The sequence below is a fragment of the Hathewaya limosa genome, assembly GCF_030815255.1.
Taxonomy (GTDB): Bacteria; Bacillota; Clostridia; order Clostridiales; family Clostridiaceae; genus Hathewaya; species Hathewaya limosa.
On sequence record NZ_JAUSWN010000016.1, the window covers coordinates 1 to 57671 of the forward strand.

52 protein-coding genes, 1 pseudogene and 2 riboswitches (1 of these 55 running past the window's edge) are annotated in these 57671 nt (G+C 28.4%); of the genes and pseudogenes, 7 read left to right on the forward strand and 46 right to left on the reverse strand.

Annotation, left to right across the window (positions count from 1 at the left end):
* Positions 1–442: 442 nt before the first annotated feature.
* The 11 genes from QOZ93_RS09650 to QOZ93_RS09700 all read right to left on the reverse strand — a co-directional run bounded on the left by QOZ93_RS09650 (position 443) and on the right by QOZ93_RS09700 (position 13236).
* Positions 443–1780: a sodium-dependent transporter gene (locus QOZ93_RS09650; protein ID WP_307356075.1), complete on the reverse strand. Its 1338-nt coding sequence runs from the start codon at positions 1778–1780 to the stop codon at positions 443–445.
* Positions 1781–1892: 112 nt separating this feature from the next.
* On the reverse strand, positions 1893–3200 hold the full coding sequence (locus QOZ93_RS09655) for a glycine/betaine/sarcosine/D-proline family reductase selenoprotein B (protein WP_307356076.1): 1308 nt from the start codon (positions 3198–3200) through the stop codon (positions 1893–1895).
* A gap of 24 nt (positions 3201–3224) precedes the next feature.
* Positions 3225–4511, reverse strand: a complete 1287-nt coding sequence (locus tag QOZ93_RS09660; RefSeq protein WP_307356077.1) for a glycine/sarcosine/betaine reductase component B subunit — start codon at positions 4509–4511, stop codon at positions 3225–3227.
* A 19-nt stretch (positions 4512–4530) separates the two neighbouring features.
* Positions 4531–4905 (reverse strand): GrdX family protein, encoded by a 375-nt coding sequence (locus QOZ93_RS09665; protein ID WP_307356078.1) that lies wholly within the window; start codon positions 4903–4905, stop codon positions 4531–4533.
* A 254-nt stretch (positions 4906–5159) separates the two neighbouring features.
* Positions 5160–5798: a GntR family transcriptional regulator gene (locus tag QOZ93_RS09670; protein ID WP_307356079.1), complete on the reverse strand. Its 639-nt coding sequence runs from the start codon at positions 5796–5798 to the stop codon at positions 5160–5162.
* Positions 5799–5930: 132 nt separating this feature from the next.
* Positions 5931–7016, reverse strand: a complete 1086-nt coding sequence (locus tag QOZ93_RS09675) for an ABC transporter ATP-binding protein (RefSeq protein WP_307356080.1) — start codon at positions 7014–7016, stop codon at positions 5931–5933.
* A 34-nt stretch (positions 7017–7050) separates the two neighbouring features.
* Entirely contained in the window at positions 7051–8793 is a 1743-nt protein-coding gene (locus QOZ93_RS09680) for a DUF4091 domain-containing protein (protein WP_307356081.1), read from the reverse strand.
* A gap of 34 nt (positions 8794–8827) precedes the next feature.
* Positions 8828–10084 (reverse strand): GNAT family N-acetyltransferase, encoded by a 1257-nt coding sequence (locus QOZ93_RS09685; protein ID WP_307356083.1) that lies wholly within the window; start codon positions 10082–10084, stop codon positions 8828–8830.
* A 26-nt stretch (positions 10085–10110) separates the two neighbouring features.
* Positions 10111–10920, reverse strand: coding sequence for a carbohydrate ABC transporter permease (locus QOZ93_RS09690; protein WP_307356084.1), 810 nt, complete (start codon positions 10918–10920; stop codon positions 10111–10113).
* Between the two features lie 35 nt (positions 10921–10955).
* Positions 10956–11867: a carbohydrate ABC transporter permease gene (locus QOZ93_RS09695; RefSeq protein ID WP_307356085.1), complete on the reverse strand. Its 912-nt coding sequence runs from the start codon at positions 11865–11867 to the stop codon at positions 10956–10958.
* A 76-nt stretch (positions 11868–11943) separates the two neighbouring features.
* Positions 11944–13236: an ABC transporter substrate-binding protein gene (locus tag QOZ93_RS09700; RefSeq protein WP_307356086.1), complete on the reverse strand. Its 1293-nt coding sequence runs from the start codon at positions 13234–13236 to the stop codon at positions 11944–11946.
* A gap of 517 nt (positions 13237–13753) precedes the next feature.
* On the opposite strand from QOZ93_RS09700, the gene QOZ93_RS09705 reads away from it, so the two are divergent.
* Together QOZ93_RS09705 and QOZ93_RS09710 are read left to right on the forward strand one after the other, a co-directional pair.
* Positions 13754–14587: a methyl-accepting chemotaxis protein gene (locus tag QOZ93_RS09705; RefSeq protein WP_307356087.1), complete on the forward strand. Its 834-nt coding sequence runs from the start codon at positions 13754–13756 to the stop codon at positions 14585–14587.
* A gap of 40 nt (positions 14588–14627) precedes the next feature.
* The gene (locus tag QOZ93_RS09710) at positions 14628–15491 is read left to right on the forward strand and encodes an MBL fold metallo-hydrolase (RefSeq protein WP_307356088.1); all 864 of its coding nucleotides are present in this window, start codon (positions 14628–14630) and stop codon (positions 15489–15491) included.
* Positions 15492–15557: 66 nt separating this feature from the next.
* Here the strand turns inward: QOZ93_RS09710 and QOZ93_RS09715 are convergent, their stop codons facing one another.
* The gene (locus QOZ93_RS09715) at positions 15558–16457 is read right to left on the reverse strand and encodes a CPBP family intramembrane glutamic endopeptidase (RefSeq protein WP_307356089.1); all 900 of its coding nucleotides are present in this window, start codon (positions 16455–16457) and stop codon (positions 15558–15560) included.
* Positions 16458–16882: 425 nt separating this feature from the next.
* Between QOZ93_RS09715 and QOZ93_RS09720 the strand changes: the two genes are divergently transcribed.
* Positions 16883–18103, forward strand: coding sequence for a NupC/NupG family nucleoside CNT transporter (locus QOZ93_RS09720; RefSeq protein WP_307356091.1), 1221 nt, complete (start codon positions 16883–16885; stop codon positions 18101–18103).
* A 135-nt stretch (positions 18104–18238) separates the two neighbouring features.
* Here the strand turns inward: QOZ93_RS09720 and QOZ93_RS09725 are convergent, their stop codons facing one another.
* The 8 genes from QOZ93_RS09725 to QOZ93_RS09760 form a co-directional block, all read right to left on the reverse strand.
* A complete protein-coding gene (locus QOZ93_RS09725) occupies positions 18239–21007 on the reverse strand; it encodes a leucine-rich repeat domain-containing protein (protein ID WP_307356092.1) in 2769 nt (922 codons plus the stop codon).
* Positions 21008–21345: 338 nt separating this feature from the next.
* Positions 21346–23226: a molecular chaperone HtpG gene (gene htpG, locus QOZ93_RS09730; protein ID WP_307356093.1), complete on the reverse strand. Its 1881-nt coding sequence runs from the start codon at positions 23224–23226 to the stop codon at positions 21346–21348.
* Positions 23227–23538: 312 nt separating this feature from the next.
* Positions 23539–25203 carry an amidohydrolase gene (locus QOZ93_RS09735; RefSeq protein ID WP_307356094.1) on the reverse strand — a complete coding sequence of 555 codons (1665 nt, stop codon included), beginning with the start codon at positions 25201–25203 and terminating at the stop codon, positions 23539–23541.
* Between the two features lie 220 nt (positions 25204–25423).
* The gene (locus QOZ93_RS09740; RefSeq protein ID WP_307356095.1) at positions 25424–25825 is read right to left on the reverse strand and encodes a transporter; all 402 of its coding nucleotides are present in this window, start codon (positions 25823–25825) and stop codon (positions 25424–25426) included.
* Positions 25826–25980: 155 nt separating this feature from the next.
* Positions 25981–27348, reverse strand: coding sequence for an amidophosphoribosyltransferase (gene purF / locus QOZ93_RS09745; RefSeq protein ID WP_307356097.1), 1368 nt, complete (start codon positions 27346–27348; stop codon positions 25981–25983).
* A gap of 77 nt (positions 27349–27425) precedes the next feature.
* Positions 27426–28736 carry a phosphomethylpyrimidine synthase ThiC gene (gene thiC, locus QOZ93_RS09750; RefSeq protein WP_307356098.1) on the reverse strand — a complete coding sequence of 437 codons (1311 nt, stop codon included), beginning with the start codon at positions 28734–28736 and terminating at the stop codon, positions 27426–27428.
* Positions 28737–29134: 398 nt separating this feature from the next.
* Positions 29135–29232, reverse strand: a riboswitch (TPP riboswitch).
* Positions 29233–29392: 160 nt separating this feature from the next.
* Entirely contained in the window at positions 29393–30829 is a 1437-nt protein-coding gene (locus QOZ93_RS09755; protein WP_422723882.1) for a thiol-activated cytolysin family protein, read from the reverse strand.
* Positions 30830–31530: 701 nt separating this feature from the next.
* Positions 31531–32064: a hypothetical protein gene (locus QOZ93_RS09760; RefSeq protein ID WP_307356100.1), complete on the reverse strand. Its 534-nt coding sequence runs from the start codon at positions 32062–32064 to the stop codon at positions 31531–31533.
* 205 nt (positions 32065–32269) lie between these two features.
* Between QOZ93_RS09760 and QOZ93_RS09765 the strand changes: the two genes are divergently transcribed.
* A complete protein-coding gene (locus QOZ93_RS09765) occupies positions 32270–32668 on the forward strand; it encodes a (deoxy)nucleoside triphosphate pyrophosphohydrolase (protein ID WP_307356101.1) in 399 nt (132 codons plus the stop codon).
* Between the two features lie 9 nt (positions 32669–32677).
* Here the strand turns inward: QOZ93_RS09765 and QOZ93_RS09770 are convergent, their stop codons facing one another.
* On the reverse strand, positions 32678–35605 hold the full coding sequence (locus QOZ93_RS09770; RefSeq protein ID WP_307356102.1) for a DEAD/DEAH box helicase: 2928 nt from the start codon (positions 35603–35605) through the stop codon (positions 32678–32680).
* A 173-nt stretch (positions 35606–35778) separates the two neighbouring features.
* Between QOZ93_RS09770 and QOZ93_RS09775 the strand changes: the two genes are divergently transcribed.
* A complete protein-coding gene (locus tag QOZ93_RS09775; RefSeq protein ID WP_307356103.1) occupies positions 35779–36450 on the forward strand; it encodes a nitrite reductase in 672 nt (223 codons plus the stop codon).
* Between the two features lie 110 nt (positions 36451–36560).
* On the opposite strand, the gene QOZ93_RS09780 is transcribed toward QOZ93_RS09775, so the two are convergent.
* The 6 genes and pseudogenes from QOZ93_RS09780 to QOZ93_RS09805 form a co-directional block, all read right to left on the reverse strand.
* A complete protein-coding gene (locus QOZ93_RS09780; RefSeq protein WP_307356104.1) occupies positions 36561–37862 on the reverse strand; it encodes a nucleobase:cation symporter-2 family protein in 1302 nt (433 codons plus the stop codon).
* A 140-nt stretch (positions 37863–38002) separates the two neighbouring features.
* Positions 38003–38104, reverse strand: a riboswitch (purine riboswitch).
* 58 nt (positions 38105–38162) lie between these two features.
* A complete protein-coding gene (locus QOZ93_RS09785) occupies positions 38163–38453 on the reverse strand; it encodes a hypothetical protein (RefSeq protein WP_307356105.1) in 291 nt (96 codons plus the stop codon).
* Positions 38447–38773, reverse strand: a pseudogene (locus QOZ93_RS09790) (ATP-binding cassette domain-containing protein); the annotation flags it as partial. The pseudogene QOZ93_RS09790 and the gene QOZ93_RS09785, both read right to left, overlap by 7 nt.
* 213 nt (positions 38774–38986) lie before the next feature.
* Positions 38987–39898 (reverse strand): sensor histidine kinase, encoded by a 912-nt coding sequence (locus QOZ93_RS09795; protein WP_307356106.1) that lies wholly within the window; start codon positions 39896–39898, stop codon positions 38987–38989.
* Positions 39898–40602 (reverse strand): response regulator transcription factor, encoded by a 705-nt coding sequence (locus tag QOZ93_RS09800; protein WP_307356107.1) that lies wholly within the window; start codon positions 40600–40602, stop codon positions 39898–39900. The genes QOZ93_RS09795 and QOZ93_RS09800 overlap by 1 nt, the downstream gene beginning before the upstream one ends.
* Before the next feature lie 184 nt (positions 40603–40786).
* Positions 40787–41140 (reverse strand): winged helix-turn-helix transcriptional regulator, encoded by a 354-nt coding sequence (locus QOZ93_RS09805; RefSeq protein ID WP_307356108.1) that lies wholly within the window; start codon positions 41138–41140, stop codon positions 40787–40789.
* Between the two features lie 453 nt (positions 41141–41593).
* On the opposite strand from QOZ93_RS09805, the gene QOZ93_RS09810 reads away from it, so the two are divergent.
* Together QOZ93_RS09810 and QOZ93_RS09815 are read left to right on the forward strand one after the other, a co-directional pair.
* Positions 41594–41716 (forward strand): hypothetical protein, encoded by a 123-nt coding sequence (locus QOZ93_RS09810; RefSeq protein WP_307356109.1) that lies wholly within the window; start codon positions 41594–41596, stop codon positions 41714–41716.
* Positions 41717–41854: 138 nt separating this feature from the next.
* Positions 41855–42310: a VOC family protein gene (locus QOZ93_RS09815; RefSeq protein WP_307356110.1), complete on the forward strand. Its 456-nt coding sequence runs from the start codon at positions 41855–41857 to the stop codon at positions 42308–42310.
* 245 nt (positions 42311–42555) lie between these two features.
* On the opposite strand, the gene QOZ93_RS09820 is transcribed toward QOZ93_RS09815, so the two are convergent.
* The 19 genes from QOZ93_RS09820 to QOZ93_RS09910 form a co-directional block, all read right to left on the reverse strand.
* Positions 42556–43767, reverse strand: coding sequence for a hypothetical protein (locus QOZ93_RS09820; RefSeq protein ID WP_307356111.1), 1212 nt, complete (start codon positions 43765–43767; stop codon positions 42556–42558).
* A 435-nt stretch (positions 43768–44202) separates the two neighbouring features.
* Complete coding sequence (gene eutM, locus QOZ93_RS09825; protein WP_111943255.1) at positions 44203–44490, reverse strand: ethanolamine utilization microcompartment protein EutM; 288 nt, start codon at positions 44488–44490, stop codon at positions 44203–44205.
* 71 nt (positions 44491–44561) lie between these two features.
* Entirely contained in the window at positions 44562–45212 is a 651-nt protein-coding gene (locus QOZ93_RS09830; protein WP_307356112.1) for a phosphate propanoyltransferase, read from the reverse strand.
* Positions 45212–46798, reverse strand: a complete 1587-nt coding sequence (locus QOZ93_RS09835) for an acetaldehyde dehydrogenase (acetylating) (protein ID WP_307356113.1) — start codon at positions 46796–46798, stop codon at positions 45212–45214. The genes QOZ93_RS09830 and QOZ93_RS09835 overlap by 1 nt, the downstream gene beginning before the upstream one ends.
* A gap of 34 nt (positions 46799–46832) precedes the next feature.
* Positions 46833–47552, reverse strand: coding sequence for a BMC domain-containing protein (locus QOZ93_RS09840; protein ID WP_307356115.1), 720 nt, complete (start codon positions 47550–47552; stop codon positions 46833–46835).
* A gap of 20 nt (positions 47553–47572) precedes the next feature.
* Positions 47573–48235 carry a cupin domain-containing protein gene (locus tag QOZ93_RS09845; RefSeq protein WP_307356116.1) on the reverse strand — a complete coding sequence of 221 codons (663 nt, stop codon included), beginning with the start codon at positions 48233–48235 and terminating at the stop codon, positions 47573–47575.
* A 78-nt stretch (positions 48236–48313) separates the two neighbouring features.
* Positions 48314–48577 (reverse strand): EutN/CcmL family microcompartment protein, encoded by a 264-nt coding sequence (locus QOZ93_RS09850; RefSeq protein WP_111943265.1) that lies wholly within the window; start codon positions 48575–48577, stop codon positions 48314–48316.
* The gene (locus tag QOZ93_RS09855; RefSeq protein WP_111943267.1) at positions 48574–48876 is read right to left on the reverse strand and encodes a BMC domain-containing protein; all 303 of its coding nucleotides are present in this window, start codon (positions 48874–48876) and stop codon (positions 48574–48576) included. Before QOZ93_RS09855 ends, QOZ93_RS09850 begins: the two co-directional genes overlap by 4 nt.
* A gap of 15 nt (positions 48877–48891) precedes the next feature.
* Positions 48892–49740 carry an ethanolamine utilization protein EutJ gene (eutJ, locus tag QOZ93_RS09860; protein WP_307356117.1) on the reverse strand — a complete coding sequence of 283 codons (849 nt, stop codon included), beginning with the start codon at positions 49738–49740 and terminating at the stop codon, positions 48892–48894.
* Positions 49722–50465 (reverse strand): cobalamin adenosyltransferase, encoded by a 744-nt coding sequence (locus QOZ93_RS09865; RefSeq protein WP_307356118.1) that lies wholly within the window; start codon positions 50463–50465, stop codon positions 49722–49724. The genes eutJ and QOZ93_RS09865 overlap by 19 nt, the downstream gene beginning before the upstream one ends.
* A 6-nt stretch (positions 50466–50471) precedes the next feature.
* Positions 50472–50918, reverse strand: coding sequence for a EutP/PduV family microcompartment system protein (locus tag QOZ93_RS09870; protein WP_307356120.1), 447 nt, complete (start codon positions 50916–50918; stop codon positions 50472–50474).
* Positions 50915–51268, reverse strand: a complete 354-nt coding sequence (locus QOZ93_RS09875) for a BMC domain-containing protein (protein WP_111943275.1) — start codon at positions 51266–51268, stop codon at positions 50915–50917. The genes QOZ93_RS09870 and QOZ93_RS09875 overlap by 4 nt, the downstream gene beginning before the upstream one ends.
* Positions 51269–51307: 39 nt before the next feature.
* Positions 51308–52261 carry a choline TMA-lyase-activating enzyme gene (cutD, locus tag QOZ93_RS09880; protein ID WP_307356121.1) on the reverse strand — a complete coding sequence of 318 codons (954 nt, stop codon included), beginning with the start codon at positions 52259–52261 and terminating at the stop codon, positions 51308–51310.
* A 126-nt stretch (positions 52262–52387) separates the two neighbouring features.
* Positions 52388–54943, reverse strand: coding sequence for a choline trimethylamine-lyase (gene cutC, locus QOZ93_RS09885; RefSeq protein ID WP_307356122.1), 2556 nt, complete (start codon positions 54941–54943; stop codon positions 52388–52390).
* A gap of 49 nt (positions 54944–54992) precedes the next feature.
* Complete coding sequence (locus tag QOZ93_RS09890) at positions 54993–56486, reverse strand: aldehyde dehydrogenase family protein (RefSeq protein ID WP_307356140.1); 1494 nt, start codon at positions 56484–56486, stop codon at positions 54993–54995.
* Positions 56487–56527: 41 nt separating this feature from the next.
* A complete protein-coding gene (locus QOZ93_RS09895; RefSeq protein WP_307356123.1) occupies positions 56528–56836 on the reverse strand; it encodes a BMC domain-containing protein in 309 nt (102 codons plus the stop codon).
* Positions 56837–56858: 22 nt separating this feature from the next.
* Positions 56859–57155, reverse strand: coding sequence for a BMC domain-containing protein (locus QOZ93_RS09900; protein ID WP_111943283.1), 297 nt, complete (start codon positions 57153–57155; stop codon positions 56859–56861).
* A 53-nt stretch (positions 57156–57208) separates the two neighbouring features.
* Entirely contained in the window at positions 57209–57475 is a 267-nt protein-coding gene (locus QOZ93_RS09905; protein WP_307356124.1) for a hypothetical protein, read from the reverse strand.
* Positions 57476–57671, reverse strand: partial view of a hypothetical protein gene (locus QOZ93_RS09910; protein WP_307356125.1) — the 3' portion only. It continues 899 nt past the right edge of the window; only the last 196 of its 1095 coding nucleotides appear in the window; its start codon lies beyond the right edge, outside the window; the stop codon is at positions 57476–57478.

Here is a 57671-nt window from a genome sequence, read left to right on the forward strand (position 1 = left end):
AGATTTCGTAGATATCTAAGTAAAGGTAAAAGAAATGTTTTGGCTGAAAGTATGCTATTAGCAATGGCACATAACATAAATAAGCTACATAATAAAATTCAGGCAGATAGAACTGGAACACACCTTTTTTCACTTAAAAAAAGTGCCTAATTTTAAAATATTAAAATTCTACAAGTCAAAAAAGCCTTAATACCAAAGGCTTATTAAAGTGCGACATTTTTAAATTATTAAGCTTATAGGCGGTGAACTATCATTAAATTTTCTATAAAACACAAAAAAACGCTGCCGCGTTAGTATAAATTTTTATGCTAATGCGACAGCCCCCCTTTTAGTAATCAATATATAAAAAGTTATTTTAACTTTATTATACTTAATTTAATATCTTATATTTTTATGTTATATTAAGATACTTTCTGTAAATTTTGATAATTTTCTGATTTTTTTACATTAAACCTGTTATAAATATAATAATTATTGAAACTGGAATAATAAATGTAACAAGTGGTTTCCACCAATTAAATACTTTTATTTTAGTGGCACCTATATTAGTATCTTCTTGATACCTTTTAAACTTCCATACAAATAAAGTATATAAAGATAAAATTAAGGCTCCTAAAGGCATCAGAATATTTCCAGAAAGAAAATCTGCAAAATCAAAAATATTTTTTCCTGCAATACTAATATGTGACCATGCTCCTTGTGCCATTATAGTAGGAAATCCCACTATAAATATTATTATTAAACATAGCCATACTGATTTTTTTCGTTCTAAGTGAAATAACTCACTAACAATCATTACTATAGGTTCTAAATATCCTATTACTGAAGAAATTGCTGCAAATAATACTAAAAGGAAAAATAATGCACCGAAAAAATTGCCTCCTGGCATATTAGAAAATAAATTGGACATGGTTACAAATAATGTACTAGATCCTCCATTAGGTTTTAAACCTAATGCAGATATGGCCGGAAATATAACTACACCTGATACTAATGCTGTTATTGTGACAGTAAAAACTATTATTGAGGCATCAGTTGGAATATCGCTATCCTTTTTAAGATAACTTCCATATATAAATGCACCTCCACTTGCTATACCCACTGCAAAAAAACATTGTCCTAATGCAGCTAATAATACTTCACCATTAATTTTTGAAAAATCTACTTTAAGATACCATTTTAATCCTTCCATGGCTCCTGGTAAAGTTACTGATCTTATAGCAAGTACTATTAATATAATAAATAATGCAGGCATCATGATTTTACATGCCTTTTCTATACCTTTTTCTAATCCCCTAGATGATATAATACCAACAACTATCATACATATCACTGTATAAATACATACTATAGGTGTATTAGCTGTAAAATCACTAAATGCTTTTGCATAAACCGTTGAAGGTAACCCTTTAAAGTGACCTGTAAGCATCTTAATTAAATATGCCAATGTCCATCCTGTTATTTGAACATAATAACATAATATAACAAAGGCAGATAAAGCTCCAAGCCATCCAAATGCTACCCAAGGACTCCCTTTTTTAGTTAAAGACCTCATACCTTCCACTGCATTTAATTGAGTTTTTCTTCCTAAACTCATTTCCATAGTAAATAATGGTATACCAATTAATATACAAATTATTATATATACGAATACAAATGCACCTCCACCATGTACACTTGCTAAATACGGAAATCTCCATATGCTTCCTAAACCCACTGAAAATCCTACTGCCGACATGATAAATCCAAATCTACTTCCCCAGCTCTCTCTTTTTTCCATAATCATATCCTCCTATAAAATACTTAAATTAGAAAGAGATGCAAAATGTTATTTAAATTAAGCTCTCTTAATAAGAGAGCCTAATTCAATATCTAAAAATCTATAAACATTTTTACTCAAATTGAGTTATACCGGAAACTTCAGTACTTAAAGCATCTATAGCTTTTTTTACAAGTATGTGTTTTAAAGATTTTTCATCTTTACTTGAAAGTTTTGGATTTCCTACTGGATGTGGAATTGCAACAGTTGGAACTATTCTATTAGCACCTACTGATTGAGAAATTGTAGTAATTGTAGCCATATGAACAATTGGTATACCATATCTTTCTATTTCCTTTAACATTGTTGCACCGCAACGTGTACAAGTTCCTCAAGTAGACGTAAGTATAACTCCATCTACACCAGCTTCTTTTAATAAAGCACCTATTTCTTTTCCAAACTTAACTGAATTGCCAACTGATGTACCTGTTCCTGTTGTTGTATAAAAATATTCATGAACCTTTCCTATATATCCTTCTTTTTCAAGTTCTTTTAAAGCATCAAGAGGTGCTACCCTATCTGGATCTTCGTTAGCATATACAGGATCATACCCTCCATGAATAGTACAATATTCTTTTCCAAGACTATCCTTTCCTTCTATATTATATTTTCCCCATTTTTGTGCACTAGCAGATTGTATTCTATCTGGATTACCTACTGGTACAATTCCACCACTTGTAACCAATGCTATAGTTGCCTTACTCATATTTTTAATAGCAGGTGCTGGATCAACCTGGTCAAAAATAGGCATTGGAAGTTCTGTTTTAAATTCTTCATTTTTTAAACGTGCTAATAGCATATCTACTGCTCTCTCAGAACCTCTCTTTTCTACTATTATAGTTTTTCTTTTGCCTTGAGGTATATATCCCTCTTCCTCTGGGAATCCCAATTCTTGTTTATTAACAATTTTCTTTGCTAACTTCGCCATAATAGGTAATGCCTTACGCATCCCTGCTGCTGAATCTGTTACATTAGCAACTATAACTTTATCTTTACAAGTATCTAGCCCTGGATTTTCAATGTACATTCCTGTTATAGCTGGAATATTAAGTTCCTCTACGATAAATTTAGCTATTTCTCCACATGCCATACCATATCTTCCAGCATTAAAAGCAGGTCCTGTAACTACTATATCTGGAGCTATCTCCTGCACCTTATTTCCAATAATCTTTAATGCTTCTTCTCTATTTTCATTAAAATAGTTATCTCCACAAATTATAGTACCAATTACCTCACCCTCATCTTTAATAAGCTGGCTAAATCCAAGTGCTGGTCCTATTTTATCTTCTACAAATTCTGGTTTCATTCCAGCTTTATCTTCTCCACCTACTTGTCCAAAAAACTGATTTACATAATATAAAACCTTAAATTTTTTTCCCATTATAATTCCTCCCTTCAATACTCCTTAATATAATCTTGATGTGCAATTATGGTATCCAATTTCTGAGGTAGCTCCAATAACAGCATTTAATTCACACATAAGTGTTCCATCCTCTAATAGGGCTCCATCCCATCCACCTGCTAAAGTAGCTATAGCCTTATCGCTTCCTAAAACTTTATCTGCTGGAGGTAATGTAACTACATGGCTTACATTTCCTCCTGAAACAACAGCAACAGCTTCTTTAGTTGTATCTGCTAAAGATTGAGACATTCCATCTCTACCTGAACATTCATCTGTAATTAAAACTGTTTTTATACCTGATTTCTCCAATCTCTTACATATCATTAATAAATCTGAATCTGGATTTCCATATCCCTCTTCTGAAACAATAACACCATCAGCGCCAATCATTTTACATAACTTAGCTGTATAATCACAAGTTCTGAACTTTCCTTGTAAAGTTGTTACCTCAGGATCTAAAATTACTCCTAAAAAGTTCAATTCTTTTCCATGCTTTTCATACAAATCTAAAATAACTGAATTATTTTGATGTTGATAAGTTGTTATCTTGTCACATGCAGCCACACAGTTTCCACTAATTACAGCTCCATCTAATTCTTCATTAGGATGTAATAATGTTGGTAAAATTTGTTGGCTATTGACTCCATATATATATCCATCATGTAATAATCCTTGTGAAATCATCATCTCTACATATAAAACCTTAGGCAGATTAGTATATTTTTTATTTTCTTCAACCATACTTTCTATTTCATAAGTCTTAATTTCATCAGGTTTAATATCTTTTCCAGCCTGTCCAATTATTTCAGCAGCTTTAAGTCCTACCATTCTAACAGTAGCTTCATGTGTATGAGGATCTAATCCGCTAACAGGAGTTATATCAACTACTAAATTACATGTTTTAGAAAAAGGTGTCCATTTAGCTCCCTCTCCCCACATATCGATTACCCCTTCTTGGAATCCTACAATATCTCCTATTGTAACAACAGCTGCACCATATAAGATATTAACTTTTCCTTCTCCTAACTGTGCCATTTTTGTTGAAGCACCTGGAAATCCGTTTCCATCTCCTTCAATTTTTACTCTTGGTTCAATAACATCTTTTACAGGAATAATTCTTACTTTTTCACCTGGTCTTGCAATATCAATCTTTATTTCCTTAACTCTTTGATCTTCCTTAAGTTTTGAAATAAGTTCCCCTTTATTTACAAATAAAACTCCATTTTTCACTATGGTACTTTCGCCAAATTGAATATCTTTAATATTAATTCTTCTATGTTCTAATTTCAAAATAACACCTCCTAAAAATTTAAGAAATCATAATATTTTCTAATTCACTAAATGCTGCTTCTAGTAAAGTCAAATCAATTAATGAATAATCATCAGCATTTTTTAAGTCCTCTTTTCTTAATTTCATATGTTCTTTATATTTATCAATACTACCTTCTATAATCTCCACATGTGTAGTATTTAATCTTTGGTTTTTTTCACCTATGATTATTGAACGATATGGTGAAAACATTATTCTTAGACTGGCACCTAATGGATGAGTAATTAATTCAAATTTTTCATAAACTAAATTTCTCACTTTAATTAATACCTCTTCCATTGTTCCTTCCACAAAACATACATTATTAAATTTTCTTTTAACCAATGGATTATTAGTTATAATTAAACACCCCAACTCTTTTCCCCCTTTAAGTTGAATTTTAATAAAATTTTATATGTTTATTTGTTGTATACAAGATGTATTTCTATCTTGTTGTATATATATGTTCTATGTATACTTCAATATTCCTTCTAAAATTTTAATATTTTTCTTAATATTTTTAATTTTATGTTATTATTATCTTTTTAACGACAAAAAACCTTGAATTATTCTAATAAAATTTTACATTAAAATAATTCAAGGTTTTATTTTATTACTGTATTTAGTTTTTAAAGCATTTCTTTTTTTATTTTTTCAACAAAGGCATCTATATGTTCTCTTGCATATTTTTCCGCCTTTTCTTTACTTCTTTCTTTTATTGCACATAAGATTTTTCCAAGTGTTTCTGTAAACAATTCCATTGAATCTATATATTGCTCTGAATAATGCCATAATCTTTCAGTATGAATATGTAAATTAAGAAGAAGCTCTTCAAGACATTGATTTCCACTACTATTTAATACTATATCATGAAATTTTTCATCTTCTAAAATAGCCTTCTGGTAATCTTCCTTTATATTATATTGATTCAACTTATTCATTATTTCTTCAAGTTCACCTATTTTTTTTTCATCAATTCTTTCTACACATAATTTTGTTGCAAAAGGTTCTACTTCCCTTGTAACTTCAAAAACTGACTTCATATATTTAAAATCAATATATGTAACTTGAGCCCCGAACCTTGGAATAATATTTAATAATCTATCGCTATTTAACTTCTGAAATATTTCTCTTATTGGTGTTCTACTTATATCAAACTCATTAGCAATATCAACTTCATTAAGAACTACACCTGGAGTATATTCAAGCTGAATAATTCTATTTTTTAAAATATTATAAATTTCATCTGTTGCAAGTTTTTTCCCCATTGCATAACCCTCCTAAAAATAACCACAACTTTTTAAGCTAATTTAAATATTTGTTTTTTATATTGCTTAGTATTCTCAAATATTAATTATACACTATAACTATAAAAAGTGTTACTAGCTTGATATTATTCTTTATATAATTCTATCTTCTGTTTCTTTATTAAAAATATAAACTTTATTAGGTTTAAAATATACCTTTAGTTCATCTCCTATTTTTAATGAATTTATATCATTAATTTTTAATACTATTTCTCCTTGAGAAGTAGATAAATAAATTATAGCCTCTGCCCCTAAATATTCTATAACTTCTATTTTACCTTTTATCCCTGTGCAATTTTCTTGTTCTTCTAAGGTTACATTTTCAGGACGAATCCCTAAAATAAATTCTCTACAATCTTGTAATTGTTTATCTTCTTTTTTAGATAACTTTATGTTTAATTCTTTATTTTCTATAATAATACTATCTTGTTCGTTTTTTAAATTACAATGTATAAAATTCATTTGGGGAGATCCTATAAAACCTGCAACAAACATATTTTGCGGGTTTTCATATATATTTTGTGGAGTATCTATTTGCTTAATGACACCATTATTCATAACTACAATTCTAGTACCCATAGTCATAGCTTCTGTTTGATCATGAGTTACATATATAAAAGTATTATTTAATAACTTATGCAATTTAATTATTTCTGAACGAGTTTGCACTCTTAACTTAGCATCTAAATTAGACAGTGGTTCATCCATTAAGAATACCTTTGGGGATCTTACCATAGCTCTTCCTAATGCAACCCTTTGTCTTTGTCCTCCTGATAATTGTGCAGGCTTTCTCTTTAATAAATCTTCAATGCCTAAAATTTTGGCTACTTCATTTACTTTTTTATTAATTTCAGTTTTATCTACTTTTCTTAATTTAAGAGCAAAAGTCATATTTTCATATACTGTCATATGTGGATAAAGAGCATAATTTTGAAATACCATTGCTATATCTCTATCCTTTGGTTCCATATTAGTAACATTTTCTTCCCCTATAATAATTTCTCCTGAAGAAACTTCTTCAAGACCAGCTATCATTCTTAAAGTAGTTGATTTTCCACAGCCTGATGGTCCAACTAATACTATAAATTCTTTATCTTGGATATCTATATTAACATCTTTAACTGCATGAAATCCATTATCATAAATCTTATTTAAATTCTTTATTTGTATTTTAGACATTACATTATTATCCTCCTATAATCTATAGAATCTTTTATTTTTCATCTAATAAATTAAGTAATTTTATCTTAACTTCTCTATATTTTTTATAATCTAATGAATAATTCATTTCTATATCTTTAAAAGATTTCACATAAATCTTCTCTTTCCTTCCTAGAACATTCTCCATTAAATCTTCTATATGATCTCTTCCAATCTTTTTTTCTAACATAGTAAATAATTCAAAATCCTGTATTCCAAATCTCATATTTTCTAAACGTATGGATCTAATTGGTTTTAAGTCTTTTCCTGGATATACAAAGAACATATCTCCAGCCTTCCAAGTTGGAAACTTATAGGTTGTTTCCTCCCAAGGATTAGTTGTCCATAAATTATAGTCCCATCTTAAGAAACCATCTAATCCAAAATAATATGTTATCCACGGTATTATTCTACCTTCTAAATAAGGTGAACTAATAAAGTTATTTGGTTTTTCTGGGAAACAACAAACAAACCAAGTTAAAGCACCATTTTTCTCATTTACAGATTTTTTAATATCCTTTATCTTTGTAAAATTCTCTATTGTAAGTTTTAAATTTATAGATAATTGATCTAAAGAATCCTTATAACAATCTAAGAAATTTTGATCATGACTTGCTACTTTATATTTTATCCTATATCCCTCTATACAAGAATTTAAAAAATCTATACATTCTCTTGATACTTCTGGATTATTAGGTTCGTCTGCAATTATATATACTTTATCCCATAAGTTCATCTTTACTAAATGATCAAATAATTGGTTCAAATATGAATGCAAATCCTTTGTATCTTTTATATATTTAAATGTTTGGCTTTTTTCATCATAATAATTTAATCTTATAGGATCTTTATATTCTTCTAACGGATTTCCAAATGTTCTAGCCTCCCAATTTCCTAAAAGTCCAAAAAGATTTATTTCTCTATTAATACCACATTCCATAGCTATCTTTATATATCTATCTAAATTTTTAAAATCACATTTTATCTTCCCATTAACATCTTTTGAAATTCCTATAATATTATTTTCAAATAAATTAGATACATTTTTATAAACTTTATAACATCCTTGTCCTGCCCATGAAAAATCTGATACTATAAGTGTCATAACTTTTTCACCCATAGATGCTAATTCTTCTAAATAATTTTTTATAATTTCAAAATGTTCATTACTCCATAAAGGAACATTATAATATCTAGATAAACAAGTTGGATGTTGCCATAAATCCAAATAAAATTGTGATTCATTTAAATTATTTAATATTATATCCTTAACTTTTACTTCAGTTGCAATAGTTGCAATTTTCTCTTCATCTTCATATTCTTTAGTTAAATACATATCTATGTAAACTTTAAAATTTTCTTTATTATAGTCCTTAGGAATATTTCCTTCTATCCATAACATTTGAGGAATATATTGCTCTACTAACATAGATTTTTCTCTAAGTATGGGATCACTAACTAGTGCTCCTGTATCATCTTTAACATATCCTAAAAAACTTATATTAAAATTTTTTTCTATCTTTTCATCTATCCTTAACTGCAATCTTACCTTGTTTATGAGACCCTTCCAACTTATATTGTTCATGTTATCTAAAGAACATGTAAACTCTTCATCGCCTTCAATCATTAATTGAAAAGCAAATTTTTCATTTTTTACAACAGTTAATTCTAATTCTTCTTCCCATTGATTTTCTTCTACAATTGCATATTTATAATGTTTGAAACTACTATCTTTCAATGTATACTTTAAATTCATATAAAATTCCTCCTAAATTAATATATCCCCATTATTATTGATAATTTAAATTAGCAACATATACAAAAGGTATAGGAAAAACTGTAGTTATAAATTTTCTTAAAGTCTCTTTATCCTTAAAATCAATCTTTAAACTTTCCGCTCCTTCAAAAACTAACTTATTTAGGTCTCTCACATTATTAATTTCTATCACTTGATTTTTAAAGATAAACTTATATATTCTATGTTCCTTTATCAATTCAATATCTTTTAATATATCTTCCTTAACATCTAATTTAAATCCATCCTCATTATTATCTAAAACTTTATAGTTTACTCCTACTTCCTTTTTATTTTCTTCAATTTCACCTATTTGCTCCACTTTAAATACTAGTTCATTTAATATTGTCCTATCAATATATTGTAAAAAATAAGGCTTTAAATTACACATGAATTTTTCAAAATTAATTATTTTTAAAGTCCCTTCTTGATAACAACTCTGACTTTGAACTTCCTTACTTAATTTATTTATTTTATCTTGGGTATTAACCTTATATTCTATAAATTCTAGTTTATTTTCATAAGCTAAATACTTTAATGCATTATATATTTTATTAGGACTTCCAAAAAGCTCTACAACTTCTCCTCTTAATATGTCTTCATTAATAATTCTTATAAAGATATATCCTGTAACCTCTTCATTTTCTACTATTACACATCTCTTATATGTAAATGTTCCCCAAGGAAATACAGCTGAATCTATAAGTTTTTCAAAGTCATTATAACTTCTATAAAAACGCGTGGACAAACTATTATATAGTGGAACTATCTTTTCTAAATCTTGATTCTTATACTCTCTAATTTTAAAATCTATATTTATATTTTCAGGTAATACTTTATAACTTAAGAAATTTCTTGTCATAGTACATCCTCTTCGTTGATAAAGTGCCCTAGTACCTGATACTAACAATAGATCTACTCCATCTTCATACATCTTTTTTTCAACATCCTCAAGAAGTAAAGATGAATATCCCTTTCCTCTATATTCTTTATTTGTACATACTGCTCCTATAGAAGCTACATCTATTTTTGCACCTTCTACTAAAATCTCTCTTTGTACAAAATTCACACAAGAAACTGGCTTATTATCCTCAACTATTATACGCATATTTTCTCTATTATCTTTATTTAAAAGTATGGGGAACTCATATTGCATAGTTGGTTTATATCCTTTATTATTCCTAAATATATTATTAATCAATAATATAACTTTTTCATATTCATTATTTTTTGTTTCTCTAGGTCCCTCCATAATATCCTCCTAAACTTAAATATACTTTAACCTTTTATACCCGTAGCAGTTACACCTTCAACAAATTTATTTTGTAATATTAAATAAAATATAAATGGTGGTAAAAATGTCAATGTAGCTGCTGCCATATTTAATCCATAACTAGGTGTATATTGGGTCTTCAATGTCGATAATCCAACGGTTAAAGTTCTTACAGAATCATCTGTTGTTACTATTAATGGCCATAAGAACTCATTCCATGCACCTATAAAAGTAAATATAGCTAAAGTCAATATAGCAGGTTTTATTAATGGTAATATAATCTGAAAAAATATTCTTTTATCAGAACATCCATCAATTTTAGCCGATTCTATAAGTTCTTTAGGAATATTCAATATACTTTGTCTCATAAGAAAAACTCCAAACGCTGTTGGTATTGGTAGAATAAGTGCCCAATATGTATTAATCCAATTTAAATGTTTCATTATAATATAAAGTGGTATCATAGTAACTTGAGATGGTATTATAAGAGTCATTATCATAAACCAAAAGATCTTTTCATTTCCTGGAAAATCAAGTTTTGCAAAGGCATATCCTGCCATACTACTAAATAATAAATTTATCAAAACTCCTGAAAAAGAAATTATTGTACTATTTATAAAGTATGTTAAAAATTCCGTATTTTGAAATATAGCCTTATAATTTTGTAAAGTTAATTCGTTGAACTTAATACTAAAATTATATGCTGAATAAGTAACCTTAAAAGAAGTTACTATCATATATAAAAAAGGTATAATTGCACAACATGATATTATAAGCAATAACACGTCTAAAATAATTCTTCGTATACTTTTCATATTATCCTCCTAAACTTATTTTATCTATATTAATATTAATAAGTAGAATTTTCTTTTTTAATAAATTTTCTCTGTAATATAGTAGCTATTGCTATAATAAAAAATAATATATTAGCAACTGCCATAGCATATCCAGAGTTAAAATTTTTAAAATTCAAATTATATGCATACATAACCATAGTCATAGTTGACATTCCTGGTCCTCCGCCTGTTAATGAATATACTAAATCAAATATTTGAAGAGACCATATAGAACCTAAAAATACTACCATTACAGTAGTTGGCTTCAATAAAGGTAATGTAATATTCTTAAATTCTTGCCATTTAGTAGCACCATCAACTCTTGCTGCTTCATAATACGATTTAGGTATGTCCATAAGTGCTGCTATATATATAACCATAAAATATCCAACATTTTTCCATATGTTAATACCCATTAAAGTATATAGACTTAAATTTACATCTCCTAACCAATTTACCGGACCTATATGAAATATTCCTAGAAACTGATTTACTGGTGATGTATCGCCACTTAATAAAGCCTTCCATATAACACCTATGACTATCATAGAAGACATTACTGGGATAAACATAACCGCTTTAGCAAACTTTCCTATAAAGCTTTTACTTCTACTTTTAACCCAAACAGCTAAAATAATTGCCAATGTAGTTTGTATTGGAACTACAATTAGAGTGAACTTTATAGTATTCAATACTGATATCTTAAATGTATTATCATTAAATAAACGTTTATAATTTTGAAATCCAATAAATTTTTCTGGAATCATTATGTTGTACTTTGTAAAACTAAAATAAATTGACATAATTATTGGTATTACATAAAAACTAAATAAAATAATTCCTAAAGGTAATATATAACCATAAGGTCCTAATTTCTTTAATTTAAAACTTTTCTTTAACTCATGTTTTTTTTCTATTCTCTTCATTTATGCCCCCTCCTCTTCTCCTCATTTAAAAATAGGCATTGAAAGTATACCTTCAATGCCTTAATTTTAAAAATTATTATTGTGCTAATAAATCATTTGCATATTTTGCTGCATCATCTAATGCTTCTTTTGGAGACTTTTGTCCTGCTACCATACTTTGAAGTTGTTTCCATAGATATTCATAAACCTCTACACCATGTGGAGCTACAATTAGTGGTCTATAAACACCTTTATCTTCTTTTACAAGTTTTTCAAACTTAGGATCTCCTTGATATGGTTCATTTTTTGTCATAGGAGCTCTTGGATTAACTTTATGGAACTTAGTCATTGATTCTACACTTAACATATATTTCATTAACTTAAATGCTAAATCTTTATTTTTAGCAGCTGACATTAATGTTAACTGGTCAACTGATGCGAAAGTTCCTTTAGTTTTATCTTTAAGTGAAGTAATAAATCCATAATTAAGATTCTTATATTCTTTATCTAGCATATTAGTAGAAGTAGAAGACAGATGAATAGCAAAGGCTGCCTTTCCTTTTGCAAATACTGTTTCAAACATTTCTTTATTAGTTTTTGATAATGAATCTTCAGGAACTACTTTATCTTTCACATTTAATTTATATAAAAATTCTGCTGCCCTTTGTCCTGACGCATCATTAAATTTTACAGTTTTTAAATCTTTATTATATAATTCTCCACCTGCTTGCCATAGGAAACCGTACCAGTTCCAGTTTAAATCACCAAAGAATTTTGCACCCCAACCTTGTGCAAATCCCCATTGATCTACTTTTCCATCACCATTAGTATCCTTTGTAGCCTTCTTACAAATTCTTTCAAAGTCGTCCCAAGTTTTTGGTGGTTCTTCTCCTATTGACTTTAATATATCTTTATTGTAATAAAGTAACGCTGGATTTGCTGCTTCTATAGGTAGACCATATACTCCACCCATCATTTTAGCTGCATCCAAGTATGTATAATTCTCATAGTCTTCCTTAGTGTAGTAATCTTTTAAATTTTCTACTGCACCCATTTGAATAAATTGAGGAAACATTTCTGCATACATGTAGCCAACATCTGGTCCTTTACCTGCCGAAATAGCTGTAGCATATTTTTCAGGATAATTTTCCCATGGTATAATTTCTAATTTTACCTCTACATTGTTCTCTTTCTCAAACTTTTCAAATATAGATTTCCAAAGTGGCGCATCATTATCACCTATTGGTGGTAACCATACCGTTAATTTTTCTTTTCCACCTTGATTAGTTGAAGGTTTTTTAGCTTCTTTACTATTTCCACAACCAATCAATGACATTGCTGTTATAGCCCCAATTAGTGCTGTTGCAACAATTTTTTTAATTTTTTTCATAAGTTTCCCTCCTACTTTAAATTGTTTTGTTTACTTTTTAAGAATATAAAACTCTGTAAATGTTGTCCAATTTGTTTTATTAATAGATACTAAGTTATCTATTAATACGATAAATAGTTTACTATATTTTTTATTTTTTTATTTTTTTTTCATTTTTTATTATTCTAATTTTTAAAACACCTTAATTTTAACTTAATTTTCTATTCTTTTCAACATTTTATGGGTTATTTAGATATTTTTCATACTTATGTAATCAACTCATCTTTATTAACATTTCCATTTAACCTATAAATTAAACATTATAATAAGCTATTCTATTATTTTTGTAAAAAATGATATGTTAAATATCTAAACTTTAGTGTACTTATATTAAAGTTTAAATACATATAAGTTTAGTTATATTTTTTATATTGAAGATTTTATTTATTAAAAAATTCACATTTTTTTAAATTGACTTTAATACATAAAAATACTATATTGAAGAGATAGAATACATAAATGTGAAAGGGTGAAATACATGATCGAAAACTTGGAACAAAACCAATTAATAACTTCATTTAATAACTTAATACCATATTTCCAATATTATTTTGAAGATGAAGTAGCTTTTACAATCTCAAATACACAATATTTTCTTAAAAGTGTTGATAGCGAAAATATAAAACTTAATGTTCAAGCTGGGGATCCCATACCAAAGGGGTGTGCTGCTTATGAATGTTTAAAGGCTAAAAAATCTATATCTATAATAGTACCTGAAGAAGTCTTTGGAACTTCAATAAAAGCTATAGGTGTACCTGTTAAAGAAGATGGACAAGTAGTAGGAACTATTGTTATAGCTAAAAGTTTAAAACGTAAAAATAAACTACAAAATCTAACTAATAATCTATCAGATTCCTTACAACAAATAGCCCTTTCTATTGGGGAAATTAATAAAGGTGTTCAATCTGTTTCAGCTTCAAATAGTACTATACTTGAAAATGTAGACAAAACTTATGAAGAAGCTCAAAATACAGATGATGTACTAAAATTTATAGAAAACATTGCTCGTCAAACAAATTTATTAGGTCTAAATGCTGCAATAGAATCTGCGCGAGCGGGAGAATTCGGAAAAGGTTTTGGAGTTGTTGCTAATGAAATAAGAAAACTCTCAGTATCTAGTAGTGATTCCATAAAACAAATAAATGACATATTGAAAAATATTCAAAACTCTGTTATGCAAATTTCTCATAAAATAAATGATTCTAATAATATCTTTGAAGAACAGGTATCATCTATTGAAGAAATAAAGTCAGTTATAGAAAACTTAAATATATCTGCTGCTGATTTAAAGGAACTTGCATCTGAAATTTAGCATTACTATAATTCTAGAAATTTGAAAAGGAGTCCCATTAATGAAAATAACAACAATTATTGAAAATTCTCTTGGTGAAAATAAAAGTTTACTAAACGAACATGGTTTATCTTTCTTTATAGAAAACAATGGTAAAAACATTCTTTTTGACACCGGTAAAAGTGGTAACTTTGTTGAAAATGCAAAAAAATTAAATATAGATTTAAACAAAACAAATTACTTAGTACTTAGCCACGCACATTATGATCATTGCGGAGGAGTAAGAACATTTTTAGATAGCTTTACATCTAAACCTGAACTTTTTATAAGTAATAACTTTTTTAAAAACAGCAATAAATATCATCATTCTGATGGGAATCAAAAGCTAGACTTTACTTCAGATAATAATGAGTATAATTACATAGGTATAAACTTTGATGAAACTTTTATAAAAGACAAAAATTTAAATATTAATTATGTATCCAAAGACATGATCAATATTACTGACAATATATATGTTTTTTCGAACTTCGAAAAAACTTACAACTTTGAAACTTTAAATCCAAATATGATAATTAAAGAGGATGAAAACTATGTAATAGACTCTTTTAAGGATGAGATTGTCTTAGGTATAGACACTGAAAAAGGTCTTCTAATATTACTTGGGTGTTCTCATCCTGGAATTTTAAATATAGTTAGCACTATAGCTAAAAGGACTGATAAAAAAATTTACGGAATTCTTGGTGGAACTCACCTTATAGAAGCTGATGAAATACGTATAAATAAAACCATAGATGTCTTAAAAGATTTAGATATCAAACTTATAGGGGTATCCCATTGTACTGGAGACAAAGCCATCGAAATATTTAGGAATAATTGCGATAATTTCTTTGTGAATTCTACTGGAACTATATTAAATCTTTAATTAATAATAGTTAGCAATGTTTTAGTTGATTTATAATCATTTAAAACATTGCTACTTTCTTGAAAATTACAATGTTTGATTATTGTCTTTTGTTATTAGATAAACTAATACTATAATAGCTACACTGTTAATTACTGTGCAAATTATTCCTCCCTCTGGACCAAAAGTACCACCAGATATCCAGTTAGCTCCTTTAGTATTTAGTTCTACAATAGACCCTATTTGAATATCTAACCCACTTACCTTAAATCCAAATATGTTACCTTGGAAAAAATTCCATGCAGCATGCATACCACATACTCCCCATAAACTTTTGGTTTTAATTACATATAATCCAAATAAAATACCTACTAGAATCAAATTTATTATTGATACAAAAGTTACATTTGGATTGGTCAAATGTAATAAAGCAAAAAATACTGAGGATCCTATAAGTCCTATAATTGGAGTATATCTTGCTCCAAGTGTATTCATAATCCATCCCCTAGTAAGAATTTCTTCAGTAGCACTTTGAATAATCCATCCTGGTAAAATTATAAGTATATTAAAAATAGCACTAATTCCCAAGGGTTGTATTGAATTATTGTTTAAAACAGCGTTTCCTGTAAAAACTAATATAAGTGTAATTATACTCATAAGGATAGCGCCTATTAGAAATCCTAAAAAATAGTTTTTTATACTCCCCCTCTTTTGAAATCCAAATGAACTTAATGTTCTCTTTTCCTTAATTTTTATTCTCATAAAAATTAATAAACTACAAAATATGAATCCAAATATCAGATAAGATAGTAATTTAAAAGTAGGAGATAAAGTTATACTTTTTGTTACTATAAAAATAAAAACTTCTCCTATTAATTGCCCCAATAATAGGTAAAAATAACCTAGTAAAAAAGTTTGTAAAATATTAGGTAATTTATCATTCCACTGCGCTTCTTTAAACAATCCATCCTTTTTTAAAATCTTCATATATTTCTCCCTTATTTTTTCAATATATACTCATATCAAGTTATTATATCAAATTAGAATTTATTCATATATAATAATTTATTTTTATTTTCACATGATATTAATAAATATATAAACTTTTATAGTTATACTCTGTTTATTTAGATAAATTTTTCTTTTAAATTATTACAATAAACTACCCTAACTAATTATAACTATATTAATTTTTTATATATGATCATATATTTTTTATCAACTTAAAATTTTATTCTATATATTGATAGAACTACACTTATGTAGAGTTAAGTTAATATCATTTACACAGAGTTTTTAAAAATCATGTTGAAAAATATATAAATTTAACTTATATTTATATGTAGGATTTTAATATAATTAAGCTTTTGTTAATTATATTAACCAAAACTGACACGTATGGAGAAATCATTATGAACAAATTAATAGGTATTTTAGGTTTATTTATTTTTTTAGGAATAGCTTATTTATTTTCTAATAATAAAAAAGCTATTAATTGGAGACTAGTTGGAATAGGCTTAGCTCTTCAAGGAATTTTTGCTATATTAGTTCTAAAAATTCCCATAGGTCAAAAATTCTTTGCTTTATTAGGTAAAATCGTAGACAAACTTTTAAGTTTTACCGGCGAAGGTGCTCAATTTATATTTGGAAATTTATTAAATAATAAATCTATAGGATTTGTATTTGCATTCCAAGTATTACCAACAATAATATTTTTCTCTGCTCTTATGGGGATATTATATTATTTTGGAATAATGCAAGTTATTATATCTGTAATAGCTAAAGGACTTGCAAAACTTTTAGGAACTAGTGGTGCTGAAACAACATCTGCAGTATCTAATATTTTTCTAAGTCAAAATGAAGCTCCTCTTATCATAAAACCATATTTAAAAGATATGACAACCTCGGAATTATTTGCAGTTATGGTTGGAGGAATGGCAACAGTTGCTGGAAGTGTTATGGCTGGATATGTTGCTATGGGTGTTAATGCTTCTCACTTACTTGCAGCTAGTGTTATGGCCGCACCTGCAGGACTTGTAATTTCTAAAATTATGATACCAGAAGTAGATGAACCATTAACTAAAAACACAATAAAATTAGAAAAAGATAAAACCGCTAATAATGTAATAGAAGCAGCCGCAAATGGTGCTCTAGAAGGAATACAAATAGCAATAAATGTTGGTGGCCTATTAATAGCCTTTGTAGCTATAATAGCATTTTTAAATTATACTTTATCATTTATTGGTGGATTCTTTGGTGCAAATTTCCTAAGCCTGAATTGGTTATTTGGTAAATTATTCTCACCAATTGCATACATTATGGGTATTCCGGTTTCTGACATTGCAACTGCCGGTAATCTTTTAGGACAAAAAGTTGTATTAAATGAATTTGTAGCTTATGGTAATTTAGCTCCATTAATAGCTAAAAAAGCATTAAATCCTAAAACTATAATGATCTTAACTTACGCGCTTTGTGGTTTTGCTAACTTTGGATCAATAGCTATTCAAATAGGTTCTATAGGAAGTTTAGCTCCTAATAAACGTAAAGATGTAGCCAAACTTGGTTTAAGAGCCGTATTAGCAGGAACATTATCAGCCTTCTTAACTGCTACTATAGCTGGTTTATTATTTTAATATCTAAAAAAACTTACTTTAGAAATATTATTAAAATAAATTACACATAAACTAGCCTACTTTCTATGTGTAAAATAAAAGGTACTGAGTAAACTAGAAAATAATTTCTAAATACCAGTACCTTTTAGCATATGATTATTTTATAATAATATTTATTATTTTGTTCCAGTCATTTAACCATTTTTCAACGACATCATTATATTTTACTGTTTTTATATCTTTAATTTCTTTCTTTACATTTTCTACAAGTCTTGGATTGTCTATATCTTCTTTTAATTGTTTTATATTATTAACTAAATTGTTTATTTTCACTTGTTGGACTTTATCAAGTTCTGCTGACCATGTTTTTCTATAACTATCTTCTATAACATCTTTAACAAGCTTTCTTCCTTCATTAATATCAGCTTGTAATTTAGTTATATTACATTTATTTATGGACTCTACTATTTGAACAAATATAGGATGTTGTTTTGTATCAACTTGTTTTGAAAATTCTCCAATGGCCCAATCTAATGATTTTGGTAATTTACTAATAGCCTTTCTAGCTTCTTTTATTGACTCTTGAGTTCCTATTTTTAAACATTTTATAGTTGCATTATATGCCTCTTCATATAACTTATCCACTGGTTTTACATCCGGTTTTACATCTGGTTTTGCATCTGGTTTCACATCTGGTTTTGCATCTGGTTTCACATCTGGTTTCACATCCGGTTTTACATCTGGTTTTACATCTGGTTTTACATCTGGTTTTACATCTGGTTTCACATCCGGTTTTACATCTGGTTTTACATCTGGTTTTACATCTGGTTTTACATCTGGTTTTACATCTGGTTTTACATCTGGTTTTACATCTGGTTTTACATCTGGTTTCACATCCGGTTTTACATCTGGTTTTACTTGTTCCTTAGATTTAAGTACACACTTAAATTCTTTATTTTTCTCAATTTTACCATATGCATCAGTTTTAAAATTAATTTCTTTGCTATTTGAATCATATCTATCATCTTTTAATGAAAGTTTAAAATTCATAAATGCCATCCAATTTGGAATCTTATATTCCACGATCCCTTCTTCATTAGAAGTCAAATATACTGGTTTCTTATCTTTATGGCTATAATCATTATCCAATTGAAATTTAACTCCAACTAATGGTTGACCATTGTTATCCACTACTTTAACATATAAACAGCCCTTATCTAATTCCTGTGGAGTTGATCCTTTTTCTACCAAATTTTTTATTGCTTTTTTAACTTCATCAACTTTTAAATTAACCTCTTCTTGAGTGGCATCTTCCTTTAAAAGTACAGTTTTAGCTGAATCTATTAATTTCTTTAATGCATCATAACTTTCATTTGTATAGTTATTTTTATCTTTGTTTTCTCCATCTTTTATAATATTTTCTAAATTTGATTTATCTACTTTATTTATCCCTTCATTCTCTGTAAGAATAAACTTTATTTCTTCTTCACCTGTTGCTGCTTTTCCATTGATTTCGCAAATTTCACTTTTGCCATTTGTTTTAAAGCTAATGTTTTCTCTATTAGATGTATATTTAGTTTTATCAGAAAGTGTTATTTTATATTTCATGTATGAATCCCATGTCATAAGATTATGTTTAATAATCCCTTGGTCACTCGACTTTATCGTTTTTAATACATTTCCAAATGAATTTTCAAGATTGAAACTTATATTATTTAAGGGATGTCCATTTTTATCTTCAACTTTAGCTGTTAAAACTTTTAAATTTATATCTTTTTCTATTGGTTGTTTATCAAATTCAGCTAATTCAGGATATACTTTTTTATCTTCCCCCTTTTCAAGTCTTGTTATATTTTCTTCCGCAGCGGTTATTCTAAGCTCCGGAATATATTTTTTTAATTCAGATGGAAGTAAATCAAATGCTTTTCTTGCTTCCTTTACTTTTTCCTTATCTTTAAGAGTAATATAATTAGCTTTAAATGCATTGATTTTTTTATTTACCTTAATAACCTTAAATAAATTTTCTTTTTGATCTGCTATAGCTGTATTACTTAACCATAATTCTTTCTCATTTAATTTTGTTAGGTTCGTAAGTGGACTAATATCTTTTATCTTGGGATTATTACTTAATCTTAATATTTCAAGATTTCTAAGATTTTTTAGACAACTAATATCATCCATTTCAGTAGAACTAATATCTAATTCTTTTAATTTTGTCATATTAGAAATTGGACTTATATCTTTAATTTTATTATTTCCTAATAATAAAGTTTCGATCTCTTTTAAATTATTTAAAGAACTAATATCTTTTATTTCATTATATGTCAAATCAACATATTTCAACTTAGGAAAATTACTTAATACTTTAGTATTACTTATTTTATTAAATCCTACATTTAAACTTTCAAGTTCAGTCATTTTAGACAATGGTTCTAAAGATGTAATTTTATTATCTAATAGATTAATAATTTTCATCTTTGTTAGATTAGATAATGGAGTAATATCACTTATAAAATTATCGTTTAAAATTATTTTATTTACATTTGTCAAATTTGATAAGGGAGTTAAATCTGATATTTCATTATATGGTAATAAAATTCTTTTAGCATCTGTAGCATATTGAAGTCCTTCTATATTTTTAACAAATACGTTAAATTCATATAAATCGTAATGATCTCCCTCTGAATAATATACTTCTTCTAATCCTTTTAAACTCTCTTTTGTTAATTGTACATACTCTGGTTTTCTGTTTATTAAACATCTTACTACCCAATTTAAAAGTGTATCTTGTATTATATCCTTTTCCTTAGGCTTTACAAGTTCATCCTTATTTATGACATATGCCATAACAAGATGTTGTCCAGTAAATGAAAATATCATAGCAAATGATATTAATAGTGCAATAAACGTTGATTTTTTGCGCATAACCTTTTCTCTCCTTTATATATATATATATTGTATTTTATATACAAATTACGTCATTAATTTATATATTTCGCACACTTTTCTTAATATATCATCTATTTTTATAATTGTAAATATTTTGGTTTATATACATTTTCTATACATATTTTAATTGCTATTTGAATTTTCTATATTTTATATTAATATTTAATAAATATGTAAATTTAGATATTTTATAAGTTTTAAATAAAAAAAATATATTTTTATAAAGAAAAATATCCTATAAAATAGATTGTTTTCACTATTTTATAGGATATATTCTCAACTTATATAAATTATATATTTTTTAACAAATTAGCTTATTTCATTATCTTACAAATATTATTTGTAAATTCCACAGGATCACTTATTTCTAGTCCTTCTATAAGTAATGCTTGATTATATAATAATTCTGTATATAACTTAAATTTATCTTTATCTTGTGTATACGCTTCTTGTAATGATTTAAATACATCATGATTTGTATTAATTTCTAAAACCTTATCTGCTTTTATGTTTTGATTATTAGGCATAGAATTTAATACTTTCTCCATTTCAATTGAAACTTCACCCTCATTAGCTAAACATACAGCATGATTTTTTAATCTTTTTGATGGTCTAACTTCCTTAACCCTATTTGATAACATTTCTTTCATATCATCAAATAACTCTTTATTTTCTTTTTCCTCAACTTCATTAGATTTTTTCTCTTCTTCAGATTCTATACCTAAATCGCCACTTGATACTGATTTAAATTCTTTTTCTTTATATTTATCAAGCATTTTTATAGCAAACTCATCTACATCTTCTGTAAAGTATAAAATTTCATATCCTTTATCTAAAACTAATTCTGTTTGTGGAAGTTTTTCTATTCTTTCAATTGACTCACCTGTTGCATAATAAATATACTTCTGATCTTCTGGCATTCTTGAAACATACTCATCTAAAGTAACCATCTTTTTCTCTTTTGATGATGAGAACATTATTAAATCTTGTAATACTTCTTTATTTGCACCAAAGTCACTGTATACTCCATACTTTAACTGTAATCCAAATGATTCATAGAACTTTTCATATTTTTCTCTTTCATCTTTTAATAAATGTTCTAATTCAGATTTTATTTTATTTTTTATATTTTTAGCAATAAGTTTTAATTGTCTATCATGTTGTAAAATTTCTCTAGATATATTAAGTGATAAATCCTCTGAATCTACTACTCCTTTTACAAATCCGAAATAATCTGGTAGAAGATCTCCACATTTATTCATAATTAAAACACCATTTGAATATAACTCTAATCCTTTTTCATACTCTTTTGTATAAAAATCATATGGAGTTTTTTCTGGTATGAATAAAATTGCATTATAACTTACCATACCATCAGCACTAATATGAATATGACTTAGAGGACTATCGAAACCATAGTGTTTTTCAGAATAAAAGTTATTATAGTCTTCATCTTTAAGTTCCTTTTTATTCTTTCTCCATATAGGAACCATACTATTTATAACTTGTTCTTCTGTGTAGTCTTCATATTCATCTTTACTACCCTCTTTAAGTTTTTTCTCAGTTACATCCATTTTTATTGGGTATCTAATAAAATCAGAGTATTTTTTTATTATTAATCTTAATCTATATTCATCTAAGTATTGATCAAAATTTTCTTCTTCTGTACTTTCTTTTACCTTAAGTATAATTTCTGTTCCTACAGAATCTTTTTTACATTCTTCTATTGAGTATCCATCTGCACCCTTAGAATTCCATTTATATGCTTTATCACTGCCAAAAGCTTTACTAATAACTGTAACTTCATCAGCAACTAAAAATGATGAATAAAATCCTACACCAAATTGACCGATTATATCATATCCATCTTTTAATTCATTTTGTTTTTTAAAATCTAAGGATCCACTTTTTGCAATAACTCCAAGATTTTCATCTAATTCTTCTTTTGTCATTCCTATACCAGTATCAGAAATTTTTAAAAGTCTATTTTCTTTATCAATATCTACTCTAATATAATAATTATCTTTCTCGAAGCTTAACGAATCATCTGATAATGCTTTATAATAAATTTTGTCTATTGCATCACTAGCATTTGAAATAAGTTCTCTTAAAAAAATCTCTCTATTAGTATAAATGGAATTAATCATTAGATCTAAAATTCTTTTAGATTCTGCCTTAAATTGTTTTGTTTCCAATTAACTCTCCCCTTTCAATAAAGAACCTAATTATATATTTTATAATTATTAGCACTCTTTAAAGTTGAGTGCTAATATATAATTTTATATACCATATTTTTTTTATTATGTCAATGAAATTTTAAAAACTTCTTTAATTTCTTAACCATATTATATTATGTTAGAGGATATACAAGATATTCTTATTATATATTAAATAATACCTAAAATTCCTTATATATTATAAAATTGATTTAATTATATATCCTATACTAACTTTAAAAGGTCATTAATAAATTTAATCTATTAATGACCTAAAATGTTTAAAATTGCTTAATGTTCATATAAAATTTTACCATCTACCATAGTCATAATAACTTTAGTATCTTTAATTTCCTCTACTGGCCCTTGAACAAAATCACGATCTACTACTACTAAATCCGCTAAATTCCCTACTTCAATTGATCCTCTTATATCCTCTTCATGAGAGAAAAAGGCAGAATTCTTTGTCCACATAATTAAGGCCTGTACAGGCGTTATTCTCTCCTCTGCTCCCCATAAGTTACCTTCTGAATCAAGACGTGTTACTGCTGACCACATTCCCAAAAATGGATTAAAAGGAACTACAGGACAATCTGAACTTCCACCTGCTACAATACCATTATCAAAGTATGTTTTGCATGGTATATTCTGATGTGCCATTTCTTCATGTAATACCGGTGCCTCCCCTAACAAATGAAGCATAGTTGGTTGTAAGGCTACCCCTACATTTAATTCTTTCATAGTTTCCAATTGTTCCTTAACTGGCCAAGGATGATGGATAAGATAATGCCTTTTATCTTGTATAGGACTTATTTTATGTCCTTCCTTAAATCCTTCTAATGCCACATCTGCTGCCGCATTACCAACAGTATGTATTCCAACTTGCCATCCTAACTTATGAGATTTAACTACCATTTCTTTAAGTTCATCTTCTACAACAGTAGTAAATCCTCGAGTTGATGGATCTAACTTATAAGGTTTTCTCATAAATGCAGTTTTACTTGCTGGAATACCATCCAATGTTATTTTTACTGCATTTAACTTAAGCATATCATTACCAAACCCTGTTGTAGTTGAAGCTTCATCTAACCTTCTTAGATGATCTTTAACTGATCCTACAGCTGTATCTAGATAATACATTAAACGTGCCCTATATTTTAATTTTTCATCTTTATACGCCTTGAAATATGCACGCATTTGTTCAACACTTAAGTTAGCATCAATTACACCAACAATACCTTGTGATATTAACTCTTGTCCTATTACATTAATTGCTTCTACTAATTCTTCACTTGTAAGTGGTGGTATTACTTTTTGTACTAATCCCATAGCTGCATTTTCATATAATAGTCCATTAGGTTCTCCATTTTCATATCTTCCAATTACTCCACCCTCTGGATCTGGAGTATCTTTTGTAATTCCAGCTAATTCTAAAGCTTTAGTATTTACAACTGCTACATGATAACAAAGTCTCATAAGAAAAACTGGATTATTTGGTGATACTTTATCTAAATCCTCACGAGTTGGGAATCTATCATCTTTCCAAACAGTGTTATTCCAACATTGTCCATTAACCCATTCTCCATCTTTTGTTACATCTACCTTTTCTTTTAATAGTTTTAAAACCTCATCTAATGAATTAGTACCTCTTAATTCTACGTTCATCATATTTATTCCAGCAAAAAAAGCATGCATATGACTATCAATCATTCCTGGGATTACAACTTTTCCATTTAGATCAATGACTCTAGTATTTTCACCTTTATACTTATTAATATCATTTGTATTGGTAACTTCAATAATTTTTCCATCTTTAATTGCAACAACACCCTTATCTAAAATAGGGAATTGAGTTTTTCCTTTCTTAATTTCATCAATAGTAATAGCTACTGTATATATTTTCCCATTAATTAAAATAATATCTGCATATGGATTCCATGTTTTAGAAATATTCATTTTTAAGTTTGTCCCCCTTAATATGTTAAACCTACTTTATAACTCTTTTATAACATTATCTATGAGAACTTTCAATATATTCATACAATGCTTTACAATTAATTCACTGTATTACACTATTTTTTCTAAAATATGTATTTAATTTCAAATTTCTTTAATTCTATGCATTATAGAAATAAAAACTATGGCTAGGAACCATAGTTTTTATTTTACTTAGAATTTATTTCAACTTATTTACATATAATTTTCTATCAAGAATATCGATTAAGGTATATGCCATACAATCCATTCCAAAATTGAAATTATAATTTATTTTATCCTCTTCACTAATTTCTTCTATATTATTGACATAATTATATTTTTTGTCTAATTCCGCTATATTACTATGTGATTGTTTTATTACTTTTTTCAACCATTTTTTTAATACTTGCTTTTCATTCTTACCTATCCCCATATTGCTACCAGTACTTTTAAGTAAACTTTTAAAATCATTGATTACTTCTTTATATCCTTCATTATAAACAATTAACCATTTCTCATTATTTGCTTTTGCCTCTTCACTCTCTTCTGAATGTATAACTTCAATTCTTCTACATTGTTCTAGTATGAAACTTTTTTTCATATTATAGTCCCCCGTCACTTTAATCATTTCAATTACTTTAGTAATATTTATATCGTTTATCACGTCCATATACTTTACTACATATATGTCTAAAACAGTTAATATATTTACAATATTCTAGATTATTTTCATATATATTTATTATAATTTCTTATTTATCTTGGATATTTTCCATTAAAACATCCTAAACAAAATCCATATTTTTTCTTATTAAAAATACTAATTAATCTATCTATACTTAAATATCTAAGACTATCCACACCTAAAAACTCTTTAATTTCTTCTACCGACTTATTAGCACCTATAAGTTCTCCTCTATTGTGTGTTGAAATACCAAAATAACAAGGATATTTTATAATTGGAGATGCTACTCTAAAATGCACCTCTTTAGCACCAGCTTTTCTTATACTATCCACTAAATATTTACTTGTATTTCCTCTTACTATAGAATCATCAACTACAATTACTCTTTTTCCTTTAACAATACTCTTTAAAGGATTTAACTTAAGAGCAACTTTTTTCTGTCGCATACATTGAGAAGGAACTATAAATGTTCTGCCAACATATTTATTTTTTACAAACCCTACCTTAAAGGGTATACCTGAAGCTTCTGCATATCCTTCTGCTGCTGGTATACCTGAATCTGGAACACCAAGTACAACATCTGCATCAATTTTTTCTTCTTCATAAAGTTTCTTACCAGCCATAACTCTTGATTCATAAACACTAAATCCATCTATTATACTATCTGGTCTTGCAAAATATATATATTCAAAAATACAAGTATTACATTGAAAATTTTGTTTTAATTTTATAGATTTAAATCCATTTTCATTTATTACAATCATTTCCCCAGGTTCTACATCCCTTATAAATTCAGCTCCTAAACTTTCAAATGCACAACTCTCAGATGACAAAATATAATCTTCCCCAAGCTTTCCCATACACAGAGGTCTTATGCCATGTGGATCTCTAACCCCTATTAATTTATTTTCTATAACAAATGCCAAAGAATAGGAACCTTTTACTAATTTTAAAGCTTCTAATATTGCCTCTTCTAAGTTCTTATTTTCTTGATTCATTTCAACTAATTTTAAAATCACTTCTGAATCTATACTTGTTTCAAATTTATATTTCTTATTTTGTAAACACTTTCTTAGTTCCCTTGCATTTTTTAAATTTCCATTATGGCCCATGGCAATAATATTATTTTTAAATTTTCCTAGAATAGGTTGAGCATTTATTTTTTCACTTAAACCTGTTGTAGAATATCTTACATGTCCTATTCCAACATTTCCATTTAAAGACTGTAAGGTTTTATCATTGAATACATTACACACTAATCCCATATCTTTATAGTACTTTAAGCTTTTTTCTTTACATACTGCAATTCCAGCACTTTCTTCTCCTCTATGTTGAAGAGCACATAACCCATAATAAATCATAGTTGCCACATTAAAATTTTTGTTTGAATATACTCCAAATATTCCACATTCTTCTTTCAATTTGTCTTCTTGAAGCATTTTTCTAATCTCCTCCATTAAAAGTAAAAAGTCATTGATATTTTAAGCATCAACGACTTTTTACTTCTACAAGAATATTATTTGTCCTTAAATATGTCTACAGCCTCTCCCTTTAAAACTTTATTCATACTTCTAACCGCACACATTTTTCCACACATTGTACAACTATCTGAACACTCTGGCATTGATTCTTTTCTATATCTCCTTGGTTTTTCATCTTCTATAGCAAGTTCAAACATTTTATCCCAATCTAGGTCTGCTCTAGCTTTACCCATAGCATTATCCCATTCCCTTGCACCTTTAACACCTTTAACCAAATCACCAGCATGAGCTGCTATTTTAGTCGCTACAATTCCTTCCTTCATATCATCAAGATTAGGTAATCTTAAATGCTCTGCTGGAGTAACATAACATAAGAAATCTACACCATATGCTGATGCTATGGCTCCCCCAATAGCTGATGTTATATGATCATATCCTGGTGCAACATCTGTTACTAATGGTCCTAGAACATAAAATGGAGCACCATGACAAAGTTTTTTCTCTAATTCCACATTAGCTCTGATCTCATCTAATGACATATGTCCTGGCCCTTCTATTATAACTTGTACATTATGCTCCCAAGCTCTTTTAGTTAATTCTCCCAAAGTTATAAGTTCTTTTATTTGGATAGCATCTGTAGAATCTTTTAAACAACCAGGTCTACATCCATCTCCAATACTTAAAGTAACATCATATTTTTCACATATATCAAGCAACCTATCAAAATACTCATAGAAAGGATTTTCCGCTTTATTAATTTCCATCCATGCAAATAAAAGTGATCCACCCCTAGATACTATGTTAGTAAGTCTTTTATTTCTTTTAAATGTTTCTGCAACTTCTCTATTTAATCCAACATGAATTGTTAAAAAATCCACCCCATCTTGTGCATGTTTTTCAACAACTCTAAAAAATTCATCTACTGTAATTTCATCTATTTCCTTATCATAAAAACCTATAGCATCATAAATTGGAACAGTTCCTATCATTGCAGATGAAGATTCTACTAATCTTTTTCTGAACTCTTCTGTTTTCCCATAATTTGAAAGATCCATAATTGCTTCGGTTTTCATTTCAATTGCTTTTTTAACTTTTTCCATCTCTTTGTCTATTGATGGACAATCTTTTGAAATTCCTAAATTTACATTTATTTTTGTCTTTAATCCTTTTCCAACACCTTCTGGACTTAATGACTTGTGATTTTTATTAGCAGGTATAGCAACTTGCCCTGTTGCTACTAATTCTCTTAACACCTCTACATCCATATTCTCTTTTTCGGCAACAACTTTCATTTCTTTTGTTACTATTTTTTTCTTGGCTGCATCCATTTGAGTTGTATAATTCATTATTAATCCTCCCTAAATATATATAGTTAAACTTAAACTGGGTGACCTATACTGAGACTACAATTCTAACTTTTGGGTTTACTGCTAAAGATATTGGTCTTTCATTTTCTTAAATTACTTTGCCATTGCAAAATTATTATTTTTCTAAAAATAATTTTGTATCTAGCTTTCTTAAATGCATCTTTAATTCTTTAACAATAAGTCTATCAATCTCTATGCTTTTTATTTTGCATACAAGTATTTTTTAATAAGCTAAAATTTCATAAAATCTTTAAAAGTTAATATAAAATCATTAATTATAAGATATATAAAACTGCATAAAAAAAGACTTGCTCAAGGCAAGTCTTTTATACATAAACTTATTAATTAGTAAACTTATTAATTAGTAAACTTATTTAAAGTAAACATATATGCTTCCCTACGTTGGTACTAACCAAATCAGGTTCATAGAGTTAGATTTCTCCTCTCAGCCATAACGGCACCTCTAGCATTTTTTTATTAAATTACCTATATTATACTACAATTTAATCATATGTAAAATAGGAAAGCTTTGCAATGAATATTTATTTTTACCTTAATTAATATAAATATAAAAATATCCCATGGAATAAACCTTTTAAGGTTGTATCCCATAGGATATTTATTAACTATATATTTTACTCTTCATCAATTGATGTTGCAGGATATAGTGTTGTTCCCCATATAGAAAATGTTCTTTTTTTAACTAATGGAATATTTTTAACATCCACTATAGTTCTCCACCATTCCCACGCAAGACCTGTACATTCTCTAATTTTAACACATACATTTCTTGCATTTCCTTTTAACTGGATTTCTGTATTAAAAGGTGATGTTCTATCTTTATAATTTCCTTCCCATGTTTTATGTTCAAGTATTTCTTTTCCATTTTTATCATACTTAACTTCATCCCATGAAATATCAAATTGTGCAACATATCCCCCTTTATGAACAAGAGCAATTTTACTATTAGTATATTCTGTAGATGTAGTCTCTACATAATCTGTTTTATTCTTTATTGTAGCTACTGCATTATTCTTTAAAAATGTAGTTGTATATGCAATTGGATATCCTGGATTTTTAGGTCCATATACTGCATTATTTTTTATTACTTCTCTTATTTCATCAAAGTTTTTAGTAACTACCTTATTGTGCTGTTCTGCACCACCACCTAATACTGTAGCTGTAAATGAACTTTGATTTAATATATCTTTATATTCTGCATTTCCATGTATATCTTGCTTATTAATTAATGCTTTAAATGCCGCCTTTACATTTGAACTTTTAGATGTTGTCTCAAGTTTTACATAAATTGTTCTTCCATATTGAACGCTTGATACATATGCTGGTGGGTTATCTTTATTAACACCTCTTACTTTTAAATCCTTAAACATTACATTGTCTGCAAATAAATCAGATGGTTTATTGGGAGCATCCACATTTACTGTATAAAAAATTTGCTTATATGCAATAAGCATAACCTTTTTTTGTCCCTTAAAAATAGCATCAAAATCTATGTTTAATTCCTTATTTAACTGTTTTAAATTACATCCAAAGGCCGTAGATATTTGTGACTTACTATATACCATAGAATCAGAATAACTAACCCTTGTTGGAATAGTGTATTTTTTACTATACTTTGTGTTCCAAGTATCTAATAGAGAATTAACTGCTGACTTTACAGATGAATATGTAGGATTTTTAACATTTTTTATTCCATCTTTACTCATTCCCGGTAGATCAACACTTATTCTAATTGGTTTTCTATTACAAGAAATTATATCTGGTTTATTTTCTATAAGATTTCTATTTGCAAGTTGAATTGCTCCAGGATAAGTTCTATCATTCATAGAATCTATAACAGCTATATCTGCTGTAGAATCTGAAATACTTTTTTTCTCCCTTTTAACTACAATATATTTATCTGGATTCTCGAATCCTTCTGCTGGTCTAAAATTTTCTATTTTTTCTCCATTTGAAGATAATATTTTAACAGGATCATATTCTAAACTATATATATTTTCATCTATATCATTATAATTTTGTTCACCTGACATCATAGGATTCATTACCATTAGATTATAATATTGATTTGACTCATCTAGACTTGTGTATTTATTATTTGTGGCAACATATTTTTTTTCTTTACTAACTACATTTACTTTTTTTACTCTATTTAAATTTTCTTTTGTTCTTTGTTTACTTACAGCACTTTGTTTTTTTGGTAAATTAATATTCTCCTTAGTTCTATTTTCTTTTTCTACCTTATTATTTACCATTTCCTTATTTTTCTTATCTAACTTTGTATCACTGTTATGTTCAACAACTACTTTGTTGTTTTTGTTAAGCAATTTCGTATTATTATTATTATTGTTATGAATCCTCATGGTATACAAAATTCCTAAAATTCCAATAATAGCTATAGATACTATTATATTTCGTTTAGATTTACTATTATTCATTTTACTCCTCCTTGGTATTTATAAACTTTAAACAGAATAACAAATGCTTATTAACAATTTATTAATCTTATATTCACAAAAAGTATACATTATTCTACATTTTTTTGCAATATATTTATATTTTTTTAATATAACTAAATTTTTTATGTATATCTAAACACTATTAATTTTTCTGGTTCTTTGTGATTCTTGTATAATTTTTTACTAAATAAAAAAAGGAAAATGTTTCTTTACATTTTCCTTTTTAAGCATACATACTTAAATTTATATCTATTATAAAATTGTTATTATGTCATATATAAGATTTTTTCTAACTATTTATCATTCATTAATCCACAAAAATTTCTTTGATTATTTTGATATTTTTGTACTTTATTTGAAGGTTTTTCACCTTTGGTATACTCTTCCTGTACACTCTTAACGCCTTCCATAAGTAAGTTTCCTAATTGTGGATCAACTTCCTTAGCAACTTTTAAAGCAGCCATCCCTGCCTGTGCTAATATACTCTGTGCTTGTTGTTTATTTTGGGCACTTTTTACTTTTCTTTCTAGTTCCTCTTTTTCTTGCTTAGCCATTTGTGCCTTTCTAAGCATTTCTGGATCATTTTGTCTTATAAATTCCATCTCTTCTTGTGTTAAACTCTCTCCACGTGCAATCTTTTTAGCAATTTTTTCAACACTTGACTTTTTTTCAAATCCTTTTGCTACATCTTGTTGATAAAGTACTTTATCCAATATAGGATTTTCTTTTCTAGCTTTAAGAAGTTTTTCTTCTTCTTCTCTAGTCTTAACCTTTTTGTTACTTAAATTAATCATATTAAAAAAATTATTAGTACCTTGAATCCTCATTTTATTAGCCTTCCTTCATATATAAATTTCAAAAATAAATTATCTCTTTACTTTATATCGTGCTTTTTTTACAAAGCTAAATATTAGTAAAAGGTGATTTATATATGTTCTTTATATAATATATCATTACGATATAGTTACCTTTTAAATTACTTAATGTTATAATTATAATTATTTAGAACATATACATAGTAAGGAGTTTATTATGAAAAAATTAATCAAGGTTGTTGGTGCTATTATAGAAAATGAAAATAAAGAAATCTTATGTGCTCTTCGTTCACCTAAGATGAGTATACCTAATCATTGGGAATTTCCTGGTGGAAAAATAGAAGAAAATGAAACTTTAAAACAAGCTATAGAAAGAGAAATAAAAGAAGAATTAAATTGTACTGTTAACTTTATTGATATATTCAATGACGATACTTACGAATACGATAACTTTATAGTAAATCTAATTACTCTTAAATGTAAACTTGTAGATGATACTCCTACTGCTAGTGAACATTCAAAATTATTATGGCTACATAGAGAAAACTTATCTTCATTAAAATGGGCACCAGCTGATATTTCAACTGTAAAAAAATTAATGTTAGAAAAGGTATAGTAAAAAAAACTATACCTTTTCTATAAATTCTGTATACAATGCGTACGGAACTTTATTTTCTAATTTAATTATTGTAGTAATAGGTTTTTCACCATAGTATTTATTAACATCACCTTTTCCTATATAAATATAGGGCTGAACAACTCCATCAATACTTTTATATTTCCTTATAAAAATATGTAATCTAATCCCTCGTGTCTTATTAAATATAATGTTTTTACCTCGCTCTGAACTTTGAGAAGTATTATTGGGACTTTGCCATTGAAAATTTTCTCTATCTATAAATTTATCTTTATAGTTTATACTCTCCTTAATACTTTCTTCTTTATGGAGATCAATAAATAAAAAATAATCTCTATCATTAGAAAGTAACCCACTTCCCCTAAAAGAACTATGAGTTTTTGTATAATTTGATAATAATGCTGCATCAATCATTTGATACTGTTCATATAATTTGAAAAAAGGAACACCATAATATTCTTCTTTAAATTCTTTCTCATATCTCATAATTCCATAATTAATAACATCCTCAATGTATTTTCTATATTTATGGTTTTCTATAAGCTCTTTAAATTCCTTTGTCACTTCCAACTCTTCATCTTTTAATAAAAAACAATTTATATTATTTTTTCTCTGTGCCGAATCATCATACGCTCTATTTAAAACATTAAAAGAATGTTTTATACTCTCTTTACCTACAAAACTAATTCTTTTTAAAATTTCTTTTTTAGTTTGATCACTATCTATTTTATAATTATGTATTAAATATTTTATAATACTAAATTCATAAACTCTTTTTAAGGGTAACTTACTTGAAAATTCTTTAAGGACCTTATAAAATTTTTCATTCTTTAATAATTCATTTAATTCATGATCTTTTTCTAACTTAGCAACAAAACTCAAATAAGTTTTTTCTTTATTTAAAAATTTTAAAGGATCAGGTGCTCCATCATATTTCATATAATCCATTAAAAAGCTAGGAACCCTACCTCCATTTAATTTCTTAAACTCTAGATACTCTTCCTTTAAATATTTCATTGAATTAAAATTTTCTTCATTTAGCTGTTCTAATATTCTTTCTTGAGCTATTCTATCCATCTGGATATTTGTGCATCCTGGTATGTTTTGAAATTGATTAGCTACTGCTACCTTCAAACTATCTTTATCATAGTACTTTCTTCCATTTAACGCCAAAGCTATTAAAAAAGCTTTTTTATGATTTCCTATAAAATCTAGTACAGTTAAAAAGGATTTATTCTTATATTTCCTTAGTCCTCTTCCTAATTGCTGAATAAATATTATAGGTGAACTTGTAGGCCTTAACATTAGAACCTGATTAATTTCAGGAATATCTACACCTTCATTAAAAATATCTACTGTAAATATAACCTCTAACTGATTATCATCTGATGCTAATTTTTTAATATATTCATCTCTTTCCTTTGATGAATTTTCTCCTGTTAAATAAATACTAGTTATACCTCTTTTATTAAACTCCTCCGACATATACTTAGCATGTTCTATACTTACGCAAAATCCAATACACTTTCTTCTCTCTCCATCATAGCCATAAAAATTCATCTTATCTATTATAAAATCTACTCTTCTATTAACTTTTAGCCTTTTAGTTACCTCAGAGATATCTTCAATATCCACATCACTTAAATCAATACCCTCAATATCTGTTATACCAAAATAATGAAATGGCACTATAAGCTCTTCTTCCAAGGCCTCACTTAGTCTTATTTCTAAAGCTAAATTATTTCCAAATACATCAAATATGTTTTCACTATCACATCTTTCTGGTGTTGCAGTCATTCCTAAAAGAAATTTAGGTTTAAAATAATCTAATACTCTTTTATACGAATCACCAGCTACGTGATGTGCCTCATCTATAATAATATATTCAAACTCATCTTGATTAAAATTACTTAAATTATTATTCATAGATTGAATAGTTGAAAATAAATAATCCGCATCTATTTCCTTTCTAGTACCTGTTAACAAACCTGTAGTTTTCATTTTATTCTTAACAAGCTTTCTAAAAGTTCTCTCTGCACCTTTTAAAATTTCTTCTCTATGTACTAAAAAAAGCATTTTTCTAGGTTTATAATTAGCAACATCAAAAGCAGACATATATGTTTTACCTGTACCTGTGGCAGCTACAACTAAAGCTTTATCTTCTCCTAAACCCCTTATGTTATTTAAATTATTAATTGCTCTCCTTTGCATACAATTAGGCTTTATTATTTCATAAGCATCAAACTGAATAGATTTTTTTGTTTCCATACTCTTAATTTCTTCTATAAACTTATTATACTTTTCTAAAAATTCATTATCTACAAAAGCTGTTGTATTCCATAATTTTAAATATTCTTCAATAACATTATAAGTAAATTTATTGTCTTTTTTAGATACTACTTTAACATTCCATTCTATATTACTTTTCAAAGCTCTTTGTGTTATATTAGAAGATCCTATTATTATTTTATATTCATTTTTATTTTCAAAAATATATGCCTTAGTATGGAATCCTTTTTCTTTATCTGCTATAAATATCTTTAATTCTATATTTGTAAACTCTTTAATTCTTTTTAAGGCCTTTGGCTCCGTAAAATTTAAATAAGTTGATGTTATTATTTTTCCCTTAATATTTTTTTCTTCTAATTGTTTAAAACTATCTAATAAAAGTTGCAATCCACTAAAGTTAATAAATGCAACACTAAAATAAAACTTTTCACATTCCTCTAAACATTTCTTTAGTTCATTTAATAGATTACCTTTATCTGAGTTAGTTATTAATGTATTATTTATTAGATAATTCTCTTCTTGTATTTCTTTGTTACTAATATTATTAATTTCATATACTTTATTATATTTTATTTCTTCATTTTCTTTATGTTGAATATTACTTAACTGTTCTATATTCGATAACATAATTATCCCCTTTTTATTTCACTATATAATTTATTCTAACAAATTACTAAGACCTATAACAAGGACTTAAATAAATTTTTCTATCCTAACTGATATTAGACATAGTATATATTTAATGTTACAATTATAAAATAATTAAGGTAATTTTTAGTATTTAAATGGGAGGGTTGTATATGGAGCTTGGAGTAATACATCAAAAAAATAATAAATATGCCTTACGCATTCTTGGAAAATGTGGAGTTTTTTCTGCTGAAGACTTTAAAAATTTATCTGAATTAGCATCTCAATATGGAAATGGAAAACTTACTGCTACAAGTAGAGGAACTATTGAAATCAATGGAATATCTGAAGAAAATATTTCCTTAGCATATGCTAAATCAAAAGAGTTAGGTCTACTTCCTTATGGAACTGGTAAAATAGTACGTGCAGTAGTCGCATGTAAAGGTTCGGAATGTACAAAAGGATTTTTTGATGTTCATAAAGTTGCCTGTAATATTGAAAATGAATTTCTTGGAATTCCTGTGCCAAAAAAATTTAAGATTGGGGTCTTTGGTTGTCCAAATAGTTTAGGAAAAGCTCAATCACAAGATGTAGGAATTCTTCCTTGTTTTTCTCAAAAAGGTAAATTTACTATATATATAGGTGGAATGATGGGTAAGTCTCCTTCATTAGGTTTTAAACTAAACCATGCCATTTCTGAAGAAAACTTAATTCCTGCAATCAAAATTATTTTAGATTTTTATTGTAATAATGGAAACACTGGTGAACGTTTTGGTGCAACATTAAAAAGATTATCACCAACTCTTGAAGAAAATATAAATAATGCTATAGCTTCACTAAAATAACTTTATACGATATATTCAAAATACTTACTTATATTTATAAAACTAATAGCAAAAAATTTAAAGCGGTAAATGCTATATAATGTTATTAGCCATTTACCGCTTTTATAAATTTATTCTTTTTCTTTTAACACAACATTTAATATTAACGCTACAATGGTACCTGTTGAAATTCCTGATGAAAAAATCATTTTTAATGATTCTGGCAACCTTCCTATAAATTCTGGTCTAAATGTAACTCCTAAACCTAACCCTATAGATGTTGCAATAATTAACATATTACGATTACTTAACTTTACTGTACTTAAAGTTTTAATTCCAGCTGCAGCTACAGTTCCGAACATAACTATTCCAACTCCACCTAATACTGGCTGAGGCATAATATTAATAAGTGCTGCGAACTTAGGTAATAGTCCTAATATAACTAATAATATTCCTGCCATAATGGTTACATATCTACTAGCAACTTTAGTAAGTGGAATCAATCCTATATTTTGACTAAAACATGTATTAGGTAATGCCCCAAAGACTCCTGCAAGTAAGCTTCCTACCCCATCTGCTAAAACTCCAGATGCTATACACTTTTCAGTAGATTCAACTTTTGAAACTTCTGTTATTGCTTTAAGACATCCTACTGTTCCAATAATAGTTACAAAATATGCTGGAATAAATGGTAATAAAGTTTCCATACTAAATTTAACATCTAAAGCCCAAATTTTCGGGAATGCTATCCAACTTGCTTCTTTTACTGTTGTAAAATCCACCATTCCAAGTGGAATACAGATTATATATCCAAGAACCATTCCTATTAAAATTGAAGCACTACTAACTAAGCCTTTTCCGTAATGATTTAGCATTAATGTAATCATCATTATAAATAAAGCTATTAGAATGTTTTTTAATGATCCATAATTAACAGCACCGACACCTCCAGCAGCCCAATCAATAGATACTGGTAATAAAGTTAATCCTATTAAACTTACAACAGTTCCTGTTACAATTGGTGGAAATAATTTCATTAAGGGTTTTATAAAAAAACTTAAAATTATTTCTAAAATAGCTCCAAAAATAGTAGCACCTAAAATTCCTACTAATCCAAATTTACTTCCGATTGAAATTGATGGTGCAACAAATGTAAAATCAGTTCCCATAATACATGCAACTCGTGATCCTATAGGCCCTACCCCTTTGGATTGAATAAAAGTAGCAACTCCAGCAGCTAAAATTGTACTACTTATTAATAAAGTTGAAGTTTTTACATCAAATTTTAATGCTGCTGAAACTACAATAGGTACCACAATTATTCCACCAAAGGCAGCAAAAATATGTTGTAGTGCCAATAAAATTTGTATTAATATTTTAGGTTTATCACTAATTCCATACATTAGTTCAATATCTTTTTGATTTTTATCCATTATACCACTATCCTTTCTTATCTTTAATACTCGTCCTAAAATTGATAGGCATATGGTAATAAGGGTAGTTTAGTATAAATAAAGAACACCCCAAATTTAATTGAGGTGTTTGTCTCTAAAGCAAATAAAAAAAATTATTCACTAAACATACAATACCCCGTAGTCTACTAATTTATGGTTAGTAGGTAGAAACTTTCGGTCCATATTACCGACGCTATACGAGTTTTTATATGTTATTATAACATACTTTTTTATTATTGCTAGTCCAATTTTATCATTTTTTATATAATTAATTAGATTTTATTCTAATTCAATTCTGTTTGTATACCAACATCCATATATAATTCCTCCAACAAACATAATTATAGCTATTATAACCTGACTTGGCATAATAGAAACATTTTTTATAATACTATAATTTCCTTTGATTAACATAAGATTAGAGATGACTGGTAGTGGAAATGGTATAAACCCTCTCACATTTGGCTCACTTAAAAATATAAAACTAGCTATAAGTTGAACTGCTATATACATAACTGGAGTAGTAATTTTTTTACTTGCAAGTGCTATACATGCTGTTATAGTTCCCAATTAGGAATACCCATAAGTCTTCTATGAATATCTAGATTTTCTCTTGCTGTTAAATTTGGATAAAAACCTGGTGTTTCAATTATTGCTCCAATTCTCCCTAGTACAGCCCTATCCTTCATACTTTTCCCGAAAATCTCATATGACCCTTTTGTTGGGAATACAAGTCCCATTAACATTCTTAAGGTTGTAGTTTTTCCTGCTCCATTCCTACCTAAAAAACCATATATTTCTCCCTTTTTAATATTCATATTAACATTGTCTACTACAATATTAGAACCATACTGTTTTGTAAGATTATACGTCTTTAATATGTTATCCATTACCTTACCTCTTTTCATTACAAATTAAATATATCACTCCTTAAAATCTATTCTTTTTTAATAGAATTTAATTTATATATCAATTAAGGATTATTTCTTACTTTATATATAATAAGAAATAATCCTTAAATCACAAATACATAATTATTACAAATTTATTAAATCTTCTTTTAAACATTAAAACTTACATGTTAAATTATTTAATCTTTAAATTTAAGTATTACTAATAGGTAATCTTACTGTAAAAATGGTTTTTTCATAAGGTATACTTTCAACTTTAATATCACCATTCATATTTTCCACTAAACTTTTTACTATGCTAAGTCCTAAACCACTACCTTGAAATTTTCTATTTCTAGATTTCTCCACTGTATATAATCTATCAAAAATATACGGAATTTCATTTTTATTAATACCTTTTCCTCTATCCCAAATACTAATCTCTACCCAATTGCTATCTTTTATTAAGTCAATTCCTATTATATTTCCTTCATATCCATACTTTAAACTATTTGAAATTAGATTTGTTATAATCCTATTTGTACCCTTTTTATTGCCTAAAACAAAAATCTCTTCGTCACCTATATTTATCTGCGGAATTATATTTTTTTTATTTATCTCATTCATAAATGTAATTATATTCTGCCTTACAACTTCTGATATATTAAACCTTTCAATAATTATTTCTTTATCATCACATTCCAGCTTTGCCATTTGAAAGAATTCTTCCATAAGTTCTTTTAGTACATTACCTCTTTCTTTAATAATTTCAAGATATTCTTCATATTTTTCTTTTGAATTTAAATTATCCGAAAGAAGATCTACATATCCCATAAGTGCAGTAAGTGGTGTTCTTATATCATGTGAAATATTAGAAATCATTTTTTGATGTTGTTCCTTAAAATTTTTATTATCTATAGAAACTTCATGATATTTATCAAGAAATTTATTGATCTGTTTCACCAATTCTTTTTTATCGGTACTTAAATTACAAGATTTTACTCTTTCTCTTGAATCCTCTTTTATAATATTTTTTAATCTTTTAGTAATTATTTTAGTTTTTATTTTTTCGTTTAATAACAATAAAGCCACTATTATGTTAGTTATTATTAATATATAAATCATTATTTATTACCCACTAATTTATATCCTATACCCCAAACGGTTTCTATGAGTTTGGGATTATTAGAATCATCTTCTATTTTACTTCTAAGTCTTCTCATATGTACTGTTACTGTATTATAATCAGATAAAAATTCATCGCCCCATACACTGTCATATATTTGAATCTTAGTAAATACCCTATTAGGGTTTTCAAAGAAAAGCTTTAGTATTTTCATTTCCTTTGCAGTAAGTGTAAGTGCTTTTTTTCCTTTCGTAACAGTATAATTATCTATATCAAATTTTACATCTCCATATTGATATATACTGTTGGCTTTATCAAACTCAGTTTCATTATAATAAATTGCTCTTCTTATATTACACTTAACCCTAGCTATAAGTTCTGGTACAGAAAAAGGTTTTACGATATAATCATCAGCTCCCATCCCAAGCCCTATAATTTTATCACTATCTTCTCCTTTGGCAGAAAGAATTATAATAGGTACTTTACTTTTTTCCCTAATTCTTCTCATGGCCTCTACCCCATCCATAACTGGCATCATAATATCCATAATTATCATTTGGTATTCTTCTTGTTTAAATTTTTCTATACATTCAAAACCATTAAAAGCTTGTTCAACATCAAAACTTTCCTTTATCAAAGCTTCTTTTATCATATTATTTATATTTATATCATCTTCTACAATTAAAATCTTTAAACTCTTCATAATTCTATTATATAAACTAATACACTCGCTTAAAATTTTAGTTTATATTATTTTCCCCCTCCTTATAAAGCTTTAAAAATTTCTAAACCCACTGACTGAAAGATTTTAAAATCTCTATTAAAATGATTTCTCCCATAAAATATATAATAACCTCAAAAGAATAAGTTGTATACGAACATACAACTTATTCTTTTTCAAAAATGTTTATAAATTTCTCCCCCCATACATTCATCTTTTCTAATATTGGAATAAGTTCATTACCTAACTCTGTTAGGGAATATTCTACTTTAGGAGGAACTTGATTGTAACTTTTTCGATTAATTAAATTATTTTTTTCTAAGTCTCTTAGTTGTTGAGTTAACATTTTTTGACTTATACTAGGAATAATATTTTGAAACTCATTAAATCTAATTATTTTATAAATACCTAAATTCCATAAGATTAGAGATTTCCATTTTCCACTTATGACTTCTAGTGTAACTTCAATTTCTGATATGTAATTACTACAACTAACTTTATTTTTTCTATCTTTAGGCATATAATTTTAAGTTAATAAAATTATATATTTTATTAACTCTCCCCTTTCTATATTAAATCTATATTTATTATAACTTTTATAAGAGTTTAATAACTTTCAATATTATGATACTTTGTATATTAAAATTAGTCAATTTTTCATAACATTAAATTTATTTAATAGAACAAAGACTATATCTTAATTCATACCTTTATGTAAGTATAATACCTTAAAGTGCCTTCTTTTAATATAATAAGAAATTAGTATAATTATATGTGTGATGGATAATTTTAATAAAAGGAGTGTTTTAATAATAACAAAGTTAATGCCAAATTTAGCTAGTATAGTCTTTTGAAATGCTATTTATTCTCCCTTAGTTATTCAATTTAATGCTAAAAAATCCAGTAGATTTATGTTGATATCATAAAACGTTTATATTTGTTAGGAACTACAGAAGATTAGTTGGTAAATATTTTGATAAAACATATAAAAGACTTAAGAAGAAAGTTACAGTTACCAGCTTCATTAAAAGAATTTCAAATTTCACAAGACGAATTTACGAATAATCTAGATACTATTTCTAAAGAATCAGTATAAAATTCTTGTACTAGTACTAACCAAAGAGAAGTTCTTGTAAAAGAAATAAGACAATTATTTCAATGCATTTATGATATTAATTTTTAAAAAACTTTTTAGAATAAAATTACAAATTTTTTTTAGAAGGAGTTGAACGTTATGCTAGATGAAATAGCACATATTGGAATTACTGTTAATGATATGAGTCAAACTATAAAATTTTATAGAGATATATTAGGTCTAACATTAACTGGTGACATAATTATGGAAGGTCATAATGTAGAAATTTTAACTACTATAAAGAATTCTAAATTAAGAGTAGCTTATTTCAAAAGTGATAAACAATTAAAAGGTCCTAAGATAGAACTTATAGAGTTTGTTGGTTCAAGTAACAAAAATATTCCTATTAGACAACTAAATGACATTAACATTTCTGAAATTTGTTTTTATGTTAAAAATATTAATGAAGTTTATTGTAACTTAAAAAATAAAGGGGTACATTTTTTATCAGAACCTCAAACCTTTGATCTTACTGATCAAAATTTTGGAAAAAGTAAAGTAGTATACTTTAGAGATTGTAACAATATAATACTAGAACTTATTGAAATTTTATAAATTGTAATAAGTTAATAGTATTACATGATAACTTGCAATATATTTAAGTATTAGAAATTAATTAACATAAAAAAGATAATTTCTAACTTATTTAGAAATTATCTTTTTCACTTCTAGTTAATTATTATATTTTTAAGTATATAACATGACCTTAATTTATACTACTTTATTCATATAACAAAAAGTATTTTTAAGTTTTATATTAAATACCTTACATATTTTTCAATCCTTTAGTAATCTAAGTATTAGTTAATATTATTTTTAGAAATTATTATGCTTCTAAGATAACGCCCTTCTCCTTTTATATTATCAGGTACTGATACAAACTTTTGTTTTACTAAGTATTCATTTACATTTCCAAACACTTGATGCCATATTTCATTTGCTATCTCTTTTATATTTACGCCATGCTTTACAGATGTTAAGTTCCTTACATTAATCTCAAAATTATCAAAAGTTTCTTTTACTATTGGGAATATGGTTGTAAGTATCAAATCTGATATTTCTTTAATAATTGTAGATATTTCAAAATCATAAAACACAGGAACATTTACTGATAACATACTATTACTTATATTTATATCAATATATCCTAACTCCTTTAAAAATTGAGCCAAATTTTTTTCTTTTTCAGATAGCTCAACATATTTAACATCCTCTGTAAAAATATTATTCATTAAAGTTCCACATTCATATGAAATTTCTATATTTTTACTATCTAATATTCTATTATATGCTAAATTTACTTTTTCAAATGGAGTTGCTTCATTTACACTTTTTTGTATTAATCTAAAAAATCTAAACATATCTTTTCTAATACCATTTGAATCCCCAAAACTATTAAAGGTAACTCCATGACTTCTATAATTATTACTACTACATAAAATATTATTACTATATTTTTCTACCATATTATTATCTTCATATGCCACAATAATATAATCTCTATTATCAGGTTGAATTTTTGATACACAAAAAATGTTTTTTTCCTTAAAAAATTCAAAAGCAGTGCCATCAAAAATATAGTCACAAATAATATGATAAAGTATTCTTTCATAACCATATTGCTTAAAACATTTTAATTTAGATACTTTTTCATATAAAATATCACGTAACTTAATAATTTTATTACCAATCTCTTTTCCTATATTATTTATATAGCTTTCCAAATCAATTACATCTTCCTTTAAAAAAATAGGAAACTTAATTTTGTATTTATCATTTTTATTTTCTATTGCATTAATAAGTTTAAGATTATCTATTATATCTTTAACTTCTTCTTTATTTACACCTAATAGTTTAGTTATTTCCAACTGTGATATTGAAAATGGATCATTTTTTGCTATTAAATATACTATTTCAGATGCATATCTTTTGTTACAAACATAAGCCGGATTATAAACATCGTATTCTCCAATATCTCCAAAAAAATAAAAATTTAATTTTGCATTTTTCATCTTTTTATCCCCTAAACTTTAATCTCATATCTAAACTTGTTCTATTATATATGATTTATAATTCCATAAATTAATCTATCTTCAAATGCATCTGTTCTTTTATTATAAGCTGAACTTTCCTTAAAACCCTCTTTCTTAAATCCAAGTTTCATATTTAATTTATTTGATGCAATATTTTCAGGATGAACTACTGCCTCTATTTATTGCTTTTAAAATATTCATAACATAACTCCCTTATATTTCTTGAACATTATTTATGCACTGATTAACTAAATTTGTATACTTATTAACTAAGTTTTATTTATCAATTATAACATATTTCTGAAAATTCATACTTATTTTGATATAACTTTATAAAAAAATAAGATGACTTCCGCTAAATACGGAAATCATCTTATCATATCTAATCTCTTGAATTAGGATATAATTTAAATCCTATTTTTCTTCTTTAGTAGATGGAAGAATTACTTCAACCTCAGAATGTGGTCTTGGGATTACGTGAACTGATACTAATTCTCCAACACGTTGTGCAGCAGCAGCACCAGCATCTGTAGCAGCTTTAACAGCTCCAACATCTCCTCTAACCATAACAGTTACAAGTCCGCCTCCAACATATTCTTTACCTATTAAATATACGTTTGCAGCTTTAACCATAGCGTCTGCAGCCTCAATTGATCCTATTAAACCTTTAGTTTCTATCATTCCTAGTGCATCAAATTTCATTTTAAAATCCTCCTAAAATATCTTTTTATATTTTTTATATATTAAAATTTTTATTTATAAACTTAATTTTTTTATTTTACTATAATTACTTTTGTTTTTGGGTTAATGCACATTGCATTAGCTTCTTCAATATCAAGATGGCATTCAAGTTTTGAAGTATCATTAGCTCTAACAACTACATTGTTGTATATTCCGCCTCTTAAGTCTTCAACTTTTATTGATACTACTTCTCCATCATGTACACCTAAGTTTTTAGCATCTTCTGGTGTCATATGAATATGTCTTTGAGCAACTATTAATCCTTCTTCGATTTGAACAGATCCTTTTGGACCAACTAATGTTACTCCAGGTGTTCTGCATAAATCTCCAGATAATTTTACATGTGGCATTGCACCAAGTTTAATGCAATCTCCAACCATTACCTCTACCTGAGTTTTACTTCTTGCTGGTCCTAAAACTCTAACTCTTTCAATTGCACCTTTTGGTCCACAAATTGTTAGAATTTCATTACAAGCATATTGTCCTGGTTGAGATAAATCTTTAAGTTTTGAAAGTTGATAACCTTGACCAAAAAGAATTTCTACATCTCTTTCTGAAAGGTGTACATGTCTATTAGAAATTCCTACTGGAATACCAGATGAATCTTTTTCACATGTATTACTTGCTTCTTTACATTTAACAGCTTCTAGTAGAAGCTTTAAAACCTCTTCGTAATTTTCCATTAGTTTGCCCCCTTCATAGCAGCAACTATTTGGTTAACTAGGCTTAAAAGCTGTTCATTGTCTGGATTTTCTTCAGTACAAGTGTTTTCAGTACAACAATTGTTAGATTTATTTAAAGCTTGTGCAGCAGCTGCAATTTCAGCTGGGCTCATGCTCATAAACTGATTTTGAGCTCCGTGACAATTTGGAGCAGTTTTTATACAATTGAAAGTTGGATCATTAGATGCTAATGTTGCACAATCTTTTATACCATAAGCAACTTTCTTTTTATTTATAAGGTGTTCTGGAGTAACGTTCTCAGATACTGAACTTCCGCCCCATGTACCACAGCCTAGAGTAAATGCTGGAGCAAGACCTGTGCTTGCACCTGTTCCACCTTGAGTTCCACCAGTGTTAACAAGTATACGAGAAGCTGGCATCTTAGCAAACTCCATAACTACATTTCTATCTTCAGTATGTAAACTCATTGTATGACCAATTCCGTTTTGAAGTAATTGAACACTTAACTCACTTGCTTCTTTGCAATCTTTTACTGTATAGAATGCAAGAACTGTTGTAAGTTTTTCATAAGATAATGGGTAACCATCACCTACACCATTTTGTTTTCCAATAAGTACTTTAGTACCTTGTGGAACTGAGAAACCAGCAGCAGTTGCAATAACTTGTGCGCTTCTTCCAACAAATTTAGCGTTCATAGCGTGTCCATTTTTGAATAATAAACTACAAACTTTGTTAGTTTCTTCTTCAGTCATGAAATATCCGCCTTGTTTTTGTAACTCATTAACAACAGCATCATAATTGCACTCTTCACAAATAATTGATTGTTCTGAAGCACAGATTGTACCATTGTCAAAAGTTTTACTTGCCATAATGTTTGTTACAGCTTGCTTTACATCAGCAGTTCTTTCTATGTATGCTGGAGAGTTTCCTGCACCAACACCGATAGCTGGTTTTCCTGAACTATATGCAGCTTTAACCATTCCTGGACCACCTGTAGCTATTATTATAGCAACTTCTGGGCTCTTCATTAATTCATTTGTAGCTTGAATTGTTGAAAGTGTTATAGTACTAATAACATCTTCTGGTGCACCAGCTTCAATAGCTGCATCTCTCATTAATTCAACTGCTTTAACTGTACATTTTGCAGCTGATGGATGTGGTGCGAATACTATTGCATTACGTGATTTAATTGCAATCATAGATTTGAAAATTGCAGTAGATGTTGGGTTTGTTGAAGGTACTATACCCATAACTAAACCAACTGGATCAGCAACTTCTATAGTTCTATTTTCTTTATCTTCATTAATTATACCTATAGTCTTCATATCTTTAATTGAATCATATAGTACAGTAGCTGCTAAGTGATTTTTGAAAGTTTTATCTTCAACTTTACCAAATCCTGTTTCCTCAACTGCCATTTGTGCTAAACAAGCAGCATTTTCTTCTGCAACTCTTACCATGTTACGTAAAATTTTATCAATTTGTTCTTCTGTAAAAGTAGCTATTTTATCAGTTGCTATTTTTCCACGTCTAGCAAGCTCTCTTGCTTGTTGTATTGAACGTAAATCTTTATCAAAGTTTTCCATATTCCTTTACTTCCTTTCGTAAATCTTACAATATCTAATTTTTCTCGTAATATAATTTGAATTTTGAAATTAGTAATTTTTTACCGGCTTTTGAAATTGCTCTGCCTTTAATTACAAAATCCTCATACTCACGAGCTAGATTTCTAAGTTTAACCACTTTTAGATTAGATAATAGTGAAATAGCTTTTTCCATACCATTTTCGTGTACTAAATTATCTACATCTTCTTTGTGTAAGTTTTCTAATTTTGACTTGTGTAGTTTATCTACATCCACATCTAATACATTGGATTTTGATTCTTCTATATTATCTTCATTGACATCTTCCGAATCTTTTAGATTATCTAATTCTTCTACAACTTCTATATCTGTTGTATCTTCTAGATTATCTATTTCTACTATATCTTCTACATTTTCTGCATCTTCTATAGCTTCATCCTCATTAGATGATGGATCTTCTAAAGTTTCTGGTGGATTAGGATTCTTAGGTCCAATTATGCTTTCCACTTCCTTATGAAGAGATGGAATTACATGTTCTGAAATTAAAAGACTTTCATCTAGTTTTCTTATAGCTGCTACTCCTGATTCTACAGCAGCTTTTACTGCACCTACATCTCCAGTAACTGAAATAGTAACTAACCCGCCACCTACATAAGTTTTTTCAAGAATACTTACATCCGCTGATTTTACCATTGTATCGGCTGCTTCAACGGCTGCAAGCAATCCTTTTGTTTCTATTAAACCAAGCGCTTGCATAGGTTAATCCTCCTAATCTTCTATAAAAGATCCGCCCAATTTGCTGGATATGTTGTATAGAATACTCTAGCCTTATCTGGAGAACCCCAAACAACTTTAGAACCTGATGGTACAAATAATACATCTCCAGGATAAGCTGTATAAGTCTTGCCATTGATTTCAACTGTTAAAGTTCCTTCAATAACATAGTCAATTTCCTCATAAGTTAATTCCCATTCGAATTTTGAATCTTCAATAATTAAAAATCCAGCACTCATCTTTGATTCTTCTTTGTTTACTAACTCTTGGAATTGTACCTTTGCATCTGGATTACCAGTATCAAATACATCCATCTTTACTGAACTTCCTCTAACAACTTTAAGTCCACTATCATCACATTCAGCTGTAAATGGAAGTTTACTTTGTTGTAAATATTGAAGCATTTCTTGTAAAAATCCTTTATCCATCATTGCCTTAAAGAACTTAACTAATGTTTCAGTGTCAAATCCATCTATGCTTGGCATTTTGTTTCCTATTGAAGGTTCTACTTTAGGAGCTGGAGCCTCACTTGTGAAAACTATTCCATTATTTACTGCAAGTTCCTTTGCTGATGGTGTAATGATTTCACTACCATCTATGTAAAGAACCTTTTTTTCATTTAAGATTAATGCCTCAATGTCTTTTGCACAAATTAATTTTCTCATGTTGTCACATCCTTTCAAGTAATACTGCATCTATAAAAAATCCTAAAATACTTTAATTATTTTAAGAAAGATTGTATTCTAACCAAAATTGCAATCGTCATCGATTATTCCGACTACAACTGCATCTACAGGAATATCTATACCACCTAACATTTTACGAGCAGATGATCCAGTACTAACAATAACTCTATCGCCAATACCTGCACCTATAATATCAACAACAATCATTCTACGACCTAAATATTTCCCACCAATTTCTTCGGCAAGCATGAACTTTAGTCCGTTAAGAGAATCTACTTTCTTAGTCGACCATATATTATTAACAAGTTTTGCTGCTATCATATTGCTTTTACCTCTTTCATTTTTAGTTTAATTTCATCTAATGCTGCTTGAACTGATGACGTATCACCAAAAATACCAAGTAAAACCATATGTTGAGGACATGTCCCTTTAATATCTTCAACGGTAACCCCAAATGCTTTCTCTGCAATATCTGCAGCATAAATCATATCTATAAGTTTACCTTGAACAAGTCCTATTGCATCAACACTTTCTAAATCACATTTAGAATTTACACCCATTCGTCTTTTGAGAATCTCTTTAGTATTATTAGAAGGTGACTTTATAATTCTAAAATCCAATTCTAATCATTCTCCTTATTCATCTATAATATCTTGTGTACAGCTTAATGCTATTCCAAGTGGTGTAACAAACATAGGATTTTTAGGTTTGTGAGTGTATACTCCTGTTTGTTTTTGAACAATTTCTTCAATTCCTTTTAAACAACAAGTACCACCTACTAAAGAAATTTCTTTAACATCGTAATCTTTAATATGTTTATTAATGATTGATGAAACCTTCTCAACTACTGGCTTTAATACTGGTAAAATTTCTTTATGATTTTTACTATCTCTTTTAAATTCATCTGCTTCTTTAAAAGGCATATTATAAGCTCCTGAAAGAACTAATGAAAAATGAGTACCACCTGTAGGTTCATCTACAACTGAAACAACCTTCCCATCTTCTAAAACAGATATTCCAGTTGTTCCACCACCAATATCTACAACTGCACCATTATTAATTTTAAGTACATTATTTGCAGCGGTAGGTTCATCTAAAAGACATGTCAATTCAAATCCTGCTGCTTGAACAACGTTCTTAATTGCTCCAGAATCTAATGCATCTGTTCCTGGTGGAATTGCAGCAGCGGCATAAAGTAATTCTGTATTTAATTTTTCTTCAATTTCCTGCTTAAGTTCCCTAACAATTCTTATAGCTCCAATATAGTCAACAACCATACCGTCACGAACTACATCGGCATATCTATATGCACCAGCAACCGGCTTATAGTTTTCATCTAAAACAGCTAATACTACACAAGCAGTACCTAAATCCACCCCTGTATAATAAACAGAAGATTTTTTTACGATCGGCTTTTTTATAACTTCTTCAAATTTTTGAACCATCTTATCGCAATATTCAAAAGTTACATTCTTTTTTGACATTCTTTTCCTCCTACTGCTAAACAAATTAATTGAGATAATGAATTAATTATTGAATTAATATTACCCATAATTCTGTTTTTTAAGTTCTCATCATCACTTTGATATGTGTCAATTATTTCAAACTCTAATTCTCTTAATGAACAACGAAGTGCATTCATTTTTAAGATCGCATTACTTTTTTCTAGTTGCATATGAAATTCTGTTATTTCGAAACAATCATCAAGATCATCTCTGAAATTTAAAGAATCCATTCCCGTACATTCTTTACAATAAATAGGTTCAAGAATCCCATTACCGTCTATAACATTTCTGACATTAGATATTTTTCTCTTTAAACTTATAATATGTTGTGATATAATGATGTCTTCTTTTAAGATTTCACTACTAGTAATAAGAAATGCTGCTTCTATAGACTTTAATTTATAAGAAAGTCTCTTATTTAAATTAAAACTACTGCTTTTTACTTCTTTTACTATTTCTTTTACTACTTCCTCTTTTACTACTTCTTTAGGCGTTTCTTGTATTATTTGTGTCTCTTTATTTTGAGAAACCTTTTTATTTACTATTGATGATTCAGTATCTTCTCTAGTAATTTTTATTCTCTTGTCAGACAAATACTCAGCTGCTCCAGGGGTAAGACGCTGTCCTTGTTTTAATGTGTAGACTTCAAAAGGTTCTTCTCTATATACATCCCTCAAATACTTTTCGGTAATAAATTTAATCATTGACCTTTACTCCTCATCCTTTTTAAATAAATACTTTTTTAAAGCATCAAATCCTTTTGCCATTGGAAAACTAATATGAAAATATGGCTCTGATACCCCTATGTTCTTTAACTGTGTTAAACATTTCTTTTCATTCTCAGGCATTAAGTCACATTTAGTTATAACCCCAATTACCGGGCATTTAAAAGACTTTGCAAATCCAGGAGAGTATATCTCAGTACAATTAGACTGGTCAACCAGTATAAGTACATAAGATGCATTTTGTGCTGTAGCAATTATATGCTTATACATCCATGCATTTTCTATATAAGGGCCTGGAACATCAATGGTATTTTTACCATATCTTATGTCTTGTGTCCGCTTTAAAGGACCATCATAATCGTTTAATGCATTGACTATTGTGGTTTTACCAGACCTTGAAGGACCTATTACCATTATGCGCTTTTTTCTCATGTTCTTGTAATGGGAGCTGGAGTAAATCCAAGCATCTTGCTTAGCGTATCATTTACTGCAACAATTGCTGTTTCAACACTCTGAACATCACCATTTATTACAACAGAACCTGTAAAACGATCAAGAAATCCAATTTCAACATTAGAAGCCTTGGTAGCAATGTCTGCCGCAATAATAGCAGTTTCAAAAGGAGAAAGAGTTAATATACCTATTGCCCCTTTTTCATCAATTCCAAGACGATCATATATATCAGACATTGGTGATGCAATGATATGAGCTATAGTAATTTGCTTTCCTGGTACTGTTTCTTGTATAACACGCTGTATATCTTTATCAAAAAAATCCCCCATAACCCTTACCTTCCATCTTATTATTTATTTAAAAATTATTTAGTGACGGATTACCTTTACATCTAAATCGTATTTCTTAATCCATCCTTCTATTCTATCTAAATCTTCACTCTTTAAGCTTGGATCACCCTCTATAGGATATTCCATTCCTAATTGGTTGTATTTATTTACACCCATTTTATGATATGGAAGTAAATCAATACCTTTAAAGTTTTTGTAATCCTTATATGGTACTAAAAATTCCATAGTCTTTTCTATTTCATCTTGTGAATCGTTTATACCTTTAAGTAGAGGCATACGAATCTTTACATTGTATTTTCTACGAAGTAATTCTTGAAGATTTTCTAAAATTTGTTCGTTTCTTACACCTGTTAACTCAAAGTGTGTTTGGGAATCAATATGTTTAACATCAAATAGGAATAAGTCTGTGAACTCTGCAACCTTAAGTATTGTTTCTAGTTTAGTATAACCACAAGTTTCAATAGCAGTGTTTATACCTTCTTGCTTACATGCCATTAATAAACTACATGCTGCTTCAGGTTGCATTAAAACTTCACCACCGCCTAATGTAACTCCACCACCAGACATTTCATAAAAAGTTCTATCTTCTTCTACAATCTCTAGAAGTTCAGATATAGTTTTTACTTCTCCAACTATTGATAAAGCAGATTTAAGACAGGCCTCTTTACACTTACCACATCCAATACAATCGATATTACGATTAACTTCATGTTTTAAAGTTTCATTAGATATAGTATGTATTCCAACAGGACAAACGGAAACACAAGCTCCACAATCAACACACATATTTCTTTTAAACATAACTCTTGGTTTTCTAACCATTCCTTCAGGATTTGCACACCATTTACATCTTAAAGGGCATCCTTGAAAGAATACTAAAGTTCTTATTCCATCACCATCATACATGTTATATTTTTGTATGTTAAAAATCGTAGCTTTTCGTTCAAGTATACCTAAATTTCCATTACTCATATTTTCATTCTCCAGTTTTATTTACCTTAAATCTTAATATTTTATAATCTGCAGTCTACAGAACACTGCTGTAGACTGCAAATTTTATACTAATTTAAGGTATCTATTCTATCTAATTTTTCTTAATTAAAAGTGATTAAGTACTGTTCTACTGATGATTTCATCCTGAACATCCTTACATAACTCAACGAAGAATGCACTGTATCCAGCAACACGAACAATTAAATCACGATATTGCTCTGGGTGTTTTTGTGCTTCAATTAATGTCTTGTTATCTAAGTAGTTAAATTGCATTTCTCCAAGTTGAAGAGCACATGCACTACGTAGTAATGTAATAAGTCCTTGTTCACCTTCTGGTGTATCAAGAAGACCAGCTACTAACTTGAAGTTATGAACCATACCTATGTTCATGTCTTCACAACACATTTTAGAAACAGATTTTATTATAGAAGTAGGTCCTTTAAAGTCTGCTCCTTGTGTTGGACTGATACCATCTGATAAAGGTAACCATGCTCTACGTCCGTTTGCAGAAGCACCAGTTATTTGTCCAAATGGAGTGTTATTTGAGATTGATAATGTACCATGGCTAAGTACTGAATATAATGTCTTATATTTACGGTGCTCGCCTTCAGTAAAGTGAATTAAGTCAGCAGCAATTAAATCTGCATAGTCATCATCGTTACCGTATTTAGGTGCATCTAAACAATCTTTTCTTAATTGCTCATATCCAACGAAATCAGCTTTTAAAGCTTCGTTCATTTCTTGTAAAGTGTATTTCTTCTCATCGAATACTAATTTCTTTATAGCTGCCATAGAGTCTGTATAAGTAGCAAGACCACTCCATACTACTCCAGGTCCGAAGTTATACATAGCTCCGCCTGCTTCTACGCCTCTACCTTTTTCCATACATCCTTCATACATCATAGACATAAGTGGCTTTGGTGCAAGATCTTTATGAACACGTTGAGAAATTACTGTAGCAACACTTGTCCATTTAGTGATGTATTTAATTTGCTCTTTAACAGCTGCATCGAACTGTTCAAAAGTTTTAAATTGACTTAAATCTCCTAAGTCTGGACATACTTGCTTACCATACCATAATGGTACACCATGGTTAAGAACAAGCTCTATACATATAGGCCATTGAGTATATCCTGTAGAAGTCCATTGATATAATCTTCCTGCTTTTTGAGGCTCAACGCATCCCATTAAGCAGTAATCTCTTGCGTCTTCTATAGAACATCCTTTAGCTAACATCATTTTTATATGAACATCGTCAAAGTGACATGCTGGGAATCCCATACCTGCACGAATAACGTCAACTATCTTCTTAAGATATTTTTGTGGTGATCCTTTGTGGATACGACATGCTAAAGATGGTTGATAGATTTTAACGTGACGAACAGCATCCATTAATAAGTATGTTAATTCGTTTGTAGCATCACGACCTTCTCTAGTTACACCACCTAAACACATGTTTACGAATGGCTGATAACCTGCGAAGAACTTAGAAGCTCCTTCACTTGTTAACCACATCATTTCAGACATTTTTATAAGCATACAACCTGCTAATTCAAATGCTTCACAATCAGTCATACGACCTGCTTCAACATCAGCTTTGTAGAATGGGTACATATATTGGTCAACACGTCCTATAGACATACCTGTTTGGTTTTCTTCAACTACAAGTAATGATTCTATAGTCCAAACTGCTTGAATTGCTTCCCAGAAATTGCTTGGCTTATGTGCTGGAACTCTAGCGTTTACTTCAGAAATCTTTAAAAGTTCTGCTTTACGCTTAGGGTTAGTTTCTTTTGCAGCAAGTTCTGCAGCATAATCTGACATACGTTTAGCATATATCATAACACCTTCAGCAGTATCGATTAATGACTTATAGAAGTATATTTTTTCAATATCTTCTGGTCTTTCATAATCAAGTTCAGTTAATTTTTCTTCTGCTTCTCTTTTTATGTCAAGCATACCTTTTTTCATTAGGATAACATCATATCCTGGGTTAGAGTCTCCTCCACCATTTGTTGCGTGGTATGAACAATCTGAAACGAAAGATTCTCCTGAAAGTTCCCATACTCCAGCTTCACGATATTGGCTCTCACAGTATTCATCAACTGATTGACCTTTCCAGAATGGGAATAACTCTTCACGCATGATCTTCTTATCTTCTTCAGAAATATAGAATGGATCTTGTGCACGAGTTGATATTGTATCAATTTCTTCTTCCATCCATCTCCAAGCTATATCAGGAGAAAATGCTCCTGCACGTGGTTTTCCGTTTGGTGCACCAACGATAAGCTCATGATCTTGGATTACTAATGGTGCAGTTTCACAGCAGTGCTTGAAACATTTACCACGTAAAACTGACTTAGGCATACCTGGATTTTGTTTAGCTATTTCAGTAATAGCTCTTGCTCTATGAGTTGTGATTGATGGAACATGCTTTAAGTAGTTTTGCTTTAACTTAACTAAACGCTCTGTCATTCCTTCTGGAATTTCACCATTGTTATTATCACATGCAACATTGCTAGGTTGAGTTTCTTCTTTCATTATGTCTGTAGAAACTTTAGCAAACATCTTCATTAAACCTTCACGTTCTTCTTCAGACATGTTTTTAGTAGCTTCCATAAATTTAGCTGCAAATGTATTTGAAAAGTTATTTATATCCACTTTACTCCCTCACATTCTTCAAAATATTTCATATATTAAATATGATTTTTTATTTTATATTCTTTAATACCTTTTTTAAAATACTCTCTAATAATTTATAACTATCTATTTCTTTTGCTTCTGATATATCACTTAAAGTTGTAGAATTATAGTATTCCTTACTCTCTACTATACTAGTGATTTCATCTACGCTTCTAACTCCATATCCTACTTTACGTATATATACTAAGTTCATTGGTGAAACGTTATCAGAAGTCATTCCTTGACCTGCAGAACCGCTTCCTAAGGTCATTGAAGGAAATAAATTTGTAGTTCCTCCCATACTTCCAAAAGTTCCTGCTGTATTAACAAGTACTCTACCAACTGGTTTCTTTAGTATAAATTGTTCAATAACCGCTTCATCTTTAGAATGTATAACAAGTGTATGTCCATATCTCTCTGTAAGTAATAATTCTATACATTTTTCACAAGCATGCATCCAATCATCCTCTATATAAAAAGCTAAAACAGGGGAAAGCTTTTCTCTAGAATAAGGATTCTTTTTAGACGCAAAGCGTTGATTAGAAATAAGTACTTTTACATTGTCTGATACACTAAACCCAGCTTTCTTAGCTAAGAATTGAGCTGATTTACCGATCATCTCCAAATCATAACTTCCATCTTTATTGAAAAGAATTGAACCTAAATTTTCAGATTCTTCTTCTGTCATAAAGTATCCACCATTTTTAAGGAACTCTTGTTTTACCTCTGCTGCTATACAACTATCAACAACAATTGATTGTTCAGCTGCAGAAACAACTCCATAATCAAAACTTTTGCTATTGATAATATCTTTAACAGCTTGTGGTATGTCAGCAGTACGTTCTATGAATGCTGGACCATTTCCATTGCCGCCATAAATTACTGGCTTACCAGATTTATAAGCTGCATCAAGCATTTCTGGAACTCCTGTATTTATTATAAGAGCAGTATCTTTATGATTCATAAGTTCTAATGAACCACTTGTAGTTACTGTATGCAAATATGTAAGCGCTCCTTCTGGAAGTCCTACTCCCTCAGCAGCCCTAATTAAAATATCAATCGTCTTGCAAATTACATCTTTAGCTCTTGGATGAGGTGAAAATATAATTGCATTTCCTGATTTAATTGCTATTAAAGCATTATATATTGTAGTAGATACAGGACTAGTTGATGGGCAAAAGCCTATTATGACCCCCATTGGTACTCCAACGTCTTTTGTCCTATTTATTTTATCTTCATTGATAATACCTACACATCTCATGCCTTTAAGTCTGTTTTTTAGGTATTTGCATATAAAGTGGTTTTTGATATATTTATCTTCCCACTTTCCATATTCAGTTTCTTCATTAGACATTCTTGCAAGTTCTTTTAAATGTTTTTCAACTTCTTCAGTCATACGCTCAACTATTTCATCAAGCTTTTCCTGTGGAAAAGTTGCTAATTTTTTTTGTGCCTCGCGAGCATTTTCAACAAGGATCCTAGCTTCTTGCATGGAGAGTAAATCGTTATCAATAATATTAATATTCATTTTTCTCTCTCCTTTTCTTAAAAAAATTCATTTTTTTATTCTGTTGCAAACTCTTTAATTGAATAACGTTGAATTATTTTCTCAAGATGTTCATGTGGACTTGGAATAACTACTGAGCTATAAAGATTTCCGCCTTCCATTGCATTAACTGCTGCAATACCAGCTTCAACTGCCGTCTTACAAGCACCAACGTCACCACGTACAAGTACAGATATATAACCTGATGCAACGTTCTCATAACCTATTAATTCAACATCTGCTGATTTACACATAGCATCCGCTGCTTCTAGTGCAAAAACTAGGCCAAAAGTTTCAACCATTCCTAAAGCTTTATATCTTGCCATAAATCTATATCTCCTTTCCCTCTTATGCGTCTATATCGTGTACTGAAACGATATCCCCTACTTCTCTAATAGGACGTGGCATAACATTATGAGCTGTTAAAGTCCCAATAGCCGCTGCAGCCTTAGCTCCTGCTTCTACTGCTGATTTTACTGCTCCAACATCTCCTTTTACCATAATAGTTACAAGAGTTGAACCAATATTTTCATAAGAAATTAACTCTACGTTAGCTGCTTTAAGCATTTTATCAGCTGCCTCAAGTGCTGGCGCTAATCCTACTGTTTCTATAAGTCCTAAAGCCTCTTCTCCATAATATCTCATTTTTATTTCCTCCTCCCTTTTTCTCTTAATCAAATATATTTATTAATTTTTAATTAATCTGGGATATATTTATTAATTGTAGCTGCACCCTCTGCATGTGCATGATAATAAACCCTTAGTTCTCTATTTGTATCTAAATCAAATCTTGTTTCTTCTATAAGACCATTTGCTTCTGCTGTTAATAAAGCATTAATTACAGCTTTCTTTTTAAGTGCTTTAAAGTTTCCATATTCACCTTTTAATGCTTCTATAACATCATCAGCACATGCTTCATCTACTTTAGTAAAATATTTTAAAATTGCATAATTAAGAGGTTTCATTTATACTTCCTCCTTCTTTTTTCTAAATAAATCAAGTGGATTCATAGAAATTGTAAGAATACCAATCATCATTACTACTGCTCCAACCCAAGCGATAACTGGTAATGACCATCCATCCATTCCGCCATATACACCTAATACTAATAGACAGAATAATGGTCCGAAGAATGAATATGTACCATTACATGCAGTTCCA

Bases quoted from the DNA above. Each gene is read 5' to 3' on its own strand.
- QOZ93_RS09650 (WP_307356075.1), bottom strand. From the start codon at position 1,780: ATGGAAAAAAGAGAGAGCTGGGGAAGTAGATTTGGATTTATCATGTCG.
- QOZ93_RS09670 (WP_307356079.1), bottom strand. From the start codon at position 5,798: ATGGGGAAAAAACTTGCAACAGATGAAATTTATAATATTTTAAAAAAT.
- QOZ93_RS09675 (WP_307356080.1), bottom strand. From the start codon at position 7,016: ATGTCTAAAATACAAATAAAGAATTTAAATAAGATTTATGATAATGGA.
- QOZ93_RS09680 (WP_307356081.1), bottom strand. From the start codon at position 8,793: ATGAATTTAAAGTATACATTGAAAGATAGTAGTTTCAAACATTATAAA.
- QOZ93_RS09685 (WP_307356083.1), bottom strand. From the start codon at position 10,084: ATGGAGGGACCTAGAGAAACAAAAAATAATGAATATGAAAAAGTTATA.
- QOZ93_RS09690 (WP_307356084.1), bottom strand. From the start codon at position 10,920: ATGAAAAGTATACGAAGAATTATTTTAGACGTGTTATTGCTTATAATA.
- QOZ93_RS09695 (WP_307356085.1), bottom strand. From the start codon at position 11,867: ATGAAGAGAATAGAAAAAAAACATGAGTTAAAGAAAAGTTTTAAATTA.
- QOZ93_RS09700 (WP_307356086.1), bottom strand. From the start codon at position 13,236: ATGAAAAAAATTAAAAAAATTGTTGCAACAGCACTAATTGGGGCTATA.
- QOZ93_RS09705 (WP_307356087.1), top strand. From the start codon at position 13,754: ATGATCGAAAACTTGGAACAAAACCAATTAATAACTTCATTTAATAAC.
- QOZ93_RS09710 (WP_307356088.1), top strand. From the start codon at position 14,628: ATGAAAATAACAACAATTATTGAAAATTCTCTTGGTGAAAATAAAAGT.
- QOZ93_RS09715 (WP_307356089.1), bottom strand. From the start codon at position 16,457: ATGAAGATTTTAAAAAAGGATGGATTGTTTAAAGAAGCGCAGTGGAAT.
- QOZ93_RS09720 (WP_307356091.1), top strand. From the start codon at position 16,883: ATGAACAAATTAATAGGTATTTTAGGTTTATTTATTTTTTTAGGAATA.
- QOZ93_RS09725 (WP_307356092.1), bottom strand. From the start codon at position 21,007: ATGCGCAAAAAATCAACGTTTATTGCACTATTAATATCATTTGCTATG.
- QOZ93_RS09735 (WP_307356094.1), bottom strand. From the start codon at position 25,203: ATGAATATTTCTAAAACATGGAATCCATATGCAGATATTATTTTAATT.
- QOZ93_RS09740 (WP_307356095.1), bottom strand. From the start codon at position 25,825: ATGAAAAAAAGTTTCATACTAGAACAATGTAGAAGAATTGAAGTTATA.
- purF (WP_307356097.1), bottom strand. From the start codon at position 27,348: ATGCTTCAAGAAGACAAATTGAAAGAAGAATGTGGAATATTTGGAGTA.
- thiC (WP_307356098.1), bottom strand. From the start codon at position 28,736: ATGAATTATACAACTCAAATGGATGCAGCCAAGAAAAAAATAGTAACA.
- QOZ93_RS09755 (WP_422723882.1), bottom strand. From the start codon at position 30,829: ATGGTAATGAATCCTATGATGTCAGGTGAACAAAATTATAATGATATA.
- QOZ93_RS09760 (WP_307356100.1), bottom strand. From the start codon at position 32,064: ATGAGGATTCAAGGTACTAATAATTTTTTTAATATGATTAATTTAAGT.
- QOZ93_RS09765 (WP_307356101.1), top strand. From the start codon at position 32,270: ATGAAAAAATTAATCAAGGTTGTTGGTGCTATTATAGAAAATGAAAAT.
- QOZ93_RS09770 (WP_307356102.1), bottom strand. From the start codon at position 35,605: ATGTTATCGAATATAGAACAGTTAAGTAATATTCAACATAAAGAAAAT.
- QOZ93_RS09775 (WP_307356103.1), top strand. From the start codon at position 35,779: ATGGAGCTTGGAGTAATACATCAAAAAAATAATAAATATGCCTTACGC.
- QOZ93_RS09780 (WP_307356104.1), bottom strand. From the start codon at position 37,862: ATGGATAAAAATCAAAAAGATATTGAACTAATGTATGGAATTAGTGAT.
- QOZ93_RS09795 (WP_307356106.1), bottom strand. From the start codon at position 39,898: ATGATTTATATATTAATAATAACTAACATAATAGTGGCTTTATTGTTA.
- QOZ93_RS09800 (WP_307356107.1), bottom strand. From the start codon at position 40,602: ATGAAGAGTTTAAAGATTTTAATTGTAGAAGATGATATAAATATAAAT.
- QOZ93_RS09805 (WP_307356108.1), bottom strand. From the start codon at position 41,140: ATGCCTAAAGATAGAAAAAATAAAGTTAGTTGTAGTAATTACATATCA.
- QOZ93_RS09815 (WP_307356110.1), top strand. From the start codon at position 41,855: ATGCTAGATGAAATAGCACATATTGGAATTACTGTTAATGATATGAGT.
- QOZ93_RS09820 (WP_307356111.1), bottom strand. From the start codon at position 43,767: ATGAAAAATGCAAAATTAAATTTTTATTTTTTTGGAGATATTGGAGAA.
- eutM (WP_111943255.1), bottom strand. From the start codon at position 44,490: ATGAAATTTGATGCACTAGGAATGATAGAAACTAAAGGTTTAATAGGA.
- QOZ93_RS09830 (WP_307356112.1), bottom strand. From the start codon at position 45,212: ATGGAAAATTACGAAGAGGTTTTAAAGCTTCTACTAGAAGCTGTTAAA.
- QOZ93_RS09835 (WP_307356113.1), bottom strand. From the start codon at position 46,798: ATGGAAAACTTTGATAAAGATTTACGTTCAATACAACAAGCAAGAGAG.
- QOZ93_RS09840 (WP_307356115.1), bottom strand. From the start codon at position 47,552: ATGCAAGCGCTTGGTTTAATAGAAACAAAAGGATTGCTTGCAGCCGTT.
- QOZ93_RS09845 (WP_307356116.1), bottom strand. From the start codon at position 48,235: ATGAGAAAATTAATTTGTGCAAAAGACATTGAGGCATTAATCTTAAAT.
- QOZ93_RS09850 (WP_111943265.1), bottom strand. From the start codon at position 48,577: ATGATAGCAGCAAAACTTGTTAATAATATATGGTCGACTAAGAAAGTA.
- eutJ (WP_307356117.1), bottom strand. From the start codon at position 49,740: ATGTCAAAAAAGAATGTAACTTTTGAATATTGCGATAAGATGGTTCAA.
- QOZ93_RS09865 (WP_307356118.1), bottom strand. From the start codon at position 50,465: ATGATTAAATTTATTACCGAAAAGTATTTGAGGGATGTATATAGAGAA.
- QOZ93_RS09870 (WP_307356120.1), bottom strand. From the start codon at position 50,918: ATGAGAAAAAAGCGCATAATGGTAATAGGTCCTTCAAGGTCTGGTAAA.
- QOZ93_RS09875 (WP_111943275.1), bottom strand. From the start codon at position 51,268: ATGGGGGATTTTTTTGATAAAGATATACAGCGTGTTATACAAGAAACA.
- cutD (WP_307356121.1), bottom strand. From the start codon at position 52,261: ATGAGTAATGGAAATTTAGGTATACTTGAACGAAAAGCTACGATTTTT.
- QOZ93_RS09895 (WP_307356123.1), bottom strand. From the start codon at position 56,836: ATGGCAAGATATAAAGCTTTAGGAATGGTTGAAACTTTTGGCCTAGTT.
- QOZ93_RS09900 (WP_111943283.1), bottom strand. From the start codon at position 57,155: ATGAGATATTATGGAGAAGAGGCTTTAGGACTTATAGAAACAGTAGGA.
- QOZ93_RS09905 (WP_307356124.1), bottom strand. From the start codon at position 57,475: ATGAAACCTCTTAATTATGCAATTTTAAAATATTTTACTAAAGTAGAT.